The organism is Vibrio sp. RC2502 (genome assembly GCF_054850435.1).
This window is the reverse complement of the sequence record NZ_CM141453.1, coordinates 1,844,635-1,902,305: the sequence shown is the minus strand read 5'-3', so window position 1 is coordinate 1,902,305 and position 57,671 is coordinate 1,844,635. Positions and strand designations below refer to the sequence as shown.

At 45.8% G+C, this 57,671-nt stretch carries 52 protein-coding genes, 2 tRNA genes and 1 pseudogene (1 of these 55 running past the window's edge); 30 read left to right on the top strand and 25 right to left on the bottom strand.

The features are described 5' to 3' along the window. Window positions 1-464, top strand: partial view of an ABC transporter permease gene (locus ACYJZR_RS08970; protein ID WP_005455010.1) — the 3' portion only. The gene continues 385 nt to the left of window position 1, outside the view; 464 of the gene's 849 nt are visible here — the last part of the coding sequence; its start codon lies off the left edge, out of view; the stop codon is at window positions 462-464. Between the two features lie 109 nt (window positions 465-573). Here the strand turns inward: ACYJZR_RS08970 and ACYJZR_RS08965 are convergent, their stop codons facing one another. Continuing rightward, complete coding sequence (locus tag ACYJZR_RS08965; protein WP_005495452.1) at window positions 574-1,014, bottom strand: hypothetical protein; 441 nt, start codon at window positions 1,012-1,014, stop codon at window positions 574-576. A 307-nt stretch (window positions 1,015-1,321) separates the two neighbouring features. Here ACYJZR_RS08965 and ACYJZR_RS08960 point away from each other — a divergent pair, with 307 nt between their 5' ends. Next, entirely contained in the window at window positions 1,322-3,766 is a 2,445-nt protein-coding gene (locus ACYJZR_RS08960; RefSeq protein ID WP_406964989.1) for a collagenase, read from the top strand. 252 nt (window positions 3,767-4,018) lie between these two features. On the opposite strand, the gene ACYJZR_RS08955 is transcribed toward ACYJZR_RS08960, so the two are convergent. The 7 genes from ACYJZR_RS08955 to ACYJZR_RS08925 form a co-directional block, all read right to left on the bottom strand. Then, window positions 4,019-5,815 carry an aminopeptidase P family protein gene (locus ACYJZR_RS08955; protein ID WP_025558195.1) on the bottom strand — a complete coding sequence of 599 codons (1,797 nt, stop codon included), beginning with the start codon at window positions 5,813-5,815 and terminating at the stop codon, window positions 4,019-4,021. A 9-nt stretch (window positions 5,816-5,824) separates the two neighbouring features. Beyond that, on the bottom strand, window positions 5,825-6,805 hold the full coding sequence (locus ACYJZR_RS08950; RefSeq protein WP_005454798.1) for an ABC transporter ATP-binding protein: 981 nt from the start codon (window positions 6,803-6,805) through the stop codon (window positions 5,825-5,827). Between the two features lie 9 nt (window positions 6,806-6,814). Continuing rightward, a complete protein-coding gene (locus ACYJZR_RS08945; RefSeq protein WP_025633654.1) occupies window positions 6,815-7,798 on the bottom strand; it encodes an ABC transporter ATP-binding protein in 984 nt (327 codons plus the stop codon). Between the two features lie 10 nt (window positions 7,799-7,808). Continuing rightward, window positions 7,809-8,741, bottom strand: coding sequence for an ABC transporter permease subunit (locus ACYJZR_RS08940; RefSeq protein ID WP_017448602.1), 933 nt, complete (start codon window positions 8,739-8,741; stop codon window positions 7,809-7,811). A 9-nt stretch (window positions 8,742-8,750) separates the two neighbouring features. Next, the gene (gene oppB / locus ACYJZR_RS08935; RefSeq protein WP_017448601.1) at window positions 8,751-9,671 is read right to left on the bottom strand and encodes an oligopeptide ABC transporter permease OppB; all 921 of its coding nucleotides are present in this window, start codon (window positions 9,669-9,671) and stop codon (window positions 8,751-8,753) included. A 166-nt stretch (window positions 9,672-9,837) separates the two neighbouring features. Further along, window positions 9,838-11,448, bottom strand: a complete 1,611-nt coding sequence (locus tag ACYJZR_RS08930) for a peptide ABC transporter substrate-binding protein (RefSeq protein WP_029843435.1) — start codon at window positions 11,446-11,448, stop codon at window positions 9,838-9,840. A 267-nt stretch (window positions 11,449-11,715) separates the two neighbouring features. Continuing rightward, the gene (locus ACYJZR_RS08925; RefSeq protein WP_237460395.1) at window positions 11,716-12,822 is read right to left on the bottom strand and encodes a M20/M25/M40 family metallo-hydrolase; all 1,107 of its coding nucleotides are present in this window, start codon (window positions 12,820-12,822) and stop codon (window positions 11,716-11,718) included. An 815-nt stretch (window positions 12,823-13,637) separates the two neighbouring features. Between ACYJZR_RS08925 and hppD the strand changes: the two genes are divergently transcribed. From hppD to ACYJZR_RS08885, 8 genes are all read left to right on the top strand, one after another. Continuing rightward, a complete protein-coding gene (hppD, locus tag ACYJZR_RS08920; RefSeq protein WP_017448597.1) occupies window positions 13,638-14,711 on the top strand; it encodes a 4-hydroxyphenylpyruvate dioxygenase in 1,074 nt (357 codons plus the stop codon). Next, a complete protein-coding gene (locus tag ACYJZR_RS08915) occupies window positions 14,704-15,834 on the top strand; it encodes a homogentisate 1,2-dioxygenase (RefSeq protein WP_023584260.1) in 1,131 nt (376 codons plus the stop codon). Before hppD ends, ACYJZR_RS08915 begins: the two co-directional genes overlap by 8 nt. A 9-nt stretch (window positions 15,835-15,843) precedes the next feature. Further along, the gene (locus ACYJZR_RS08910) at window positions 15,844-16,881 is read left to right on the top strand and encodes a fumarylacetoacetate hydrolase family protein (protein WP_140114754.1); all 1,038 of its coding nucleotides are present in this window, start codon (window positions 15,844-15,846) and stop codon (window positions 16,879-16,881) included. A gap of 21 nt (window positions 16,882-16,902) precedes the next feature. Next, window positions 16,903-17,571 carry a maleylacetoacetate isomerase gene (gene maiA / locus ACYJZR_RS08905; RefSeq protein WP_021454019.1) on the top strand — a complete coding sequence of 223 codons (669 nt, stop codon included), beginning with the start codon at window positions 16,903-16,905 and terminating at the stop codon, window positions 17,569-17,571. A gap of 186 nt (window positions 17,572-17,757) precedes the next feature. Continuing rightward, window positions 17,758-18,417, top strand: coding sequence for a DUF2726 domain-containing protein (locus ACYJZR_RS08900; protein WP_015296638.1), 660 nt, complete (start codon window positions 17,758-17,760; stop codon window positions 18,415-18,417). A gap of 118 nt (window positions 18,418-18,535) precedes the next feature. Then, on the top strand, window positions 18,536-18,874 hold the full coding sequence (locus tag ACYJZR_RS08895; protein WP_021486447.1) for a hypothetical protein: 339 nt from the start codon (window positions 18,536-18,538) through the stop codon (window positions 18,872-18,874). A gap of 179 nt (window positions 18,875-19,053) precedes the next feature. After that, window positions 19,054-19,130, top strand: a tRNA-Val gene (locus ACYJZR_RS08890). A gap of 32 nt (window positions 19,131-19,162) precedes the next feature. Beyond that, window positions 19,163-19,239: transfer RNA gene (locus ACYJZR_RS08885), tRNA-Val, on the top strand. Between the two features lie 858 nt (window positions 19,240-20,097). Here the strand turns inward: ACYJZR_RS08885 and ACYJZR_RS08880 are convergent. The 8 genes and pseudogenes from ACYJZR_RS08880 to ACYJZR_RS08845 all read right to left on the bottom strand — a co-directional run bounded on the left by ACYJZR_RS08880 (window position 20,098) and on the right by ACYJZR_RS08845 (window position 23,373). Beyond that, on the bottom strand, window positions 20,098-20,394 hold the full coding sequence (locus ACYJZR_RS08880) for an antibiotic biosynthesis monooxygenase family protein (protein ID WP_025522945.1): 297 nt from the start codon (window positions 20,392-20,394) through the stop codon (window positions 20,098-20,100). A gap of 40 nt (window positions 20,395-20,434) precedes the next feature. Beyond that, on the bottom strand, window positions 20,435-20,905 hold the full coding sequence (locus tag ACYJZR_RS08875) for a GNAT family N-acetyltransferase (RefSeq protein ID WP_025580273.1): 471 nt from the start codon (window positions 20,903-20,905) through the stop codon (window positions 20,435-20,437). Window positions 20,906-20,930: 25 nt separating this feature from the next. Further along, window positions 20,931-21,099, bottom strand: a pseudogene (locus ACYJZR_RS08870) (maltose O-acetyltransferase); the annotation flags it as partial. Continuing rightward, window positions 21,095-21,721 carry a LysE family translocator gene (locus tag ACYJZR_RS08865; RefSeq protein ID WP_069501272.1) on the bottom strand — a complete coding sequence of 209 codons (627 nt, stop codon included), beginning with the start codon at window positions 21,719-21,721 and terminating at the stop codon, window positions 21,095-21,097. The gene ACYJZR_RS08865 and the pseudogene ACYJZR_RS08870, both read right to left, overlap by 5 nt. A gap of 27 nt (window positions 21,722-21,748) precedes the next feature. Continuing rightward, on the bottom strand, window positions 21,749-22,051 hold the full coding sequence (locus ACYJZR_RS08860; RefSeq protein WP_256097337.1) for a GNAT family N-acetyltransferase: 303 nt from the start codon (window positions 22,049-22,051) through the stop codon (window positions 21,749-21,751). Beyond that, the gene (locus tag ACYJZR_RS08855) at window positions 22,051-22,287 is read right to left on the bottom strand and encodes a GNAT family N-acetyltransferase (RefSeq protein ID WP_406965024.1); all 237 of its coding nucleotides are present in this window, start codon (window positions 22,285-22,287) and stop codon (window positions 22,051-22,053) included. Before ACYJZR_RS08855 ends, ACYJZR_RS08860 begins: the two co-directional genes overlap by 1 nt. A 162-nt stretch (window positions 22,288-22,449) precedes the next feature. Continuing rightward, window positions 22,450-22,812 carry a VOC family protein gene (locus ACYJZR_RS08850; RefSeq protein ID WP_025441962.1) on the bottom strand — a complete coding sequence of 121 codons (363 nt, stop codon included), beginning with the start codon at window positions 22,810-22,812 and terminating at the stop codon, window positions 22,450-22,452. Window positions 22,813-22,926: 114 nt separating this feature from the next. Beyond that, the gene (locus ACYJZR_RS08845) at window positions 22,927-23,373 is read right to left on the bottom strand and encodes a DUF3291 domain-containing protein (protein WP_021449154.1); all 447 of its coding nucleotides are present in this window, start codon (window positions 23,371-23,373) and stop codon (window positions 22,927-22,929) included. 341 nt (window positions 23,374-23,714) lie between these two features. Between ACYJZR_RS08845 and ACYJZR_RS08840 the strand changes: the two genes are divergently transcribed. Next, window positions 23,715-24,176: a hypothetical protein gene (locus tag ACYJZR_RS08840; RefSeq protein WP_005500350.1), complete on the top strand. Its 462-nt coding sequence runs from the start codon at window positions 23,715-23,717 to the stop codon at window positions 24,174-24,176. A 91-nt stretch (window positions 24,177-24,267) separates the two neighbouring features. On the opposite strand, the gene ACYJZR_RS08835 is transcribed toward ACYJZR_RS08840, so the two are convergent. After that, window positions 24,268-25,743 (bottom strand): Na+/H+ antiporter NhaC family protein, encoded by a 1,476-nt coding sequence (locus tag ACYJZR_RS08835; protein ID WP_021449153.1) that lies wholly within the window; start codon window positions 25,741-25,743, stop codon window positions 24,268-24,270. Between the two features lie 18 nt (window positions 25,744-25,761). Beyond that, entirely contained in the window at window positions 25,762-27,105 is a 1,344-nt protein-coding gene (locus ACYJZR_RS08830; RefSeq protein WP_005485605.1) for a glutamine synthetase family protein, read from the bottom strand. A 340-nt stretch (window positions 27,106-27,445) separates the two neighbouring features. On the opposite strand from ACYJZR_RS08830, the gene ACYJZR_RS08825 reads away from it, so the two are divergent. The 13 genes from ACYJZR_RS08825 (at window position 27,446) to ACYJZR_RS08765 (ending at window position 43,949) form a co-directional block, all read left to right on the top strand. Further along, complete coding sequence (locus tag ACYJZR_RS08825; protein ID WP_077673052.1) at window positions 27,446-28,192, top strand: gamma-glutamyl-gamma-aminobutyrate hydrolase family protein; 747 nt, start codon at window positions 27,446-27,448, stop codon at window positions 28,190-28,192. Window positions 28,193-28,210: 18 nt separating this feature from the next. Beyond that, complete coding sequence (puuR, locus tag ACYJZR_RS08820; protein ID WP_005464588.1) at window positions 28,211-28,768, top strand: HTH-type transcriptional regulator PuuR; 558 nt, start codon at window positions 28,211-28,213, stop codon at window positions 28,766-28,768. Between the two features lie 35 nt (window positions 28,769-28,803). Beyond that, entirely contained in the window at window positions 28,804-30,288 is a 1,485-nt protein-coding gene (locus ACYJZR_RS08815; protein ID WP_461715814.1) for an aldehyde dehydrogenase, read from the top strand. Window positions 30,289-30,325: 37 nt separating this feature from the next. Next, entirely contained in the window at window positions 30,326-31,603 is a 1,278-nt protein-coding gene (locus tag ACYJZR_RS08810) for an NAD(P)/FAD-dependent oxidoreductase (protein WP_169615764.1), read from the top strand. Window positions 31,604-31,620: 17 nt separating this feature from the next. Next, window positions 31,621-32,487 carry an N-carbamoylputrescine amidase gene (aguB, locus tag ACYJZR_RS08805; protein WP_281960779.1) on the top strand — a complete coding sequence of 289 codons (867 nt, stop codon included), beginning with the start codon at window positions 31,621-31,623 and terminating at the stop codon, window positions 32,485-32,487. 12 nt (window positions 32,488-32,499) lie between these two features. Then, entirely contained in the window at window positions 32,500-33,582 is a 1,083-nt protein-coding gene (gene aguA, locus ACYJZR_RS08800) for an agmatine deiminase (RefSeq protein ID WP_406965032.1), read from the top strand. A gap of 54 nt (window positions 33,583-33,636) precedes the next feature. Then, window positions 33,637-35,064, top strand: coding sequence for an NAD-dependent succinate-semialdehyde dehydrogenase (locus ACYJZR_RS08795; RefSeq protein ID WP_406965034.1), 1,428 nt, complete (start codon window positions 33,637-33,639; stop codon window positions 35,062-35,064). 14 nt (window positions 35,065-35,078) lie between these two features. Continuing rightward, window positions 35,079-36,350 carry a 4-aminobutyrate--2-oxoglutarate transaminase gene (gabT, locus tag ACYJZR_RS08790; protein WP_406965036.1) on the top strand — a complete coding sequence of 424 codons (1,272 nt, stop codon included), beginning with the start codon at window positions 35,079-35,081 and terminating at the stop codon, window positions 36,348-36,350. A 263-nt stretch (window positions 36,351-36,613) separates the two neighbouring features. Next, window positions 36,614-37,630 carry a manganese-dependent inorganic pyrophosphatase gene (locus ACYJZR_RS08785; protein ID WP_053320647.1) on the top strand — a complete coding sequence of 339 codons (1,017 nt, stop codon included), beginning with the start codon at window positions 36,614-36,616 and terminating at the stop codon, window positions 37,628-37,630. Between the two features lie 352 nt (window positions 37,631-37,982). Further along, window positions 37,983-39,491, top strand: a complete 1,509-nt coding sequence (locus ACYJZR_RS08780; protein WP_140332725.1) for an EAL domain-containing protein — start codon at window positions 37,983-37,985, stop codon at window positions 39,489-39,491. Between the two features lie 557 nt (window positions 39,492-40,048). After that, the gene (locus ACYJZR_RS08775) at window positions 40,049-42,214 is read left to right on the top strand and encodes an Ig-like domain-containing protein (protein WP_406965039.1); all 2,166 of its coding nucleotides are present in this window, start codon (window positions 40,049-40,051) and stop codon (window positions 42,212-42,214) included. A 131-nt stretch (window positions 42,215-42,345) separates the two neighbouring features. Continuing rightward, window positions 42,346-42,987: an alanine--tRNA ligase-related protein gene (locus tag ACYJZR_RS08770; RefSeq protein WP_406965041.1), complete on the top strand. Its 642-nt coding sequence runs from the start codon at window positions 42,346-42,348 to the stop codon at window positions 42,985-42,987. Between the two features lie 134 nt (window positions 42,988-43,121). Then, the gene (locus ACYJZR_RS08765; protein ID WP_140106138.1) at window positions 43,122-43,949 is read left to right on the top strand and encodes a helix-turn-helix transcriptional regulator; all 828 of its coding nucleotides are present in this window, start codon (window positions 43,122-43,124) and stop codon (window positions 43,947-43,949) included. Window positions 43,950-44,007: 58 nt separating this feature from the next. On the opposite strand, the gene ACYJZR_RS08760 is transcribed toward ACYJZR_RS08765, so the two are convergent. Next, window positions 44,008-44,895, bottom strand: a complete 888-nt coding sequence (locus tag ACYJZR_RS08760; protein ID WP_140169750.1) for a DMT family transporter — start codon at window positions 44,893-44,895, stop codon at window positions 44,008-44,010. 120 nt (window positions 44,896-45,015) lie between these two features. Between ACYJZR_RS08760 and ACYJZR_RS08755 the strand changes: the two genes are divergently transcribed. The 6 genes from ACYJZR_RS08755 (at window position 45,016) to ACYJZR_RS08730 (ending at window position 48,402) form a co-directional block, all read left to right on the top strand. After that, on the top strand, window positions 45,016-45,498 hold the full coding sequence (locus ACYJZR_RS08755; protein WP_406965044.1) for a MarR family winged helix-turn-helix transcriptional regulator: 483 nt from the start codon (window positions 45,016-45,018) through the stop codon (window positions 45,496-45,498). A gap of 33 nt (window positions 45,499-45,531) precedes the next feature. After that, window positions 45,532-45,885, top strand: a complete 354-nt coding sequence (locus ACYJZR_RS08750) for an MmcQ/YjbR family DNA-binding protein (protein WP_025525452.1) — start codon at window positions 45,532-45,534, stop codon at window positions 45,883-45,885. A gap of 124 nt (window positions 45,886-46,009) precedes the next feature. Further along, complete coding sequence (locus ACYJZR_RS08745; protein WP_005464615.1) at window positions 46,010-46,444, top strand: Mpo1 family 2-hydroxy fatty acid dioxygenase; 435 nt, start codon at window positions 46,010-46,012, stop codon at window positions 46,442-46,444. 87 nt (window positions 46,445-46,531) lie between these two features. Next, a complete protein-coding gene (cyaB, locus tag ACYJZR_RS08740) occupies window positions 46,532-47,077 on the top strand; it encodes a class IV adenylate cyclase (protein WP_070225800.1) in 546 nt (181 codons plus the stop codon). Window positions 47,078-47,260: 183 nt separating this feature from the next. Continuing rightward, on the top strand, window positions 47,261-47,593 hold the full coding sequence (locus tag ACYJZR_RS08735; RefSeq protein WP_005464576.1) for a hypothetical protein: 333 nt from the start codon (window positions 47,261-47,263) through the stop codon (window positions 47,591-47,593). A 182-nt stretch (window positions 47,594-47,775) separates the two neighbouring features. Next, a complete protein-coding gene (locus ACYJZR_RS08730) occupies window positions 47,776-48,402 on the top strand; it encodes a sugar O-acetyltransferase (protein ID WP_005464401.1) in 627 nt (208 codons plus the stop codon). A gap of 80 nt (window positions 48,403-48,482) precedes the next feature. Here the strand turns inward: ACYJZR_RS08730 and ACYJZR_RS08725 are convergent, their stop codons facing one another. From ACYJZR_RS08725 to pilW, 6 genes are all read right to left on the bottom strand, one after another. After that, complete coding sequence (locus tag ACYJZR_RS08725) at window positions 48,483-49,571, bottom strand: outer membrane beta-barrel domain protein (RefSeq protein WP_021453354.1); 1,089 nt, start codon at window positions 49,569-49,571, stop codon at window positions 48,483-48,485. A 1-nt stretch (window position 49,572) separates the two neighbouring features. Next, on the bottom strand, window positions 49,573-50,052 hold the full coding sequence (locus ACYJZR_RS08720; protein ID WP_005485695.1) for a hypothetical protein: 480 nt from the start codon (window positions 50,050-50,052) through the stop codon (window positions 49,573-49,575). Between the two features lie 11 nt (window positions 50,053-50,063). Next, window positions 50,064-53,219 carry a response regulator gene (locus ACYJZR_RS08715; RefSeq protein WP_406965049.1) on the bottom strand — a complete coding sequence of 1,052 codons (3,156 nt, stop codon included), beginning with the start codon at window positions 53,217-53,219 and terminating at the stop codon, window positions 50,064-50,066. 174 nt (window positions 53,220-53,393) lie between these two features. Then, a complete protein-coding gene (locus tag ACYJZR_RS08710; RefSeq protein ID WP_406965051.1) occupies window positions 53,394-55,553 on the bottom strand; it encodes an EAL domain-containing protein in 2,160 nt (719 codons plus the stop codon). Next, on the bottom strand, window positions 55,553-56,482 hold the full coding sequence (locus tag ACYJZR_RS08705) for a phosphate/phosphite/phosphonate ABC transporter substrate-binding protein (protein ID WP_005485621.1): 930 nt from the start codon (window positions 56,480-56,482) through the stop codon (window positions 55,553-55,555). The genes ACYJZR_RS08710 and ACYJZR_RS08705 overlap by 1 nt, the downstream gene beginning before the upstream one ends. A gap of 330 nt (window positions 56,483-56,812) precedes the next feature. Then, window positions 56,813-57,538: a type IV pilus biogenesis/stability protein PilW gene (pilW, locus tag ACYJZR_RS08700; protein WP_005477819.1), complete on the bottom strand. Its 726-nt coding sequence runs from the start codon at window positions 57,536-57,538 to the stop codon at window positions 56,813-56,815. Between the last annotated feature and the right edge of the window lie 133 nt (window positions 57,539-57,671).

Here is a 57,671-nt window from a genome sequence, read left to right as displayed (position 1 = left end):
TTTCTGCCGCTGCGATGTATTTTTTCTACACTCGGTTGGGTCTATCTCAGACTTATTTTGGCATTATCTTAGCGCATGCCGCGCTAGGTACGCCTTTTGTCGTGATCACAGTGAGCGCGACGCTGAGTGGTTTTGATCAAAGCCTCGTCAAAGCGGCGGCCAGTTTGGGCGCAAATCCGGTTTATACCTTTAGGCACGTGACTTTTCCGTTGATCCGTCCCGGCATGATTTCCGGTGGATTGTTTGCGTTTGGCACGTCGTTTGATGAAGTGGTCGTGGCGTTGTTTTTAACGGGCGCAGAACAAAAAACCGTCCCAAGGCAGATGTGGTCAGGGATCCGAGAACAAATCAGCCCGACAATTTTGGCTGTTGCGACCTTGCTGATTTTTATGTCCGTGTGTTTGCTCGTGACGTTGGAGATCTTACGCAGACGCAATGTCCGTATTCGTGGGATTCAAGAATAAATAAGCCTTTTTCGGTTGCTCAGAGCTTTCTCGTCCAGGAATTACTCACCCTTTGACCGAACGCGCCTCCTTGTGGGCGCTTTTTTACGTCTGCGGCTCGATAGGGGGGCTATTTGATTTGTTGAATTTCTATTCCCGCTTGCTCAAAACGGGCGAATACAGGCCTGTGATGCTGCTGATACCAGCTCGCTGGCATGTTAGGTTTAAGCTGTAGCTTCTCCTGTTTGCTGATCACCACATAGTGCAAAAACGCGTTAAGCGTAGCCGTCATTACATCAAACGTCATCTCTCCATCTTTACTGATGGCTTTGAGCAAACCAACCACGGTTTCTTCAGGAACTAAAGGCTCAATAACCGCCTGTTTACGAGTTTTAAGGCTGATAGAGGCTGGCAATGCATCACGGGCTGTTTCCCAACAAACCTTGTTGTTTTTATTTACTAAATTGTTTTTATAGCAGTAGTAACTGAATAAAAAACGGGACACGTTTTGCCAGCGTTGCGTTTGGATTTCTAACCACAGGTGCTGAAGTTCGATATCGGCATCGGTCATAGATTTCATTCTAAATATGTTGGGAGAGCGATAGTGTAGCTTGGTTTTTTCATAACGCAAAAATCCTTCGTTGTGGCGTCTTTAAGTGCTAGTTCATCAAAGTCTATTGAGCAAATCGATTTTAATAAAGTTCGTAGTGTGGCGAATTGGGTACTAAAAAGTGATACCGCTAAATTTGTTTGTTAATGAATTGTTTATTTTAAAGCTCAATCAGATTTATATGAGGATGCTCTTTGTTGTGAAAAGAGCACGAAGTGATGTCACGTGGTATCGGCATTTAAGGAACACATTATATAGAAGAACAAAGATGGAACTGAAAACCCTCAGCGTCGCGATTGCGGCAACCTTGAGCAGCACTGCTGCGTTCGCAATGAGCGAGCCAGTAGCGCAAGTCACAGAGAAAGTTGAACATCATCAGCACGAACACGGTGTAGAAACGGCGCAGCCTGAGTATGCACCGACAGAATTGTTACCACAGCTACCGAAACAGACGTTACGTACGCGGGCTATCCAATCGGTTGAAGCGTCAAGCGTGGTTTGTGACGTAGAATCGTTCACAACCACCAACAGCAACGACTTGATCAGCGCGATAAAAACTCAAGGTGCAAGTTGCATCAACGAGCTGTTCTCTGCTCAAAGCCGAGTGCAAGAAGCGGCGTTTGATTCGGACCACATGTACAACGTGGCAAAGCATACGGTGACTTTGGCGAAAGCCTATACTGGCGGCGGTAGTGATGAGCTTGAAGCCTTGTACTTGTATTTGCGTGCTGGCTATTACGCCGAGTTTTACAACAACAATATCTCGTTTGTTTCTTGGGTCACGCCCGCAGTGCAAGAGGCGGTAGACGCGTTTGTAAACAACGCTAATTTTTACGAAAACAGCGACCCGCACGGCAAGGTATTAAGTGAAGTGATCATCACGATGGACAGTGCCGGGCTGCAACACGCTTATTTACCGCAAGTGACGGAGTGGCTGACGCGCTGGAATGACCAATACGCTCAAAACTGGTACATGCGCAACGCGGTGAATGGGGTGTTTACCATCTTATTCGGCGGTCAGTGGAATGACCAATATTTGCAAATCATCGGTAACCAAACCGAACTTGCAAAAGCATTGGGCGACTTTGCGTTGAGAGAGTCCTCGATAGGAGCGAGTGACGAGTTTATGGTGGCAAATGCGGGTCGTGAATTGGGGCGTCTGACCAAATATTCGGGCAGCGCTGCCACAACGGTGAGTAGCAAGTTAAAAGATATTTTTGCTCGCTACGAGATGTATGGAAAAGGGGATGCCGTTTGGCTTGCTGCTGCGGATACGGTCTCGTACTACGCCGAATGCAGCGAGTACGGAATTTGTGATTTCGAAACCAAGCTCAAAGGTTTGGTGTTATCGCAAACCTACACTTGTAGCCCAACCATCCGTATTTTGTCGCAAAACATGACGCAAGAGCAGCATGTGGCCGCTTGTAGCAAAATGGGTTACGAAGAAGGGTATTTTCATCAATCTTTGGAAACTGGCGAGCAGCCAGTCGCTGATGATCATAATACACAGCTTCAAGTGAATATTTTTGATTCCAGCGACGACTACGGAAAATACGCGGGGCCAATCTTTGATATCAGTACCAACAACGGCGGCATGTACCTTGAGGGTGACCCGTCCAAGCCGGGAAATATTCCTAACTTTGTCGCTTATGAAGCGTCTTATGCTAACCCTGACCATTTTGTTTGGAACTTAGAACATGAATACGTGCATTACCTAGATGGCCGATTCGACCTTTATGGCGGTTTTGGTCATCCAACTGAAAAGGTAGTGTGGTGGAGTGAAGGCATTGCAGAATACATCGCAAACGAAAAAGACAATCAAGCGGCGTTAGATACGATTCGAGACGGCTCTACTTACACCTTGAGCGAGGTTTTTGAAACCACATACGATGGCTTTGATGTTGACCGAATTTATCGCTGGGGCTATCTGGTCGTTCGATTTATGTTTGAGCGACATAAAGATGATGTAAACCAAATGCTGGTGGAAACACGCCAAGGTAATTGGAGCAATTACAAGGCGACCATCAATCAATGGGCGAACCTATACCAGAGCGAGTTTGAACAGTGGCAACAGTCATTGGTTTCAGGTGGCGCTCCTAATGCAGTAATAACCGCAAACAATGAGGGAAAAGTCGGTGAAAGCATTACATTCAGCAGTGAGAACAGTACGGATACAGACGGGCAAATCGTCAGTGTGTTGTGGGACTTCGGTGATGGCACGACCAGCACACAAACCCAGCCGACGCACCAATATGGGAGTGAAGGTCAGTACACGGTCAGTTTAACAGTGACAGATAATGACGGTTTGACAGCTACCGCGACCCACAATGTGAAGGTTTCGGTGACTGGCGGCAGTAGTACGCTTCCGCAAGATTGCGCGGTACAAAGCAAAGTGAGTGGTGGTCGTTTAAATGTTGGCGAGCCTGTCTGTTTGTCAAATCAGCAAACCATTTGGCTGAGTGTGCCTGCAGTTAATGAACATGCGAACATTGCTATCTCAACTGGCAATGGCACGGGTGACCTCAAAATTGAATACAGCAACCTAGGCTGGCCAGATGGTTCAAACCTACATGGTTGGTCAGACAATGCTGGTAACAAAGAGTGCATAACCGTTTCAAACCAAGCCAATTATTGGGGCTATATCAAAGTCTCTGGCAGTTTTGAAAATGCCGCGATTGTTGTAGATTTTGACGCGGAAGCTTGCCGAGAGTAACGCGCATTTTTACACAAATAGACGCCCTGTCATATTGGCAGGGCGTTTTTGTATTTGGTCATCGGCGGAGCGTATTTAGTGCTTTCTGTGACGACTAATGAGCGTTAATCATTGGCATTTATTTGTGCAAAGCAAAGCTTTCAGCAACAAGAAGAGGTGCGCACATAGGCGGATAAAAAAAGCCAGCCCGAAGGCTGGCAATCAAACAGGGAGTTTGAAATGAAAATGAAATCGGGAGATAGGGCAGTTTGTCTAAAACTCTATAAACTGAGTTGCGCGCTGAAGCCAAGCTTTGTCGTGCTCATCAAGAAATGGGCTGAGTGCTTGGTAGACGCGAGAGTGGTATTGATTTAGCCAGTTAATTTCGTCATGGCTTAGCAAAGAGACATCAAGCATGTTCGTGGCGATTGGTGCCAGCGTAATGGTCTCGAAGCCATAAAAAATACCGAACTCATTTTGCTCGACTTCAACCACTTTCATGATGTTTTCGATCCGAACACCGTATTCACCTTCACGGTAAACACCGGGTTCATTGGTGATCACCATGCCAGGTTTTAGCTCAACTTCGCGGTGGCTTTGCGAGAAGTTTTGTGGCCCTTCATGGACATTCAAACAAATACCCACACCATGTCCTGTACCGCATTTGTAATCAATACCATGTTGCCACAGCACACCTCGCGCCATGATGTCGAGATTGGCACCCGTAGAGCCTTTCATAAATCGAGTCTGAGTCAGTCGGATGACCGCTTTCAGCACTAACGTGTAGTCTTTGCGCTGTTTAATGGTCGGTGACCCGAAGTGGAAAGTACGGGTGATGTCTGTTGTGCCGCCAAGGTATTGGCCGCCTGAATCTACAAGGAAGAAATTGCTTTCATTGACAACGGCATTGCTTTCTTCATCGGCGGCGTAGTGCATTTTCGCGCCATGTGCGGCGAAGCCTGCAATCGTGCGGAAACTGTCGCTCACATAATGGCGAGTTTGACGGCGATAGCTTTTCAATTGAGCCTCGGCTGACAGCTCAGTAACAAGCCCGCTTGGGACTTGGTCTTCTAACCAGCTCATGAACTTCACGACAGCCACACCATCGTCCGTCAATGACTGTTCGAGATTGGCTAACTCGGTCTTATTTTTGATGGCTTTCATGTCGGTGACCGGGCAAGCCATTGGCTTTAATGAAAGGTTATGCTCAATGGAGTTAACCAACAAGCTGTCGGTATAAACCGGGCTAAAAGCAAGCGACAAGCCTTCACATTGCTGATTCAAATACTGGCTGACGTACTCGTAGTGACGAACGCTCACACCTTGCGCAGTCAGCTTCTTCTCTATCTCGGCTGGTAACTTTTGTTTATCGATGAACGCCGTCGCGCGGTCTCGTTCGACGATAAGATAGGACTCTGAAACCGGGCAGTAAAGCGTGTCACCGCCACGAATATTCAGTGTCCACATCACATCGTCAAGGGTTGAAACCAATAAACAGTCCGCATGGTTTTCATTGAGCCATTTACGAATATCTGCGAGTTTTTGTTTGGTTTCTACACCAGAAAACGCAACCGGATGGTCAAAAATTTCTGCGCTCGGTCTGCTCGGGCGGTCAGTCCAGATTGGCGTTATCAGATCGAGGTCGAGAACAATCTCGATGTTCTTTGGCTCAAGCGCTTGTTTAAGTTCTTGGTAAAATGCGTAGCTGATCGAGCGTCCATCCACGGCAATCGCGCTGTTTTCGTCGAGGGTATTCGCAAGCCATTTAGGAATGGTGGGGGTTTCCGGCTGACGCGCTTTGAAAAGGTCTAACCCTGTTCCATGCAATTGTTCTTCTGCTTGAATGTAGTAGCGACCATCTGTCCACAATCCACCGCCTTGTTGAGTTATGACGACATTACCAGCCGAGCCAGTAAAGCCAGAAATCCACGTGCGTCCAGCCCAATGGTCAGCGGAATACTCACTATTGTGGGGATCATTGTTTGTGACGATGTAGGCCGAAACCTTGTAGTTTGCCATTGCGTCGCGTAGCGATGAAAGGCGTTGGTTAACCGAGTTTGTTGTATTCATGAAAACGTCCTAAATCATGTTTGAACAGTAAATATGATGTTGCTCAGTGCCTGTTTTGACTGGGCTTTGCTGCCCACATAGTTCCGTAGCTTCTGGGCATCGGGTTCTAAAAACACAACCGCTGGGTGGGTTGAGCGGAGAGGGGAGGTCTCCGGGCAACAATTGGATGTCGCGGTTGCGTGCAAGTTGCGGATTGGCAATCGGTACCGCAGAAAGCAATGCTTTTGTGTAGGGATGCTGAGCATCGTCGAACACTTGGTCGTAACGTCCCACTTCCATTGGTTTGCCAAGGTACATCACCATCACTCGATCGCTGATATGGCGCACAACGCTTAGGTCATGAGCGATCATCACCAGTGTCAGTCCCATTTCTTGTTTAAGGTCGTCGAGCAAATTAATGACCTGCGCTTGAATCGAAACATCCAATGCGCTGACGGGTTCATCACACACCACCAAGTCCGGATTGAGGATTAAGGCGCGCGCGATGCCAACACGTTGGCACTGACCGCCAGAAAACTCATGCGGATATCGGTTACGTTGGCTTGCCAACAGACCCACTTTGTCCATCATTGCAATGACGCGTTTTTCGACTTCGGCGCGTTTGAGTTGAGGTTGGTGTGTGAGTAACGGCTCTGCGATACATTCTGAAATCGTCAATCTCGGATTGAGGCTCGCCGATGGGTCTTGGAATATCATCTGAAATTCTTGGCGACGACGCGCTAACTTGTTTTTGCTGAAGCCACGCATGTCTTCACCTTTCCAAGTGAGCTTACCGTGCGTGGGTTCAACTAAGCGCAGCAGAGCTCGCGCTAAGGTGGATTTTCCGCAGCCTGATTCGCCAACAATGCCAAGAGTTTCGCCTCGATAAACATCCAAATCGATGCCGTTGACGGCTTGTACGATCTTTCTTCGGCTCGGAATGAGGTGTCGCGAAACAGGAAAATGCACTTGCAGATCGCGAGCGGACAATAACACTTCTTTCTGATTCATAACGTTTCCTTAAGCCGACTGGTGGATGAGTGAAATGCTGCTTTGTGCTTTGACATGGCAGGCGATGGATTGACGACCATTGAGCGGCATAAACTTCGGCGTTTCGGCTTGGCAGCGAGCGAGTCGGTAATCACAGCGATCTCTAAACGGGCAGCCTTGGTGGTTAATTAAGGCGCTCGGTGGATTGCCAGGGATAGTTGGCAAACGAGGCATGTCTTCGGTGATCGAAGGAATTGCTCTCAGTAAGCCTTGGGTATAAGGGTGTGCGGGCTGAGCAAAGAGGGTGTCCGTATCTGCTTGTTCCATTTTTTGTCCGCCGTACATTACCAACACGCGGTCACACATTTCGGCTACAACGCCCATGTCGTGCGTGATCAGCAATATCGCGGTATTAAACTCTTTTTGTAACTCACGTAACAGAGTCAAAATTTGGGCTTGTACGGTCACGTCCAATGCGGTGGTTGGCTCATCAGCGATGAGCAGCTCTGGTTTACACAGGAGCGCCATGGCAATCATCACACGTTGGCGCATACCGCCAGAAAGCTCGTGTGGATATTGGTTCATGCGTGTTTCCGGAGAAGGAATCCGCACCGCATCCAACATCTGAATGGATTCCGCAATGGCTTGCTTGCGACTCATGCCTTTGTGCACCATCAACACTTCGCTCAGCTGCTTGCCTATCTTCATAAATGGATTCAGAGAGGTCATGGGATCTTGGAAGATCATGCCGATTTTCTCTGCGCGAATACGGTTGAGCTGCTTCTTGGACATTGAGAGTAAGTTCTCGCCATGAAATAATGCTTCACCGGAGACATTACCGTTGTCGGCGGTGAGCCCCATCAGCGCAAATACCGATTGGCTTTTACCAGAGCCTGATTCACCCACAATGCCGAGCGTTTCTCCTGCTTTAATAGAGTAGGAAAGGTTGCTGACCGCTTGCACTTGTCCGTCTGGCGTATCGAAGCGCACGTTCATGTTTTCAATAGATAGCATGGAGTTGTCCTTATCGATCTTTTGGGTCAAGAGCGTCGCGTAAGCCATCGCCGATGAAGTTGAAACAGAATAGGGTTGTGACCAAGAATAGGGATGGGAAGAGTAGCATCCACAAGGCAACGTCAATGGTTTTTGCGCCTTCGGAAATCAGTATTCCCCAGCTGGTGTCTGGTGGTTGGACGCCTAAGCCTAAAAAGCTCAAGAAGGATTCAAACATGATGAAACCGGGCACCATGAGCGATGAATAGACCATCACTATTCCCAATACGTTCGGCAGCACGTGACGACGAACGATGGTGAACTTTGAAACGCCAATGGAATGTGCCGCTTCGATGAACTCGCGCTTTTTAATTCCGAAGGTCACGCCGCGTACCACGCGAGCGATTCCCAGCCATGACACCATGCCAATTACGATAAAAATCAGATAGATGTTGTTGCCAAAGAGGGTGACGAAAAGGATGACCATGAACATAAATGGTACTGAATCCAACACTTCGATGATGCGCATCATCACGCTATCTACAACGCCGCCTAGGTAGCCTGAAATGCTGCCCCAAATCGTTCCGATAACGACGGCGACTAACGCGCCGACAAAGCCAACTAAAATCGAAAGGCGACCGCCTTGCATGGTGCGGGCAAACAGGTCTTGGCCGAGATCGTCGGTACCAAAGTAATGGCCGCTGCTAAGTGATGGCTTCCCTAGTTCGTATGGATCGGCGAGTACGTCCCAATCAATCTCATCGTGTCCAAAGGCCGCAATCGAGGGGCCAAACGTGATGCACAAAGTGATGAACGTGAGCACATAAACCGATGTCATCGCGGCGCGGTTTTTTCGAAAACGAGCCCAGGCGTCTTGCCACAAACTGCGACCTTCCACCGCTTCGATATTGTCTACGACTTGGTCTTGTAAGGATTGAGTATCCAGTTTCTTAATCGATAACATGTTTGACTCCTAAACTCGGATACGTGGGTCGATCACCGTGTACAACAAATCGACCACAAGATTAAAGAAGATGGTGAGTGAGGCGACAATTAAGGTGATGCCCATTACTAAGCCGTAGTCGCGATTCAGTGCACCAGAGACAAAGTGCTGGCCCATACCACCAGTGCCGAAAAAGATGTCGATGATGACAGAGCCCGTCACGACAGAGACAAAAGCTGGCCCGAGCATGGCGACGACGGGGATCAATGACGGACGCAGTGCATGGTGGAACAATATGTAGGCGGTCGATAATCCCTTCGCTTTTGCGGTGCGAATGTAAGGCTGATTGAGGGTTTCAATCATCGCGCCGCGCATGACACGCGCGATGCTAGCGACTGATCCAATGGCCAGACTTAATACCGGCAAAACAAGAAAAGCTAATTGCCCACCTTCCCAGCCACCAGCGGGGAGCCAACCAAGCTGAATCGCAAAAATGGTGACAAGCACGGGAGCCAAAACAAAAGCAGGAACAACCACGCCCGTCATCGACAGTGTCATTAATCCGTAATCCAAACGGCTATTGCGCTTTAACGCGGCAATAGTGCCGAGCAGCATTCCAAGTGGGACTGAGATGCTAAAAGAGAGCACCCCAAGCATTGCCGATACGGGCCAAGATTGGGCGACCAGTTGAGTGACAGAGAAGTCTTGGTAAACAAAGCTTGGGCCTAAATCACCCTGCACAAAGTTTGTAATGTAAATCCAAAACTGAACCAGAAACGGTTCATCAAGGTGGAATTTTGCTTCGATGTTGGCGCGTACGATTTCCGGCATTGGGCGTTCCATATCAAACGGGCCACCGGGCGCGATGTGCATCAACCAGAAAGAAACCAGTGCAATAAACAGTAAGGTTGGAACGGCGATGGCTAGCCGTCTCAGAATGTACCAAATCATGATCCATCATCCTTGGGTAAAACGACGCCACATCCTGCCGCGTCGAATAAAAGGTGAAAAAAATTGGCCTGTGCTCATTACCGAGGAAAGAGAGGTTCGAGAAGGTATGCCATGTATTGGCAATGTCAGTGCTAGTTACCTTATCGACACAGGCCGAAACATGCCTTTAGTGGACTTTCACATAGACATTCTTGCGGTAGTACGAGGACTCGGGGTTAGTGCGCTCGTAGCCACCGACATAAGGCTTGATCAGGTATTGATCGTTGCCGGGACGGTAAACTGGAATGATCGCCATATCATCAATCAACATGCTTTCTGCTTGCAGATACAGCTCAGATGGGTCGCTCATGGTCTTAGATTGCGACATCAACTCATCGTATTTCGGGTTGTGGTAACGTGAATCGTTGTATTCGCCATTTGAGACGAAGATATCTAACCAAGTTGATGCCTCGTTGTAGTCGGCAGTCCAACCGCCGCGCGTAATTTCTGTGGGTTCTTTCAAGGCATAGAAGACTTTAGGTTCCAACTGCTTGATAGTGACTTGTGCGCCTAAACGGCTCTTCCACATGCCCGCCATGGCTGTCGCCATTTTTACATCCATCGAGAAAGTCGGGACGGTAAACGTCAACTTAAGTGGATTACTTTGGTTGTAGCCTGCCTCTGCTAACAAACGCTTTGCTTCGTCAATTCGTTGGATTTGGTCCCACTTTGAATATTCCGGTGTGTGTGATTGAAACCCATCGGTTTGCGGTGGTACTAGCGTGAACATCGGAATGCCACCATTTCTTAAAATCGAATCAGTCAGTAGATTGCGATCAATGGCGTAGGAGAGGGCTTGGCGAACTCGACGATCTTTGGTCGGTCCTTCTTGCGTATTTAGGTAGTAAAAAGTCGAACCTAGCGAAGCACTCGTATCAGCCACATCTTGAGGCAGTTTGCTTATTAGTTTCCTTTTTTGTGCGGCAGGAATCGACATGACCTGATCGATTTCGCCTGCTAGGTAGCGATTTAGCACGACATTAGCATCACCGATCGGCAGCCAAGTGATTTTATCTAAGACGACGTTGTTTGCATCCCAATAGTGCGGGTTTTTCTTCATTACCATCTTCTCGTTTACCTTCCACTCCGAAACGGTAAACGCGCCGTTGGTTACGATGTTCTCAGGTTGTGTCCAGTTACTGCCGTGTTCCTCTACCGTTGTTTGATGAACCGGAGCAAGAACGGGGTGGCTCAGGAGTTTTATGAAGAACGGAATTGGCTGCTCCAAAGTGACTTGGAAGGTTTTTTCATCCAACGCTTTCACGCCCAATGAATCAGGTTTTGCTTCGCCTTTCATAATGGCTTGCGAGTTTAGGATATTCGGTATGGCGGCAAACCAAGCGTAAGGTGATGCCGTGTTAGGGTCGAGCAATCGTTGCCAACTGTAGACAAAATCTTGAGCGGTCACTGCGTCGCCGTTTGACCATTTCGCATCGCGCAAGTGGAAGGTGTAAACGGTATTGTTGTCATTCACCGTCCAAGATTTTGCAATCCCAGGAATCGTTTTGCCTTGTTTGTCCTGAATGGTTAAGCCTTCAAACAAGTCTCGACCAAGGTTGAACGCAGGTTCCGCGGCTTGTTTTGCAGGATCGATAGAGGTGACTTCCGCACCGTTGTTAAGCGTAATTTCTTGCGTCTCTGCAAGCGTCACGCCAGCCGGATACGGCACTGCGTAGCTCGGTGTAGCCAGTATCGGACTCATTATCGATGCTAGCAAAAGTAGTTTAGGTAATTTCATCCTTGTCTCACTCTATTCATCCTCAAAGGTGCTCAAAATGTATATTGTATAAATTGTCTGCACAATCGAGTTTTAACATGGTTGTAACAAGGTGCTAAAAGCCGGGCTGTTCGGTCTCAAAAAGTGAGCTAGTAGAATTTTTATCGCGGTTGATTGCCAAGTTGGCATTAAGGGAAGAATATTTATGGAGGGCAAAAATAAAAATCCCCTTCGCGCAGGGCGAGAAGGGGATGAAAGTCGGAAGTTAATCTAAATATTTGAGTGAGGCTACTTCACCAAAAAATGCTTAACGAACTCAGAGATTTTTACCATATCGTCAACGGCGATGAACTCTTCCGTGGTGTGCACTTTAGCCATACCCGTAGATAGATTCACGGTTGTCAGACCTTTCTTGTTGAAGTTGTTCGCATCGCTGCCGCCGCCAGTGCCTTTCGTGAACGCTTCGATACCCATATCTGCAAACGCCGCTTTGATTGCGGTTACGTGCGTGTTGTCTTCTTCGATAACAAAGGCGTCGTACGCGCGGCTAGATTCGATTTCGACTTCTGCGCCATGTTTTTCGCATACCGACTCAAATGTTGAAATCATGTGGTTGACTTGGGCTTCTAGTTTCTCTCCATTTAGAGAGCGAGCTTCTGCAACGATTTTAAGCTCTGGCATCACAATGTTGGTTGCCTGACCACCGTTGACCATGCCGATGTTCGCTGTGGTTTCTTCGTCGATGCGAAGCAGTTTCATTTGGTTGATTGCGTCTGCCGCAACCATGATCGCGCTGATGCCTTCTTCCGGCGCAAGACCTGCATGTGCAGGGCGGCCTTTGATGGTTGCGACGATCTTTTGTTGGCCCGGAGCAGCCGTTACGATAGTTCCAATTGGGCCACCTGTGTCCAGTACGATCGCTTCTGTTGAGGTTACGTGAGACATATCGAAGTATTCAGAACCGAACAGGCCACCTTCTTCATGTACAGTGAACGCCAATTCGAGCGTTTTGTGTTCTAGGTTTTCAGCTTGGATGCAGTGCACTGCTTCCATGATGGCAGCGATGCCAGATTTGTCGTCACCGCCAAGAATGGTGTTGCCTTTCGAGCGGATGATACCGTCTTCGATGATCGGTTCGATACCAATGCCCGGCGTTACCGTATCCATGTGACAGCTCATTAGGATTGAGCCTTCTTTTTTCCCTTCTAAACGTGCGTACACATTGAAGCCATTAGAAATGTGTTCTGGTACAGGAAGTTTGTGAACAGTAAAACCTAACTCGCCCAGTTGCTCAGCCAGCGTTTCTGCAATTTGTTTTTCATTCATAGATTCGCTGTCGATACGAACCAGTTGGCAGAAATGTTCAACTAGACGTTCTTGATTAATTTGTGTCATTTGGGTGTCTCTTTCTTTTGGGGTCGAGGGCGATGCCGAGAAACGATGTGAATTCGAAATCAATGGCACGGACTCGAAAGGGAACAGAATCTCTCTTATTGCACAGCTTTATGTAGGTGAAGCTGCGTTGAATCAAAGAAAATCACTGCCTGACACGATTCTGACCGAGGATAATGCCAGAAGTGACGACGCAATCACGAAAGTGGTTTAGCACGTGACAATTTGGTAATTGAGAGCGGAGACAGTAATGCACTATGGCTCGAAGCAAATATGTAACTAATGAAAGCAGTCAATAATTGCTGCAAGGTGCACTGTAAATAAGTGGGGTGTATTTGAAGCAAAATCACATTTGTGGATTAATGACGTCTCTGTTTACTCATATCCTCGCACTGCCAACTGGATAGGCCAAGTTCAATAAGAGCTTGGCCGCTTTTTACGTGCGCTTTGTTGTCTTGAAACTCTCGCTTGTTTCACTCTCTCCAACCTCTCTTTAAATGAAACCAAAGACTTATCTAAAGTCGCTAGGTGCCAATAAAAATCACCATGGTAACAAGTTGTTTACATTTGGTGGTGTGGCGTAAATCGAAAAATATCAACCTAATTGATTGAAATTTAATTGGATTTGGGATTGTTTTTAACCGAATGTATTGATGATTTTGTGGTGTAACATTAATTTTACATTTCTCCGTAAGACCCATAGAAATAGAGATTTCGGCTGATGTATTCCAATTTCTCTCTACCTGCGCCAAGTTAGAAAAATCAGTTCAAACAGCTCAGTGAGGCTGTAAACAAATTAGTGACGCAAGGAGAAAGTCATGGTGGACACATACAACCCATTAGGTACAGACGGATTTGAGTTTGTTGAATACACAGCTGCTGACAGCAAAGGCATTGAACAACTAAAAGCGTTATTTACATCGCTAGGCTTTGCTGAAATAGCCAAACATCGTTCGAAAGAAGCATGGTTGTATCGACAAGGTGACATCAGCTTTATCGTGAACGCCCAGCCTCATAGCCAGGCGGAGGAGTTTGCTAAAGTTCACGGCCCATCTGTATGTGGTATGGCGTTTCGTGTGAAAGACGCGACGGTTGCGCTTGAACATGCTATTCAAAACGGCGGCACAGAATACAAAACTGAAATTGGTCCGATGGAACTGAGTATCCCTGCCATTTACGGTATTGGTGAAAGCTTGCTTTATTTCGTTGATCGTTATGGCAAGCAGAGCATCTACGACGTCGATTTCCGTTTTTATGACGATGCAGACGATCGCTTAGCTAAATCAGACGTTGGCTTGTATGAGATAGACCATCTCACGCACAACGTTAAGCAAGGTAATATGGATGTATGGTCTGGTTTTTATGAGCGCATCGGGAACTTCCGAGAAATTCGATACTTCGATATCGAAGGTAAACTGACAGGCCTTGTTAGCCGCGCAATGACAGCGCCGTGTGGCAAAATCCGCATTCCAATCAATGAATCCTCGGATGACAAATCGCAGATTGAAGAGTTTATCCGCGAATACAACGGCGAAGGCATTCAGCATATCGCACTGACAACGGATGACATCTATCAAACGGTGCAAACGTTGCGTGACCGCGGTATGGACTTTATGCCAACGCCAGACACCTACTACGAGAAAGTCGATGAGCGCGTTGAAGGCCATACTGAGGATGTCAGCAAACTTCGTGATTTGCAGATCTTGATTGATGGCGCGCCAATGAAAGACGGTATATTGCTGCAAATTTTTACTCAGACTGTTATTGGCCCTGTGTTCTTTGAAATCATTCAGCGCAAAGGCAATGAAGGCTTTGGTGAAGGGAACTTCAAGGCGCTATTTGAATCGATTGAAGAAGATCAAATTCGCCGAGGAGTACTAAGCGATGCATAAATGGATCACATTTCCGCATCGGGAGGGAGTGTGCTCTAAACAAGCACATGCGGATTTCCCGGATGAGGCAATTTATGAACGTGAAGCTGGCCGAAGTGGGTTCTTCGGCCCTGCGGCACATTTTCATCATCAACATGCACCAACTGGTTGGTGTGAGTGGGAAGGTGACTTACGCCCACGCGCTTTTGACTTCACCTTAGTGGATAAAGCCAGTCAGCTCTCTCCTTGGTCAGTACCGCACTTACTGCACAACGCTAACTGTAAAATACGTGTATGGCGCATGGATGAAAAGATGGATTTCTTGGTAAGAAATGCCGATGGCGACGAGCTGCTGTTCATCCATCAAGGTACGGCAGATCTTTACTGTGACTATGGTCATCTGAAAGTGAGCGAAGGGGATTACGTCATGATCCCGCGCTCAACGAGTTGGCGTTTAGATCCGAGTGAACCTATGTTCATTCTCATGATTGAAAACACCGATGCAGCGTACTCCTTACCTGAAAAGGGCATGGTAGGGAATCACGCGGTATTTGACCCAGCGGTGTTGGAAGTTCCATCTATCAATGATGAGTTTCGTGCGCAATATTCTGAAAACCGCACCGAGGTTCAGGTAAAACGCCACGATAAAGTTAGCGTGATTACCTATCCGTTCAATCCTTTAGACGCGATTGGTTGGCATGGCGACTTAGCAGTAGTGAAAGTGAATTGGCGTGATATACGTCCCCTTATGTCACATCGCTACCACTTACCACCGTCGGCGCATACTACATTTGTAGGAGCGGGATTTGTAGTGTGTACGTTTGTTCCTCGTCCAATTGAGAGTGACCCTGGTGCACTTAAAGTACCGTTCTACCACAACAATGATGACTATGACGAAGTGTTGTTCTACCACGCAGGTGACTTCTTTAGTCGCGATAACATTGAAGCGGGTATGGTGACGTTTCATCCGGCAGGCTTTACTCATGGTCCGCATCCAAAAGCGTTTAAAGCGGGTCGAGAATATAAGAAGAAGTTTACGGATGAGGTCGCAGTCATGATCGATACCCGTCATGCACTCCAGTTCTCGGATGAACTGGATAAAGTAGAAAACAAAGAATACGTCTATAGCTGGCAAGAGAAGTAAGGGGCAAGGATGAAATTAGCAACCAAGAAAAATGGCACTCGTGACGGTCTGTTGATGGTCGTGAGCAAAGACTTAACGCGCTGCGTGCCCGCAACAGAAGTTTTCCACCCGAGAAATCTAGCACCGACTATGCAAGTCGCGCTCGATAATTGGGAAGCTGTTGCACCACAGTTGGAAGAAATTTACACCGCGCTGAACAATGGCACGGTCACTGGGTTTGAAGAGTTTGAGGCGCATTATTGTGAGTCTCCGTTACCTCGCGCTTATCAGTGGGCGGATGGCAGTGCTTATGTCAACCATGTCGAGTTGGTTCGTAAAGCGCGCGGCGCAGAAATGCCAGAGAGTTTTTGGACTGATCCTTTGATGTATCAAGGTGGTTCAGATGCGTTTATTGGCCCTTGCGACAATATTGAGTTTGCCAGCGACGAATGGGGTATCGATTTTGAAGGCGAAGTTGCCGTTGTAACTGGCGATGTGCCGATGGGCGCAAGTATTGCTGAGGCGCAAGAGTCTATTCGTCTCATTATGTTGGTGAACGACGTCTCGCTACGTGGTTTGATTCCTGCGGAGCTCGCAAAAGGGTTTGGTTTCTTCCAATCTAAACCGTCTTCGGCGTTTTCTCCTGTAGCGGTTACCCCTGATGAACTGGGCGATGCATGGTATGAAAACAAAGTTCATTTACCATTGGTTTCCACTTACAACCACAAGCCGTTTGGTCGCCCTAATGCTGGCGTTGATATGACTTTTGACTTTGCAGACTTAATCGTTCATGCCACAAAAACGCGCCCACTATCGGTTGGCGCAATCATCGGTTCTGGTACGGTGTCCAACAAGCAAGGCACTGACCATGGCACTTCGATTGAGGAAGGTGGCGTTGGTTATTCATGTATCGCGGAAGTCCGTATGATCGAAACCATTCGTGATGGCAAGCCAACGACAAACTTTATGTCGTTTGGTGATTCGATCAAACTTGAGATGTTTGATGTTGAAGGTAATACTATTTTTGGTGCTATTGATCAGCAAGTTAGTCAATACTTGAAACATTAAACAGCAAAATAGGGACAAGCCATGGGCGATGACATCATTCTTTATGGATATTGGCGATCTTCGGCGGCATATCGAGTGCGTATATGTTTGAATTTAAAGCAACTGGCGTATGATTCAGTGTCTGTTCACTTAGTTCGCAATGGCGGTGAACAGCACAATGAGCAATACCACGATCTTAACGCTTCAGAGCTGGTACCTGTGCTGGTGGATGGTGACTTACGCTTAAACCAGTCACTCGCGATCATTCAATATCTTGAAGAAAATTACCCAGATGTGTCGGTCATTCCTGAACAAACGCCATTACGTTATCAAGCGTTGGCGATGGCGCAGGACATCGCCATGGAAATTCATCCTTTAAACAATCTGCGTGTCTTGCAGTATCTGGAAGAAACACTAGGTTGTGAACAAGCGCAGAAAGAGGAGTGGATTCATCACTGGATCAAACAAGGCTTTGCTGCGTTAGAAGAGAAACTGGCCAAATATCGAGAAGAGCATGGAAACTGTAAATACAGTGTGACTGACTCGCCATGCATCGTTGATATTTGCCTTGTGCCTCAAGTCTACAACGCGCAACGTTTTGGAGTTGATATGTCGCCTTATCCGGTTATCAACGCAATTGTAGATGCTTGCAACCAACTGCCAACTTTCATTGATGCCATGCCAGACAATCAACCAGACGCTAACGCTTAATGATTGTTAATCAGGCACAACGTACAAGAGCCAATCCCTAGAAAGATTGGCTTGTTTCTGCTTATCCTCCACGAACTTTTCTTCATTGCTTATGTCATCGCACCTCAAAATTGATAGGTTTTGTTGCTCTGTATAGCATTTCCATTTACGCTTTGAGCAACTAGTTGTTTTGGGCGCACTTTATCTATGACCAACATCTTTATCATTGTTGTTCTTCTGGTTGTATTCTTCTTTATTATTCAAAAGTACGTGATTAAGCACGACGACACGCGTGACTATCCATATCGTGCGAAAGGCCCGTTACTAAGAGGGCAAGAAGGTGCTTTTTTCAATGCGCTAAGAGCCGCAGTTGGAGAGCATGCTGTCGTGTTTGCCAAGGTGAACATGTCTACTTTGGTTGCTCCGAAAGACATCAAGAATAAAAAGCAGTTTTTCGTGGCCAATAATCGCATCGCGCGCAGTTATTTTGACTACGTAATTTGTGACCCAAGAACGTTAGAACCGCGCGTAATTATCGAGTTTGATAACGGGCAGCAATTGAATAAAGGTAAGGTGGAGCGTCAGAAGTTGCTGATGCACGTATGTAAATCTGCCAACTTGCCTCTGATCGGGACTTCTGTAAAACACAGTTATCAAGTGGGGCGTTTACGCCGCTTGTTGGCAGCGCATATTGATTTGATCGAGCCTGAGAAAGAAGTGCGTTTTTGTAAGAAATGCGGCAGTCCGATGATCATCAAAACTGCCAGCCAAGGTGAATTTAAAGGACGACGATTTTTCACCTGCAGTCGTCAACCTAATTGTACTTATACTGAAAACTACAATGTGGTGTTTGAGTCTGACGACTAATACAACCAATAAAACGATAAACCTAAAGGCTTTGATTTGTGTAGATCAAAGCCTTTTTTGTATCGCCCAATACGCCAAGACCTATACTTTGAGAAAGAAAGCGGAATAGGGAAGTCGTATGCGATATGGATGGATATTTGTACTGTTGCTGCTAGCTCCACACGTGCAAGGAATGCAGAGCTTAAAGCCGCTGGAGTGCAAACTGACGGAGACGCCACAAGACCACTTTTTGTTTTATCGTGAACAGATGGTTTATCACAGCGAGCAGTTTGTGATTTTCCAAAACTTTAAAGGCAGAGTAAGTACTCAAGTCGATGTCAAAACGGGTAAACTGATCCGCACTACCTACATTGGTGAGCCATTTGAGCCTAAATATCAAATTCTTTTTGGTTTTTGCCCTGATATTTCCCAGACATTACAAATTTGGATGTTAAGTGAAGTGCCTTACGACAATTGAACAAATTCGTAAAAGTTATATAGATCACACTTTTATCCCCAATAGACGAAGGGCTTGCCGATAAAATCATCTGAAAACGGGTGTTGAGTTTACATTTTCACCAAACGATTCAAAGTTGATGAATTTATGCTTGCACCCCTGATCGGATATAGCTAATATCCTTCTCGTTCCAGAGATATGCGTCCGTAGCTCAGCTGGTTAGAGTATCGCCTTGACATGGCGGGGGTCGGTGGTTCGAGTCCACTCGGACGCACCATTCTGAATTGAATGGTCAGGAATGAAAAATTTGGGTCCGTAGCTCAGTTGGTTAGAGTACTACCTTGACATGGTAGGGGTCGGCGATTCGAGTTCGCCCGGACCCACCAAATTTTAGAAAAAGCCCACCTTTCTGGTGGGCTTTTTTGTGTCTGTAATTCATTGATATTCAAGTAGAATTCCTTCTTTGTCCTTTTTTCTCCCCTTGTTATTACTCTGCGTTAGTACTGAGTAAAGTTCGAGGGGGTGGTAAAAGGGTGGCAAAATACAGTAGTTTGTACAGCGCTTGAGATGGGCTATATTGCGACGCTTATGGCTGGTACTTCATGCCATTCTACGTCGTGACTATCAGTGTAAATCTGAGTGGTTTTATCACTGGCATGTGCCATGCGTTGGCGAGGATTTACACCCATTTCATCAATGAGATTTGTTGACTGATGTGAATGAGCTAACGTCAGTAACCGATGTCTAGAATCAAAAATAATGTAAGCAAAAAAGGAGACCAGTACCACATACTCGCATGCCATTGACGGACGATGAACACTTGATAGAGCAAAGCTGCAAACAAAACCAATTCAAAAAATAATTGAAAAGGAAATATCAGCAGCGCATAAACTATTCCATATCCAGGAGCTTGACCTGCTGTGCTCGCATTATTCATTACACCTTCGATAAAATTCTCAAAATACAAGTAAATAAAATGGTTCAGCGTCAATGCGACTAAAACAACCCTCACGATACTTATGCTCCAAATGTTCCGTTTGAAGTAGTATTTGGATTAGGTTTGCTACTGTCGAGCATCAAATATTAATAAAATCGACGCTAATCTCAGTTTGGTTTATTTAACGCCGTATTAGGTTGTGAGTAACGCTACCGACAAATTATGCCATAAATACGAAGCTCACTTTGGAACTAAAATGCAAAGTGTTAGGAATCCATCTTGAATGTTGTGTTATGCGCCGCAATCGTTATTTAGTTCTGTCTTCTATTTCGTCGAATGCTTCAACCGAAACATGTTTTGCAATTTTACGCATCTGTTGCATCTTTTCTGGGTTACGATTTCCCCAAAATAACTCCCAGTCTTCACGTGTGTTCCACTTAGCAATGGTCAGAACTTTTTCAGGTGTATCATAGGAGCGCAACATAAAGCTACCGAGCGCACCTTCAACTGAATGATGAATTGATTCTGTCGCCGAGCGCCAGACATTTTGAAACTCATCCATTTTCTCAACCGGCACATGCCATTCATAGACAACTCTAAACATAAAACTCCCTTTATTTTTGGTCTGAAAATGTATCTAATTTTCAGGTTAGTGCTTTTTGACCAATTTGAATTTTTGGCTCTATACCGGCTTTACGGTACAAACCCAAAGCGGATTTATTAAAGGAATATACCTCTAACCACAACTCTTCTCCGCCGTCATAAATGGCATTTGCCTCGAACGCCTTTATTAGCGCTAATCCAACCCCTTGATTTCTATAGCATGAGTCCACTACAATCTGTTCAACGCTTGCGATTTTTCGCTGTTTTAACGTCCAAGACTTACGCACCCAAAGCTCACCAAAAACAAAACCAATTACCTTCCCTTCGCTTTCAGCAACGAGAAAAATTGAGCTATCACTTTCGATAATTTTGTGTAAATCGATTTTATGTTCAATTTCTTCCAGTGTTAGGAAGTCATCTGGAAGATTAGCTTGATGGTATTCATTAAGTTGAAACTGCAGCCTCTTCAGAGTCGTTATATCTTCTATACAAGCTTGACGAATATTTAGCATATAAATCCTTTTAACTTACCGTTGCTGCATGGCTGCCTATCCAACAGTTATCAGCAATGGTTATTGGCTTCGCAAATTCTAAACCGCAATTCCTTTCCTGCAGGTTTAGCATATGTGCTGCGGTATAAATTCCAACTTGAGCAGTTATGACCAAATTTGATTTTCGCATCCAAAATCACACAGCCGAAGTTAGCGATCACTGATAGCGACTTTACCTGCTAGCCCAATAAGCAAAACGCCCGATACACCTTCCAGCGCACGCGAATAGCGTTGAGAATTTGAACGACTAAATACCCAACTTCCGATTGAAGCGTACAAGACGTTACACATTGTCGCTAATCCACTGAATAGCAAGCCAAGGACTAATAGTTGTGTTGATGCGGAGCCTGTCGAAGTGTCGATAAATTGAGGTAGGAAAGAAAGGAAGAATAGCGCTACTTTCGGATTCAAAACACTAACAATGACACCTTGTGCAAATACGTTTTTGTTGCTTCCAATGCTTTCGTTGACCACGAGTTTGCTCTCACCACGCCACATGGAGAGTAGCGCTTGGACACCTAAATAGACCAAGTAGGCTGCTCCTAGCCATTTTACTGCTGTAAAAGCTACCGCAGAGCTGAGAATTATTGCGGATAAACCCAAACACGCTGCTAATGTATGAATAAAGTAACCAATGCCAAGCCCAATCGCTGCCTTCATTCCACTGGCCAGTTTACCTTTCATTGTGTTTGAAACAATGTAGATTACATCTGGTCCGGGTATCATATTGATGGCTAGGCAAGCGATGACAAACAACACTAGTGAATTTAAATCCATTTGTTTTCCTCCATATTGAATACACTATTATGAGATTTTCAAAGGCTTAGCTAGTAAGCCATAGATTGCGGAATCCGACACAACGCCATTAACTTCCCATCGTTGTCTCAGATAACCTTCTTTTACAAACCCTAATCTCTCCAAAGTCTTACCTGAAGCGATGTTGTCTGGATCGATTTCAGCTTCGATGCGGCGCAATTTTAGAGTATGAAATGCGTGCTCAATTAGTGCTGAACCAGCCTCAAGAACAATACCTTTTCCCCAGAAATCGCAGCTGACGCCAAAACCGATTTCCGCACGTCTAGACTCTTTGGCAAAGCTAAATAGCATTATCTTAGTTGCCCTGTGCTTTTTAAGTAGATACCTAGAATCACTTCTGTATTGCTATCCATAGATCGAGCACTATCAGTTATTAATGTTTTTGCCTCATCAACAGACACCCAAGGTTCAGTATTCCAATATTTCATGACTTCATTGTCTGAGAATATACTAAACAAGTCTCCTGCATCTTCTGCGACTAAAGCTCGTAGTATTAATCGTTCTGTTTCAATTTTTGTTGTTAACATCGAAAGGTCTACTTCTTCATTTACTATTGACGAATAACGCCTTGCTGAGGGGAGAGGGGGTAAGCAATACTATTGCTACTACATGCCTCTTCAATCACCAGAGCCATTTGTTAAAAATCCCAAGCCTGGGAAGTTACTCTTAAACGCTTTGTTGTATGCGTACTAAAGGTACACCACGGATTCCACATTATTACCCTCGGGATCAATCAAAAACGCTGCGTAGTAATTTGGAGCGTAGTGACTTCGTAAACCAGGTTTCCCGTTACATTTGCCTCCAGCAGACAAACCCGCTTCGTGAAATGCTGTAACTTGTCGTTTGTCTAATGCAGAAAAAGCGATGTGGCATGTTGAATTACTGACACCTTTTTCAATGAGAAATCTTACATTTGGCTCGCTCGAAAGCCCGAAACCAGCAGCATTTTCATCTGACCATTTGAGTTCAATGCCTAATGGCTCCAGCGCATTCATGTAAAATGCACGACATTCTTCGAATGCCGCTACCTTAATTTCAAAATGATCTATCACTCTTTATCCTTTAGAGTCAGTTACAATTTCCCTTGAAGTGCACAACTCCAATGATGGAGTGAGGCATGTCATATCGGTGCTTTATACAACTTAGCGATTTAACCAGCGCATAGCTCACGTAAGATCTGCTTCTGTAAAGTTAGTTTTAAATGTGAAAGCAAAGGGCGTATCTCCGTTATCGCGCAAATGTTGAAGGCGGAATAAAGCTTCTTGTGGTGTTGGTATATGGCCATCTTCAACCCACCATAGAACATAGCTATCTTCTGTTAATCGATGAAACCATTCGCTTTTTCGGCGCATGAAATCTCTATGGTCAGTACGGAACATAAAGTTTTTGAGTGCGTCAGTACTTTCCCAGACAGACATGTTTACAATCATGTTTGGGTCTTCAAACAATTTAATGCTGGTGGCATCACCGGAGTCGTCTTTTAAACGCCAAACAAAGCCTTCACTCTCTTCAGCAATACCATTAACTAAGTCTAAATTGTCTACAAATTCTCTAATTTCAGGTGCATCCAGAGGATATTTGGCAAGCGCAATATTTAACTGTGCTAATTTCATTTCAGACCCTCCTTGGTCGGTAAGTTAGTGCAATAGCGGTAAGCGGCTTCTTATAATGCAATGTATTGCTTATGCCTTCAAAGATAAATTAGAAAGTGAGTGATTTTGACTGCCAATTACGTTGTAAAAATCGGTTTGGTACATTGGTCTTGTTGAGTTCAAGACGGTACCGATAACGAGAGATTTCTTAGAGACAAACCATCCCATTTGTGCGAGAGTATTTTTAGTCGATTTGACTATCTATTTGATTTTTAATTTATATTTCGAGTTACTATGAATTAATTGCGCAAGTATCACTCGGCGTGTTCAGTTCAAGACGAGCAATACTTAAAGGAGTCGCTATGTATTTTTGGGATGTACAAAGTCTGAAGAACGATATTCGAGCCAACAAACTGTCGGAAAAAGATAAGTTCTTGTATATGTTTTTAAGCATAGCGTTTGTGACTATTGGTATTGAGCTTATTTCCATCTCGCCACTCGAACCACAAAATGTATGGGATGCTGTTGAATCTGTGTCTTATATTCTGATTGTCTTGTTTGGTACGTACTGGGCGTATAAGGCCAATGGTTCAGAACATGGTACGGATTTCCTTGGGCGTTACTTTAGTATCAGCTTTGTTGTGTCAGTGCGGTTTTGTACGTTATTAATTCCGATATCTGTATTTTTGCTTGCCTACTACATGACGGTGATGCCTGAGGATGGCATTGTGGTGAGCTCGTCCGTCGATGTTCTGCCATTCATCGTTTGGTATGCCTTACTTTACGCCAGTATCATCAAGCATATTAAAGCGGTGCAGGTTTAGTTGAGGTTCTGTCTATTTCCGCTTTGGATGTTTCGCCAAACTAAAAAGCCCTGCTCATTGGTGAGCAGGGCTTTTTCTTTTAGGGTTAATCTTAACCGATGATGAAGAAGAAAATCGCGGTTGCAACAATACCAATCAGCGCATAAGGGAACTGTGTCGTCGCGTGTTGCATGGATGTACAACCAGAGCCTTGTGCAGACAACACGGTAGAGTCACTAAAGAAACAAGAGTGGCTACCGGCCGCTGATGCCGAAAGTAGAGCCGCAACGGTTAAGTGTAGTGGCACGCCAAGCTGTTCACCCAAAGGCAGAACGATTGGCATCGCTACCGCGAATGTTCCCCAAGAAGATGCAGTAGCAAAGACCAACGCACCAGTAATCATAAAGATAATCGCAGGGAAGTAAGACGCCGATAAGTAAGGGCTTACGGTCTCAATCACGTATTGCGTGACACCTAGCGAGTCATTGACGGATTTCAGCATGAAGCCGCCAATTACGGTTGCAAGCGGCAGTAGCATGACTTTAATGCCATCATAAACAGCTTCGAACATATCGTTCATTGAAATCAGTTTTTGTGCGCCGTAGAAGCTAATGGTGAAGATCAGCGCGACGAAAACCCCCGCCAGTAGGTCGATACCAAAGTACCAGCTGGCAGCAACTAGGACGATCATCGGTAAAAGGAAGTTGATCAGACCCATTGTCGGATTGGTGTGCGCAGAAACTTCAGAACCAAAGTCCACATCGGTTGCGCCGTCTGGACGAACTTGACCATTCTTCGCACGCTCTTCTGCTTTTTTCATTGCGCCGAGGTCAGGGATTTTTTCCATCGCAACCAGCAGAACAATCACCAAAGTTACCCAGCCGTAAGCCATGTAAGGAATTGCTTGCATATATGTCTGAATACCTTGGCCTGCTTCAGCGACGCCGTTTGCTTCTAGCAGCGAGCTAAAGAAGATGGCCCAAGTGGAAATCGGCACCAGAATACAGATAGGCGCTGCGGTTGAATCCACTAGATAAGAGAGCTTTTCACGAGAGATCTTGTAGCCGTCAGTGACTTTTTTCATCGATGATGAAATTGCAATTGCGTTTAAGTAGTCATCAATAAAGATCAGGATACCCAGAGCAAATGTCATCAACATCGATTGCTTGCGGCTTTTGACCTTGGTGACAAGCATATCGGAGAAGCTCAAAATACTGCCGCCTTTCTCCAACACGGCAATCAAACCGCCCATCAAACCACATACGAGGATGATCCATGCGATGGTTTCATCCATCATCACACTCATCGAAATATCGACAATTTGCTCGACTGCTTCAGTTGGATTGAGCAAAAGTACCCCAGCAATTGCGCCACTAAAAAGGGCTTCCACAGTTCGGTGTGTCGTGAGGGCAAAGACCAAAACCAACGCGGTTGGCAGAAGACTCATCCATCCGTAGGCTTCGCCTTCCTCATGATTTAATCCGATAGTGGTAAAAAAGATAAACGTCGCAACTGAGATTAAAGAAACAATAATATGTTGAGTATTGATTTTAAGCGGCGCATCCAGCGCCTTGGTTTGCGTTGTCATAAAGTGCATTTCCTTTGTTTATGCCGAGTGCAACATCCAGTCGATTTCCAATGGAGTAATCGCTCGCTCAAATTCTGCGAGTTCACTCCGCTTGCAAGCTAGATACAAGTCAATAAAGTCTTGTGAGATGTATTGAGCCAACTCGCTGTGCTCCAGTCGCTCTAGCGCTTCTGACATACGCAGCGGCAGTTCAACAGCATCGTCACTTAAGGTTGGCGGACATTGGTCTTTGGTGTAGTTATCACTCGCTAATACTGCGGAAAGTACTACTGCAGCGAGAATGTAAGGGTTAACGTCAGCGCCAGCGATACGATGCTCAATACGACGGTTTTTACTGTCGCTAATCGGCACACGCAGCGCCACGCCTCGGTGGTTTTCTCCCCAGTCAGCTTTTGTTGGCACATACGCACCCGGTAAAAAGCGGCGGAAGGAGTTAACGTTCGGACAAATCAAACCCATGGCATCGGAGGTTTGTGACAACATGGCTGCCATGGTTTGATAGAAGAAGGGGCTAGCTTGACCATCGGTTTGACTAAAGTGGTTGTTACCATCTTTATCAACCAAGCTGAGGTGAATGTGCATGCCATTACCCGCTTGTTCACCAAAAGGTTTCGCCATAAATGTCGCATCAAACCCGTGCTGGTGAGCCACTTGGCGAATCAAACGTTTTGCAATGATGATCTCATCACACGCTCGCAGTACATCTTTGGAATGGTTGAAGTTGATTTCGAACTGTCCCGGTGCAGACTCAGAAAGAGCGCCGGACGTATTCAACCCTTGCTCTAATGCGATTCGATTAAGATCGGTCAAGAAATCTGCGTAGTCATCTAATCCATCAAGGTCGTAAACCTCGGTGTCTTTTTCTCGTGTTTTCTTCGTTGGATTAATTGCCGTTAATGGTTCGCCATTTTCCCCACGAGTTTTGTCGATTAAATAGAATTCTAGCTCTAGCGCGACACATGGGTACTGATCTTTGGCATGCAGCGTTTGCAACATAGACGCGAGAATGTTGCGGATGAACAGTGGGTTAGGGTGTTCCCCGGTTTCATCCATCATACTAAGCAGTAGTTGGCCAACTTGTTCCTTTGCCGTTGGCATCAAGGTACCGCTGATTGGGTAACACAGGTGATCTGGCTCTCCGAGATCTTCGCCCAAGCCCGCAGTTTCAACGACGTTACCTTTAGTATCGAGGGTGATGGTCGAGAGGGGGAGTGCTACCCCTTTATCAAGTTTCTCTAGTGCGTCTATCGGGATGCGCTTTCCTCTTGGAGTGGCATTGATATCGGTAAAGATAAGGTCGATAAATTCTATATCGGGCCATTTTTGTTTAAAATTTTGTACTTCCTGTAGATACGATTCCATTTTCTTCTCCAAATAGCCTGACGAGTAGAAATTAGAAATAACCAAATTAACAAATAAATTACAGTGCTTTAATTAAATCGTTTGTTTTTCAGGTTATTTTTAATTTAAACATGCACTTATACTGTGCTTTTGGTGTTTAACGGCTGGTTTTTATGTCTTTCTGTTAACTATTTTGTAACAGTTGGTTTTGTTTTGTTCAATATAATGAGCATAAATATTCAATTTAGTGGCCTAAATAGTGCGTTAGATCACGTTGTGACGATAATAACGAATATCCGTGTTGATAATTTTGTACATGGTTTGTAGGGTAAATGTTAAATAAATCGAACACGGAAATATCATGTCAGGAACACGCAAACCCATCATTGGTGTGGTTAGCTGCACTAAAGAGTTAGGTGGCTATCAGATACAAGCGGTCAACGACTTTTACTTACGCGCCGTTAAGGATTTTGGAGGGCTACCGATTATGTTAGCTCCAGAAATGTCGGGAGACGACGTAGCCACCATATTAGACATGTGTGATGGCTTCCTATTTCCTGGTAGTCATTCGAATGTTGCTCCGCATCGATACAATGCAACACATGAAGAAAGCCATAAAGATGAAGCGCGTGATGAACTATCACTGACGTTAATTCGTCACGCGGTAGACCAAAACATTCCGTGTCTTGGTATCTGTCGCGGTTTCCAAGAGATGAATGTTGCACTAGGCGGCTCATTAAACCCAGCCGTTCACGACTCAGGCTTTAATGATCATCGCGAAGCGACTGTTGAAGATTTCGAACAAAAATACGCGCCCGCTCATGCGGTATTAGTGCAAAAGCAGAGTTTGTTTGAACAATGGTTGGCACAAAATCACTGGGAAAATACCACCTTTTTTGAAGTGAACACGCTGCACAATCAAGGCGTCGATCAGCTTGCCCCTCAGCTGCAAGTTGAAGCTAAAGCCCCGGATGGCCTAGTAGAAGCATTTAGTCTTCCGCAACAAAAATTTTTCGTTGGCGTGCAGTGGCACCCAGAATGGAAAGCAAAAAACAATCATTTCTCTCAAATTTTATTCAATGAATTTATGATGGCAGCCTCTCGTTAAACGTTTGGAGCTGCATGAATGGACAATCATGAGATTGGTAAAAATATTGTTCAGTTACGTAAAAAACATGGATTGTCACAAAGGGAATTAGCCGAACGCGCTGGTATTACCCACAGTGCAATCTCGTCCATTGAAAATGGCAAAGTGAGCCCGTCGGTCAGCTCACTACAAAAAATCGTCAACGTATTTTCTTTATCACTGTCGGAGTTTTTCATTTTTGAACAATCTTCGAATGATGAAGTGAAAGTGGTCTTCAAACCGTCAGATCTCGTGGAAATTGGGAGCGAGACGGTATCCATGAAACTAGTGACGAATGGCGACAAAGATCAAGTTATTGGATTCTTGATCGAAGAATACGCACCACATGGAACAACAGGTGCGGCGGAAATCAGACACGAAGGCGAAGAGGTCGGCACGATTTTAGAGGGAGAAATCACTCTAGAGTACAAAGGCCACTCCTACGTCCTCACAGCCGGCGAGTCGTACATAATTGATACGACGAAGCCACATCGATTTACGAATCACACAGACAAGGCTTGTCGATTGATAAGTGCGCATACGCCAACCACATTTTAGTGGGGGCTTGCCTTGTGTGATCACAAGGAGAGCGTATGAAAACCCAAGAGCAATGGATTGAGCTAAAAAACAATCTAAACATCGAAAACAGGGCGTACATTAACGGTGAATACAGTGCCGCTTTAACAGGGCAAACCATCCCGGTAGTTAACCCAGCAACAGACGAGATATTCACCGACATCGCCCGTTGCCAAAGTGAAGATGTCGACCTCGCGGTATCATACGCTCGCCAAGCATTTCAATCTGGTATTTGGAGTGAAAGCAGCCCAGCTCATCGTAAAGCAGTGCTTAAACAGTTTGCTGACCTGATTGATCAACACCAAGAAGAGTTAGCACTATTAGAAACTCTCGATACTGGTAAACCTATTTCTCACAGCTTCTCTACCGATATTCCTGGCGCAGCACACTCTTTGCGCTGGTATGCAGAAGCTATCGACAAAGTGTACGGTGAAGTTGCCCCAACGGAAAAAGACGTACATGCCTTTATTTCCCATCAGCCAATTGGCGTGGTTGCCGCGGTTGTGCCGTGGAACTTCCCACTTTGGCTCGCGTGTTGGAAGCTTGGCCCTGCTTTAGCGGCTGGTAACAGCGTGATCTTAAAACCCTCAGAAAAATCTTCTCTCACCGCGATATTCCTAGGTCAACTTGCTTCTCAAGCGGGCTTGCCAACAGGCGTTTTCCAAGTCGTGACGGGTTTTGGTCATGAAGCTGGCGACGCGCTGGCGAAACACCAAGACGTAGACTGCATCGCCTTCACAGGCTCGACGCGCATTGCAGGTCAACTGATGGTCAGCTCGGGTGAGAGCAACCTAAAGCGTGTGTTTGCAGAAGCGGGCGGCAAGAACGCGAACATCGTGTTTGAAGATTGTGATGATTTAGACCGCGCAGCAGCAGAAACCGCCGCTGGGTGTTTCTACAACCAAGGTGAGGTGTGCGTCGCGGCAACCCGTCTGCTTGTTCACGAAAGCATCAAAGATCAGTTCATAGAAAAAGTTATTCAAGCGTCGAAAGCGTTCACGCCAAAAGACCCAATGGACCCAAGTTCATCCATGGGTGCGCTTATCGACCAAGATCATAAATCAAAAGTGTTGGAATACATCTCGTTAGGTGAATCAGAAGGTGCAAACGTACGTTGTGGCGGCGATGTCGATGGGCAGGGCGCATTTGTTTTCCCAACCATTTTAGACAACGTCGACAACAAGATGCGCGTCGCCCAAGAGGAAATTTTTGGTCCAGTGCTGTGTGTCATTCCATTCAAAGATGAAGCGCAAGCAATTGAGATCGCTAACGATTCGAAGTACGGCTTAGGTGCTGCACTTTGGAGCAGCAATATCAACCGTGTTCATCGCGTAGCAAAACGACTGCAAGCCGGCTCGGTTTGGGTCAACAACTACAACGAAGGTGATATGACGGTCCCATTTGGCGGATTCAAAATGAGCGGAAACGGTCGAGACAAGTCTCTCCACGCGATCGAAAAATTCACCGAAACCAAAACCACTTGGATTCGCCTCCATTCTTAAGCCTGCTGACGATTACGATAAATAAAGGAATAGTTCTATGAACAAGCATACGGATTCGTTCTACGCGCACTCTGTGCCAAACATGCCGGAATACCCACAACTGCAAGACAACATCGAGTGCGATGTGTGTGTAGTCGGTGCGGGATTCTCTGGTCTTTCTTCTGCGCTGCACCTTGCAGAAAAAGGTTTTAAAGTCGTTGTGTTAGAAAGCGCAAAAGTGGGCTTTGGAGCAACTGGTCGTAACGGTGGCCAAATCGTTAACAGCTACAGCCGAGATGTTGACGTGATTGAAAGCCGTTACGACCAAAACCAAGCTAAAGCTCTGTGCGATATGATTTTTGAAGGCGGCGATATCATCCGTGGCCTGATTGACAAATACGACATCAACTGTGATTACAAGCAAGGTGGCTTGTTCACGGCACTGAACAGTAAACAACTCAAAGGGCTAGAAGAACATAAGAAGAACTGGGAGCGTTACGGAAACGACCAACTGACTCTGCTTGACGCAGGAGAGGTAGAACAAGCGGTAGGTACGAAAGTGTACGCTGGCGGTTTGCTAGATATGCGCGGTGGTCATATTCACCCACTGAAACTGGCATTAGGTGAAGCCGCTGCGTTTACGTCTCTAGGTGGTCAAATCTTTGAGCAGTCGGCGGTCGTGTCGATTGACAAAGGGATTAACCCAGTAGTGAAAACGGCACAAGGCAGCGTGAAGAGCAAGTACGTGGTACTGGCAGGTAACGCCTACCTTGGTGGTTTGGCACCAAACATCAGCAACAAAGCGATTCCGTGTGGCACGCAAGTGGTAGCGACTCAGCCTTTGAGTGATGAGCAGTTAAAACAAGTGCTAACCAGTGACTACTGCGTTGAAGACTGTAACTACTTGCTTGACTACTTCCGCTTAACCGCCGACAAGCGTTTGTTATTCGGAGGTGGCGTGGTTTACGGCGCACGTGACCCAGAAAACATCGAAGCACTGATCCGTCCGAAGATGGAGAAAGTCTTCCCACAATTGAAAGGCATCAAGATTGATTACACCTGGACGGGTAACTTCTTACTGACTTACTCACGCATGCCGCAATTTGGCTCGTTTGCAGACAACATTTACTACCTACAAGGCTACAGCGGTCACGGTGTAACGTGTACTCACCTAGCAGGTAAGTTGCTGGCTGAAACCTTGACCGGACACGCAGAACGCTTTGACGCGTTTGCGGCTTTGAAACATTACTCCTTCCCGGGGGGCCGCCATTTCCAAATTCCGTTTACGGCAATGGGCGCGGCTTACTACAACCTACGTGACAAACTGGCGATTTAAGAGATAAGGAATATCCAATGAGCAAAGTAGTGAAATTTGCAGCCCTTCAACTGACGAAAAACTGGGACCTGGAAGAAAATCTAGCTAAAGCCAAAAAGGCGATTCGCGAAGCAGCACAAAACGGTGCGAACGTGATTCTTCCTCAAGAGCTGTTCGCTGCACCTTACTTCTGCAAAAAACAAGAAGCGAAGTATTTCGAGCTCGCAGAAGAGACGGCAAATAGCCACCTTATTCAGGAAATGAGCGCACTGGCGAAAGAACTCGGCGTTGTTATTCCTGTTAGCTACTTTGAAAAAGCGGGCAACACGTTTTTTAACTCGCTAGTGATGATAGATGCCGATGGCACGGTACTAGATAACTACCGCAAGTCACACATTCCTGACGGCCCGGGCTACAGCGAGAAATACTACTTTAGCCCTGGCGATACCGGTTTCAAAGTGTGGCAAACCAAGTTCGGTAAGTTCGGTGCTGGCATTTGCTGGGACCAATGGTTTCCAGAGCTTGCGCGCAGCTTGGCTCTGCACGGCGCGGAAGCGATTTTCTATCCAACTGCAATCGGTTCTGAGCCTCAAGACCCAACGTTGGACTCGCGTGACCACTGGCAACGTACAATGCAAGGTCACTCGGCAGCAAACCTCGTTCCAGTGGTTGCGTCAAACCGAGTGGGCACTGAGGTCGATGATGGTATCGAGACCACGTTCTACGGCTCTTCTTTTATCACTGACCACACTGGTGCAAAAATTGCCGAAGCACCACGTGAAGGTGAAACCATTATTTACGCAGAAATCGATCTCGCTGCGACAGCGAAAGCGCGTCACGCATGGGGCTTGTTCCGCGACCGTCGTCCAGACCTTTACACCAGCGTTGGTAAACTAGCTGTTTAAAGAGGCGTTAAAATGAAGTTATCGACAACACCAGCGCAAGATGGCTTCTATTTTCCGGCTGAGTTTCAGCCGGTTAGTGAAGTTTGGCTAGCGTGGCCAGAAAGGAAAGACAACTGGCGTGATGACGCGTTACCCGCGCAAGAAACCTTTGCCAGAATCGCGAACTTAATCGCGGAAGTGACCAAGGTGTGCGTGGCGGTATGCTCGCACAACTTTGACCGAGCGCGTCAAATGCTCCATTCAGACGTACGTTTGGTGGAAATCCCATTTAACGATGCGTGGATGCGCGATATTGGACCGACCGTGCTCGTGAATCAGGCGGGCGAGCGCCGTGGGATTAGTTGGCAATTTAACGCGTGGGGCGGCGAATACAACGGGCTTTACGATAACTGGCAGCAGGACGATCTTGTCGCTGGCTCGGTGTGCGACATCATAGGTATAGATTATTACCGCGCACCGTTTGTACTTGAAGGTGGGGCGATTCACACCGATGGTGAAGGCACCCTTTACACCACAGAAGAGTGCTTACTCAGTCCGGGGCGAAATCCGCAATTGAGCAAAGCGCAAATCGAAGAGCAGTTAAAGGCGTATCTCGGCATCGAAAAAATCATTTGGTTGCCAAATGGTTTATTCAATGACGAAACAGACGGCCATGTTGACAACCTGATGCACGTCATCGCACCGGGTAAGGTGGTACTGAGTTGGACCGATGACTCAAGCGATCCGCAATACGCGTTGTCTCGTCAAGCAGAGCAAGTGCTGAAATCGCAGCACGATGCGAAAGGGCGCGAGATTGAAATTGTCCGTTTGCCACTACCGGGTCCGTTGCATTATAGCGAGCGCGAAGCCAATGGCATTGACGCCAGTTCAGGAATGAGTCGACAAGCTGGCGAACGTCTAAGTGCCTCTTATGCGAACTTTCTTATCGTCAACGGACATGTGTTCTTACCGATGTTGGATGAGGACACCGACGCCATTACGATCGATATTTTGCAAAACGCGATGCCGGAATACCAAATCATCGCGATACCGTCGAGAGAGGTTCTACTCGGCGGAGGGAACATTCACTGCATTACGCAGCAGATCCCCGCTTAAACACAAGCTCGCCGCTGACTCAGCGGTAATGATGAGTTGTCAAAAGGAATGACCATGCAACAGATACAAAACCAAAGCCTTGTTTCGTTTATGGTAGCGAACCCACAACAGGGCATTGCAGTGACTAATCCGGCGACCGGAGAGCTTCTCGGGTACGCACCTGTCTCAACTGAGAACGATATTTTAAATAGCATTGAACGTGCCCATGTCGCGCAGAAAGAATGGGCGGCACTGCCAGCAAAAACGCGTGCTGGCATGCTCAATCGTTGGTTCCAACTCCTGTTAGAAAACAAAGGCGACCTTGGCCGTTTGATGACGTTAGAACAAGGTAAGCCGCTGGCTGAAGCTCAAGGTGAAGTGCTTTACGGCGCGAGCTTTATCGAATGGTTTGCTGAAGAAGCGAAACGTACCTACGGTGAGACGATTCCTGCGCCGAGTGCAGACAAGCGTTTGGTGACCATCAAACAGCCAATTGGTGTTGCCTGTGCGATTACACCTTGGAACTTCCCAATTGCGATGATCACACGCAAAGCAGGTCCAGCTTTAGCGGCAGGTTGTAGCTTTGTCGTAAAACCATCTGAATCTACTCCGCTGTCTGCGTTTGCGGTCGCAGAGCTTGCCTATCAAGCGGGTATTCCACGCGATGTGCTGCAAGTGGTTCTAGGTGAAAATTCCCGTCAGGTAGGTGCTATCTTCACTTCGCATCCGTTGATTCGTAAGTTGTCTTTCACTGGCTCTACTCAAGTTGGTCGCGTGCTGATGCAGCAAAGCGCGGCTGACATAAAACGTACCTCAATGGAGCTAGGTGGCAACGCGCCATTTATCGTATTCGATGATGCGGATATTGATGCAGCTGTGGCGGGCGCGATGGCGTCGAAATTCCGTAACGCAGGTCAAACGTGTGTGTGTGCGAACCGTTTCTACGTACACAGCAAAGTGTATGATGAGTTCGTTGCTAAGTTCGACGCTGCGGTTCAGCAGCTCAACGTCGGTAACGGCTTAGAAGAGGGCGTGAATATTGGTCCAGTGATCAGCGAATCGGCAAAGCAAGGCATTCAAGCGCTTATCGACGGTGCTATTGAACAAGGCGCTAAGCCAGTTACAGAACTTAAAAAGCTCGATGGTCTATTTATGCAGCCAGTGGTGCTCAAAGACGTTACTCACGACATGAAGATTGTCTCTGAGGAAATCTTTGGCCCTGTCGCACCAGTGATTCGTTTTGACAGTGACGCACAGCTGATCGAAATGGCGAACGACACCATTTACGGTCTTGCGTCGTACTTCTACAGCCAAAACATCCACCGTGTTTGGAAAATCGCAGAAGCGCTTGAATACGGCATGGTCGGCATTAACGAAGGCATGATTTCTACTGAAGTCGCTCCTTTCGGTGGTGTTAAGCAGTCCGGCATCGGACGCGAAGGAGCAAAACAAGGTATCGATGAATACATGGACGTGAAATATCTCTGCTTTGGCGGCAACTAATTAAGGACAAGACAATGACAAACCAACAACTACACGCAAGAAGAAGCCAAGTTATCGCTCAAGGCATGGGCGCACTGTACCCGCTTTACGTCGAGAAAGCTGAAAACGCTTACGTATGGGATATCGAAGGCAACAAATACATCGACTTTGCTGCAGGCATCGCAGTAACCAATACCGGGCATTCTCACAAACGTATCAGTGAAGCGGTAAAAGCTCAGTTGGATAACTTCTCGCACACGTGTGCGATGGTTACGCCGTATGCGTCGTTCGTTGAGCTGGCAGAAAAGCTGACAGAACTTGCACCAGGTGAGACTAAGAAGAAAGCGATCTTCCTGACCACTGGCGCTGAGGCAGTCGAAAACGCAGTGAAAGTAGCGCGCGCTCATACTGGTCGTAGCGGCGTGATAGCGTTTAAAGGGGGCTTTCACGGTCGTACAAACATGACGATGGGGTTAACCGGTAAAGTTGCGCCATATAAAGCAGGCTTTGGTCCTTTCCCGAACGAAATCTACCACGCGCCGTACCCAAATGCGTTCCACGGCATCAGTGTGGAGCAAAGCTTACAAGCGATCGATGATCTATTTGCTTGCGATATTGAACCTTTGCGCGTTGCGGCGATCATCTTCGAGCCAGTGCAAGGCGAGGGCGGCTTCTACAAAGCACCAGAAGCGTTTGCACAAGGCTTGCGTCAGCTGTGTGATAAGCACGGTATCATGCTGATTGCCGATGAAATCCAAACGGGTTTTGCTCGTACCGGTAAAATGTTTGCCACAGAATACCTAGGCATTGAACCAGACCTAATGACAATGGCGAAAGGCATTGCTGGTGGTTTCCCAATCTCAGCGGTAGTTGGGAAAGCTGATGTGATGGATTCTGCACTACCTGGTGGTTTAGGTGGCACTTATGCGGGCTCGCCACTTGGCTGTGTTGCTGGTCTTGAAGTACTGAAAATCATCGAAGAAGAAGACTTGTGTGCTAAAGCAATGGGCATCGGTGAAGTGGTCAATGCTCGTATGACTAAACTGCAACAGTCAGTGCCTGCTATCGGTGAAATCCGTACTACAGGTGCGATGATGGCGATTGAATTTACTGACCCAGAATCAGGCAAACCACTGCAAGAGATGACCAAAGCGGTGATTTCTAAAGCGCAAGAAAACGGCCTTATCCTGCTTTCTTGTGGAGTAAAAGCGAACGTGATTCGCTTGTTGCCGCCGCTAACCATTGAGCCTGAAGTGCTTAGTGAAGGCTTAGATAAGTTGGAAAAAGTGATTCTTGAAGTGGCGTAATTCACGCGCTTTTAAATAGCAATCACAAGTAAAGGAAACGGTTGGCACCAATCGTTTCCTTTTTGTTTTTGGAAAATCGTCCTTCGCTTAACTAAATATCCTGTTTAAGTTGTAAGCGGAATCGATAAAAAAGTGTGTATCGACTCGAAAAACGTTTGCGATTCCAAGAATATCGGGTGAATTGGCAACTCGAAAAAATTACATTTGAATCAATGGTCTATGCAGTACCAATAGTAACTTACCACTCACCACTAAGGACTCAAATGAAACGTTCACTACTTGGATTAACCATGATTGCCTCTTTCAGCTGTTTGGCTGAGGGCGCTTTGGATCTCACCACGCTTTCAAACAATAATACCGACAACCTCGTATGGGTTGGACATTTGAGCCCAGACACCGATAGTGCCGTTTCCGTTATCCTTGCGTCACACATCTACGGCGGTGAAGCAGCGTTAACTGGCGAAGCGAACCCAGAAAGTAAGTTTGTGTTTGAATTTTGTGGTATGGACGCGCCAAAAGTGAAGGCGGATTTCTCTTCTCACCACATTGGTTTGGTGGATTTCAACCAATCGACTCAACTTGCAAAATCGGTTGATCCAACTTCCATCGTGGCAATCATCGACCACCACGCGATGGGCAGTTCGCCAATCAGCATGCCGCAAATCGTCACGATGGACATTCGTGCTTGGGGTTCTGCAGCAACAATTCTTACGGCAAATGCCGAGAAGTTAAACGTTAAACTGCCAAAGAATATTGCGTGTGCAGGTTTAGGGGCTATTTTGTCGGACACGGTTGTGTTCCAATCTTCGACTACCACTGAATATGATAAACAGTACGCGCAAAAGCTGGCGGACATTGCAGGAATCAAAGACATCAAAGGTTTTGGTGAACAAATGTTGTTGGCGAAATCGGATCTGAGCCATTTCTCAGCAGAAACGATTCTGACGATGGATTACAAGAACTTTGAGTTTGCAGGTAAGAAGGTTGGCATCGGTGTGGCAGAAACACTGCGAGCGCAGCAACTGATTAACCGCAAGCAAGACTTCTTCGAAGCTATTCAAGCGTATAAGAAAGCACAGAATCTTGACTATCTGTTCTTCTCGATCACTGATACTAAACACAAGCGCGCAAACATGCTTTGGGCGGATGATGCAGATAAGAAAGTGCTATCAAAAGCCTTTGATGTGAAAATCGACAATGACATGTTGGTATTGGATGGCGTGACGTCTCGCAAGCGTCAAATTGGTCCTGCAATTCAACAAGCGATTGAATCACTCTAGTGACTAAGCCACACTGAAAATAATGAAAAAACCACCGTTAAAGGTGGTTTTTTCGTTTTTGGCAAGACAGAGTCGGAAATTTAGATTCAACGCAAAAGAGCAGAAGAAAACAGTCTCCCGCTTGCGATAAGCCATTGCGTATATAATAAAGGTCAATTGCTATCATTATTAGCTCATAATCTCATGCGAGAGAGTTGTAAAAGCCAATGTGCAGCAGTAGTCTCAGCAAATAATTGCCGCTCAATCACTTATTCTTTGCGATTGAGAGTCCATCCCCACTTTTCCACTTATTAAAGTGAGATAGTGAACCTGCTTACTGAAAATTGTTCGTGGCAGAACATTAGGAGGAGTTTTGGCTAATAAGACAATAAGAAATGCCATCTTAATAGGGCTAGTCCCCATCATTATTTTTGCTGTCGCTTTTAGTGCTTTGTCAAATTTATATGTTGGGCATATCAAAGAGGCGAAAATCGAAACGTTGGTTGAATACTTAAATCAAAGATCCACGTTTTTAGAGAGTGCCATTACCAAACAGATCGCCCAGCTCGACTTCAACTGTCAATCTGATGATATGAAAGTGCTGCGTGACCCTCGTTACTACAACCGCTACATTCGGTTTATTGGCATGACCACGGAAGATGGCGACTCGTGTTCAAGCATAGGGATGCCTGTCTCCGAAATTACGTCATCCGAACGGGTTCCAGTAGATACCAACTTCTATGTTTCCTTGATTTTGCCGGAATACAAAGACCAAGCAGAATGGATGGTAATTTATGACAATCAGCACGTTGAGGTGTTTTGGGTTCTCGATAACAGTTGGGTAAAACAGCTTATTGCTGAGCCGTGTGAAGAGTGCTTATTCGTAAAATTTGAATATCACGAACCTATGTTTGGTGACCTTTCAATTAGTCGCGGCATGCCAAACATTATTGATGAAGACAATGCGCTATCGAGCGAGTTTTTCTTCTCTGATGAATCTCAGGCCAACATGCTCATCAAGATTTACAGTGGTGAAGCCTTGGCCGCATACGCGAATCAGCGTCTTTTCGTGTGGGGTGTGCCTGCTACTTTGATTCTTGGGATTGTGTTTGCGCTGTTTTATATCTCAAGTAAAAGCCTAAGAAAGTCTATCAAAGGGCTGATTCAAAACGGTATCAATAACGGCGAATTTATCCCTTACTATCAAGCTATTGTGGATAGTAGAGATGGCCAAACTGTAGGTTATGAAGCGTTGGTGCGTTGGTCAAGACGCGATGGTTTGGTGCCACCGAATATGTTTATTGGCGCCGCAGAAGAGAGCGGATTGATTGTTCCGATGACGAACCAGATGATTCGCAAAATCATCCAAGATCTTGAGTCACTGCCTGAGTCGATTTGGGTGAGTGTCAATATTGTCTCTTCTCATTTAGAAACCGGTTCGTTAACCAAACTGTTGGCAGATTTGAATTGGCCGTGTGCAAACCGAATTCATTTTGAGCTAACAGAAAGAATTCCGGTTAAAGACGTAGAAGCCGCGAAAAAAGAGATTCTCTACCTCACCAACAAAGGTTACAAGTTCAAAATTGATGACTTTGGAACAGGTTATGGTGGCTTTTCTTACTTGCAGGACTTGGGTATTCGCTGCTTGAAAGTGGACAAAATGTTCGTTGATCCAATTGGCTCAGACGACCAAAAACTCAAAGTGTTGGATTCTATTGTGTCTGCGGCGATGAAAGCGGAATGTGAAATGATTGCCGAAGGCGTAGAAAACAGAAAGCAGATTGAGTATTTGGCTACGCACAATATCTACTTGATCCAAGGTTATGTGTACGCAAAGCCAGAGCCAATCGAGAATATTGCTGAACCAAATCCGGAGGCGTAACTTCTGTTCGTTGATTTTAAAGGTGTCCAATGTGGCACCTTTTCTCTTGCCTATTGTTTACCAGAAAATAGGGAAGTCATTAAAAGTGACTCCCAACTTTAAATTGAAAACTTGAGCTGATTTTTATATCACGATGAGACGATTTTGATATTTGGTATATTGTCGAATTGAGCACTTCCCATTACATTTTTTTGCCATCTCATAGATGGTCGTCGAAGTAAATAAACAGAATGTAATTTCTAAATTTATGTATTGTGAGAATCACGATGAGTGAACATGAGTTCGTGTGCTCGTTTGACGAGCAATTAGCGATGGCCAAAAGTGAATTAATTTCAGCAATTACCCGTTATCGAGAAAACATCTTGATGAGAGATACTAAAAACAGAGTTGAGTTGGAGGTTGAATTAGAGAAAAAGTTTCATACATACGAAGCGCTAAGCAGTCAGCGGTATTGCTGAGTTGTTTGTATTCATAATTTGAATTTTTAATGTTGTCTAATAATAAAAGTTTGAATGTTTGACTCTATGATAAGCAAAAATACTTTTAATAAGATCGCAATGCTATTACTCGTCACGAGTTTGTTTGGTTGTAATAGCGACAGTGGAAGCAGCACTAGCCAACCACCAATGAGCTTGCCAGAAGAAGTATTACCTGACGAGCCAGAAATAGAAGCGCCAATACCGGAACTGCCAGTGCCTGAGTTTCCTGATATCTCAAAACCGGAAGCTCCTGAAACGCCAGAGGTGACGCCGCCGGAGCCTTCTGATCCCGTTATTCCAGAGCCGCCAGTACCAGACAAAGTGGTGTCTCGTATTGCACTAAACCAAAGCCGTGTGTCGCTTGCAGAGGGTGAGCTGGCGCAGGTGAAAGTCATCGGCTTTTATAACGATGGCACTCAAGACGACCTTACATCACAAGTTGTTTGGAACGTTGAAAATGCTGACATTGTTAACATCGACGAACGCGGTGTGATTACAGCGCTTAAAACAGGTGTTTCGGTCATTCGCGCAGACCTAGATGAGTTCAGTAGCGAAATGACCGTACAGGTTGTGGACGCGAAGTTGACCAACATTTACTTCGATCTGCCACATAAGGCGATTGCCAAAGGGCTAAGCTTTCAAGCGAAAGCTTACGGTGAATATACTGACAAACAAACCCGTGATATTAGCCATCTCGTAGAGTGGGATTCCACAGATTGTAGCGTTGTCATGCCAGGCACAAATGGCATTTTCACCGCACAAGATGAGGGTGACGCGGATATCTATGCCGAGCTTGATGGCTTAACCAGTACGCATGGTTCTATTACTGTCACGCCTGCGGTATTAGTGAGTATGGGCATTTCGTCAACCGCACTGGAAATGCCGTTGGGCACACATAAGCCTTTGGTGGTCATGGGAACGTTGAGCGATGGTGAACAAGTCGACCTCACCCGAGGTATCACTTGGCACGTCGATAACGATGTGGTTGAGATTGTTGACAACGTTGTGAAAGCCAAACATAAAGGAACAGCGTTGGTGACGGCTGCGTCAGATGGTGTGCAAAGCGAGCCAATACAAGTGCAGGTAACCGATGCAATCCTAACAAATATTGAAGTGACAACGAATGCGTCGAGCGTGGCAAAAGGCAACTCGACCCTGCTGTCTGCACAAGGAGTCTATAGCGATGAAAGCCGCGTTGAGTTGACCGAACAGGTTGCTTGGTGGGTTGATAATCAAGATGTCCTACAACTAGAAGGCGATCGCGTTAAAGGTCTTGCGGTAGGGCAGGCAATGGTTTACGCCACCAAAGATGCGATCACCAGTGCACCATTGCAAATTCAAGTAACGAATGCGGTGTTAGAAAAAATCCATGTTCATCCTAGTGAAATCACTCTAGAGAAAAAGAACGTCCAGCGATTTTATGCCTACGGTGAATATAGCGATGAAACCACTCAGGATGTAACGCATCGAGTGACATGGCGAAGCAGTAATAAAGCGGTTTTAGATTTGATTGCTGGTGGACTCTCAAATAGTGCTCAGCTTGGTTCGGTCACCATTTCAGCTTCCTTTGGGGAGTTAAAAGGCATCTCTGAGGTCAAGGTTGTAGAGGCGGAAGAAAAAGAGTCTGCCATCTCTATTTGCCCACAACCTCGTTCAGGAGAAGGAAGCGCGGAAGCGTGTTTGATGGTAGCGAGTGATGAAGATGGTCGCCTATTTACCGCACCACCATCAGTGAAGCTCATGAACAAACTAGGCTATGAGCTTGTTAAACCTTTGAGCTACGACGCGACAAAACCAAAAACTTACGTTGGCATCAAAACGGAAGACGGTACACGCGGCCCTGAGGGTGACTTTGCGATGTTCAACCAATACGGACGTGATCGCGCAGGCTTAACCAGCCAATACGCAAACTGGTGTCATGATTTGTCTGTAAGAAACTTTGCTGGCCGTGACAACTGGCGTCGTGCCACTCGCAACGAGTTGTTTAGCTTGTATCGTGCATCACGAGGCAGTGTTTGGGACGGGACTGAAAGCATCTATGAAGAAGACAAAGATGGCGGAGGTTTTGGTTGGCCAGCGAACTCGGAATATTGGTCTACCTCGCTAATGGATTTACCGCATCATGAGGGCGTCGTGTATGACATCATTAACCTGCATCGAGGTCGAGCGCAGTTGGTGATGGATGCTCGAGACCCGGCTTATGCTTCCTGCGTGTCTGACGCGCCTGGCGTTCCTCTTAAGTAATTGAAAGTTAGTGAAAGTAAGTGAATAGGCTCCTTCGGGAGCTTATTTTTTATCTCATCAGCAACGCTTGACTTCACTTATTAGCCGCGTAGCATCGATGTACGTCAATATTATGTGCAAAGGAAGGCCATATGACCGTCAAGGTATTTTGGAAAAACCCTTACCAAACAGAACTCACCTCCACGGTAACTCGAATTTCGGACAACGAAGTCGAGTTATCCCACACTATTTTTTATGCTGAATCCGGCGGACAAGAGAGCGATGCAGGTACGATCGACGGGATTCCTGTCGTCGTTGCAGTTAAGTCTGGTTCACGCATTGTTTACACTCTAAAACGTCAACCCACGTTTCGAGTTGGCGACCAAGTGATCACTCAAATTGACTGGCAAAGGCGTTATGCGTTGATGAAGCTCCACTTTGCGGCGGAAGTCATACTTGAACTGTTCACGCAAAAATTTGCAAACATTCAGAAGGTTGGCGCACATATCTCCGCAGATAAAAGCCGAATTGATTTTGAATGGCCTGAAAGCATCACGCCACTGCTGGCGGAGTTTCAACAACAAGCTCAGGCAGTCATTGATTCGGACGCTGAGATTGAGAGCGCATTCTCTGACGAAGGCCAAGAAAGGCGCTATTGGAAAGTGGAAGGCTTCGCTCAAGTGCCTTGCGGTGGTACACACCTTAAGCGCACCTCTGAAGTCGGCCGCATTGCCTTAAAACGTAAAAACGTTGGTAAAGGAAAAGAAAGAGTCGAAATTACTCTGGTTAGCTAACCGATTTCAGCGTTCAGTATTTCTGAACGCTGATTAAAAAAATTCAAATTGACTCTCTGACCGCGAGAACTAACATTCACGCACTTTGTTCATATCGTTTCAAGATAGCGTTGACACTCATTTTGGAAATGTAAATGAAGGCTTTGATTGAGGTTCTTGATGGGCAGGTGCAACACTGTCCGATAAATCAAAAGTTTGATATTAGCTCGACGGATTTTTACATTGTCTTAAACCATAACTGTGCTTTGGAGTTATGTGATTCTAAAGGCATTAAACAGTTTATTGAACCACCTTGTTTGGTCGCTATTGGCGCGGATTTCAAAGGGCAAATCGCCATCAATTCGTTCGTAGAAAATGCCAATATTTCGGGTTTCAGACTGGCTGCGTGTTTCATTGAAAAACTCAATCAACAGTTGAACTTCCGCGAGCTTTGCGATGGCGTGTTCTCGGGGAATGTGGCGGTGAGTTTCACTTTACGTCCGGGAATCGTGGATATTTACTCGGCATTAAAAGCAATGGTCAAAAAGGGTTGTGGTAACCGTTCAAACGATGAATTGCTCGATATCAACAGCATGCTTTTGTATTTGTTGATGCACTTTGACCAGAGCGCCAATCAGGCAGAAACTCGTTCATATTCTTCGTTGTCTTCACGTATTCGCGCGCTGATTTCTAAAGATCTAACGAAGCCGTGGACGCTCAAAGAAATTGCGAAACTGGTTTACATGAGTGAGTCGACGGTAAAACGAAAGTTGAACAAGGAAGGGACGACGTTTACTGACGTGCTGCAGGCTGCACGACTAGATACAGCACAAAAAATGGTGTGCCATAGCGACGCGAGTGTCAGTGCAATAGCTGAGCTATGTGGTTTTAAGCATGCCTCTTATTTTGGTGCCTGTTTCAGAAAAGAATATGGTGTCACACCGCTTGCTTATCGAAAACAAGCCCAGCTCAGAGCGAATTGAATAACAAAACGCCCGATACAAAATCGGGCGTTCTCTTGAATATGATGGGGATGATTACTTAAACCGTTATTGCTTCTTTTCTTGCGCGCAACGACGTTAAAATTTGAGGCAGTAAAGACATCACAATCATGCCCACCATCAAGCTGTATTGGAGTGGGGTAAAGTTTTCACCCAACAGCAATAACCCAGAGACGATCCCTGCAATCGGGTTGGCAATGCCACCAAACGTAAAGTCGACCACAGACATGCGTTGCAACAACCACACATACATGCCGTAGCCTAGCGCGGTGTTGAGCACAATGACCCACAGCAGCCCTAGTGTGTTGGTCATATCTATATTCTGTACGGCCTGCACATAAGGCAGCGGATTGATGGTAGCTAACACAGCCGCGGCGATAGACAGCAATACACCACCCAAAATCAACTGCCACGTGAGTACCGTCCACCAATGCATTTTTGTGCCGAGTGATTTGGTTGCGCTACTGCCAATCACGATGCACATGATGGCCGCCAGCATCGCCCCTAAACCGATAGGGTTCAGCGAGATTGAGCTTGGATCGAACAAGAACCACGCTAACGCAATCAACACTGCGCCGCTAATACCTTGTATTGCGCTAGGCTGACGTTTGTAAACCGCCCAACCAAACAGCATGGCAAAGACGGGGACTGAAATCATGCCGACACCGGAAATTGCAGAAGGTAGGGTCAACGCCATCACAAAAATGAGGCCAAAGAAGAAAGCGATGTTAATTGTGCCCAATACCAATAACACTTTCCATTCGTGCTTTTTAGGCAGCGAAGGTTTGATTGCCAGTAGCAGTAGTCCGGCTGGCAGTGCCCGCAGTGCTCCCAGCAACACAGGCGGCCAGTCTGGAAGAGTGAACTGCGTAACGGCATAAGTTGTGCCCCAGAAAAATGCGGGGATCATTGCGAGTAATATGTTCATGTAAAATATCTTTACGTTGAGATAATTAATTGTAAAGATACGCGCTAGATTGCTTTTTGTAAAGTATCTTTATGTTAAAATAAATCGTCAGACCGAATTCGTATTGGAGAAAGAAAACTCGTGGACGCAATTGATAGAGTAGTAACGCAGTGGGCGAAGGAAAAACCAGATCTTGATACCGAACCAATGGCTATCATGGGTAGGCTAATGCGCATTGCTAAGCATATGGAGTGTCGAGTCGCTGATCTGCACAAACAATATGACCTGAAAATGGGCGAATTTGATGTGTTAGCCACGCTGCGCCGTGCCGGAGCGCCTTACCGTCTCACCCCATCAGAGTTGATTGCGTCGATGATGCTCACGTCCGGAGCGATGACCAACCGCTTAGACAAGCTAGAAAAGAAAGGCTTTATTGCCAGAGAGCACAGTAAAGAAGACCGACGCAGTGTTACTGTTGAGCTAACAACTGAAGGCTTGGCATTGATTGAGTCGTTGATCCAAGAGCATGTGGATGTACAACATCGTTTGATTAGTGGATTGTCGGCGGACGAAAAGTCACAAGTGAATCAGGCGTTAAAGTTACTACTGCCTCAATTTGAATAGCGAATCTCGTTGCAAAGAAAACAAGGAATGAGCATGAATATCAAAGAATTGGAATCCTTTTTAGAGACATTTATGTGCGCCGAAAGTGACTTCCCCTTTGGCCCTGACGCGCTTGTGTTCAAAGTAAAAGGCAAGATGTTCGCGATAATCGCGGAGCGTGGTGGCCGAGAATACGTCAGTGTTAAAGTGAAACCGGAAGATGGAGAAGTGCTAACGTCCCAGTTTACCGACATCACTCCGGGCTACCACCTTAACAAACGCCATTGGGTCACAGTGTATTTCAATGGTGATGTCGAAGATGGTCTCATTCAAGACTTGTGCGAGCGCTCCTACGATTTGGTTGTAGCGAAACTGCCCAAAGCGCAACGTACATTGCTTGAACACTGAAGCCGAATAGCATTTCAGGAAAGCATTTAGGCAATAACGAAAACCATCAATTGCTCGCTGAAAAACTCGCACCTTTTTTGAGCTCGGGCTATATAAAAAGAAGTTGCGTAAAAAGGGAAGTGATATGCGAGCACTATCTGACTGGTTAGAAGCCTACGGTGAAAGCCATCAAAACCCAATCAATCAAAAAATTCACAAAGTTGCCGTACCGGGTATTTATCTTTCTGTGGTAGGGCTTATTTGGTCCATTCCTCAACTTTCAATCTTAGGTTTTCAGCTCAACTGGGTTTGGTTCGCTGTCATTCCGGTTTGGGTCTTTTATTTCCGTTTATCTCTCAGTGTGTTCATGATGATGCTCGGTTACACGTTAGCGTGCATTGGTTTGATTTGGTCGTTGGAGATTCTAGAGCTACCCGTCTTACACATTTCTATGCTGCTGTTTGGCGCTTTGTGGATTCTTCAGTTCATTGGGCACAAAATCGAGGGCAAAAAGCCATCCTTTTTTGAGGACCTACAGTTCTTATTAATCGGCCCAATCTGGGTGTTTCGAAAGCACTAAATGCGCAAGCTGAGTGTATTGCCACAACACGATTAAGATTTTGAGTGTAGTATTCGGCTCCTTTCGACGTTTATGTAGTAGAGGCGAGTGGTGAGTGACGCGCATTTCCAAGGGCAGTTTGAAGTCGAGTTAAAGTATCGAGTAAAAAATCATGATGCATTTTTAAACACGCTCAGACAGATTGAGCATGAAGTCATGTTCGAAAACAACCAAGAGTCAGATTGGTTTTACGATACCCGACAACGCACGATGACTCAGCAGGGCAAGAGTTTAGTGCTCAGAGAAATTCAGCCTGCCGGCATCAAACTGTGGATTGTAAAAGGGCCAGAAGCTGACCGTTGTGAAGCAACAAATATCACTAAGTTAGATTCTGCTCAAAGTATGCTCGAAAACATGGGCTACGAAGTGATTCAACGCAGCAAGAAAATCAGAAGTATCTTCTTTGTCGGCGAGTTCCATATCACCTTAGATTTTCTTGATGGTTTTGGTCACTTTGCGGAGTTCGCTATTATGACCGACGACGAAACTGCTTTGGCTCGCTATCGCGAGCGGTTAGTCGCACTTGCGCAGCAGTTTCATCTGAGCGAAGCGGATAGAGAGCATCGCTCATACAAAGAGATTTTATCAGCTTAGTCGCTATTTCTTTCCTTTCTAAAACGCGAAGCGAATTCTTCCCAAAACACAATGTCATTTTTGTGTTCTTCTCATTGGTTTGACAGGCAACTCCTAGTAAACAGCACTATGATTACCATAGTGCTGAGGCACTGAACCCACACTATCATTTAATGAGTGACGCTGTCACCTTGTGGAGGAGTAATGTATAACCGAGAACATAAGTATGTTTATTGGCGAGAGGAGAGAAAGAAAGGAAAATGGCACTACATCATGAAATCGTTTTTTATGATTTGTTGTGCATTGTTGGTGGGTAAAATTATCGGTTTGTTCATCTTTGGAGAGCTTCACACTTTTCAGGACGTGACGGAGCAGTTTCCGGCAGATTTTTTCATCATGATGTTAGTTGGTTTCCCGATTAGTGTTGTGGGCTGGTATCACGAAGAGTCCAAGTTCTTCCGTGCTCTAAAACGTAAAGATAAGCAGCTAAAGATGAAGCGAGAAAAAGCAAAGCAAAACAATTCATCAGTGAGTTAATTTCATTTTGTGCGATGGCGCAACTTCCTATTTTTTCGTGCAGTAATCCGCAAGGTTTCCATGATTTTTTGCAAATTTTGTTCATGCAAGGTCTGCTAGTTTCTAAAAGACATACTCCGGTCTGCCTCTGTGATTGGTTATTGTAAGACCGAAGGTAATAGAACGTTAAATGAGATGGATACATGGACCGACAATCAATGCTGCATAGTCAGAAGATTTATTTTTGTACTGACGAAGAACTCGCAAAACAGCAAACGCAATGCCTAGAGATTCTCTATGACTATAACCAAACGCGACCTTCAGAGGGCGAAAAACGTGGTGAAATTCTTCAGCGTTTACTTGGGGCTGTGGGCGATAACTGTTATTTAGAGCCACCGCTTCGAGCAAACTGGGGGCGTCACACTTATCTGGGTGATAATGTGTACGCCAACTTCAATCTTACACTTGTCGATGACACCTATATTTATATCGGCAATTCCGTGATGATTGGCCCGAATGTGACGATTGCGACAGCAGGACATCCTATAGAGCCAGATTTACGTCGGGAAGTGGCTCAGTTCAATATTCCTGTTCATATCGAAGACAATGTTTGGATTGGCGCAAACTCAGTGGTGTTACCGGGAGTGACGATTGGTGAAAACTCGGTTATTGGTGCAGGGAGCGTTGTGACCAAAGATATTCCAAGTAATGTAGTTGCGGTGGGGAACCCTTGTCGTGTGCTACGTGAAATCGGCGAGCATGACCGAGAGTTTTACTTCAAGGATCGTAAAGTCGAGGGCAATGTCTATAGCGACCAAGAAGAGGCTTAACGCTGGGCACATGAAGCGATAGATAGAAACAAGAAAAGGCAGATTGGACTATCTAATCTGCCTTTGTTTGTATTGAGTAACTAAAAGACGAAATTCAACATCACCGTGTAGAGGTTGGCATTGGTATCGGCTGGTGGGAGAGAAAACGCGCCGGAGTCGTTGTTGAAAGCTTTAAAGTGTTGCCATTCGGCATTCACTGACACGTTGTAATCCACGTCAAACCTTAACCCTGTAAGGACGCTGTCACCGGTCTTCTTTTCGTTGTCGTCAAACTGCTGGCCATAAACCACGTAAGGGGTGAACTTGTTTAGGTTGTAGCTGGTTGCGGCGTACCACGAGGTCGAGATATCGCTTGTTTGTCCTTCGGCTGTGACGGTTATACGGTCAAACTCATATTTTGCACCCAGTGAAAACAGCTGGATGTGTTGGCCTTCATCTTTCAGCCGTATTGTTCCCGCCGTGCTGCCTTGGCCAGGTATGGGCTGCATGGCGTTAGAAAGTATGGTGGTTTGATCGTACTCGGCATTCAAATACGCAAAGTTCCAACGGTAGTTATCACCGCTTAACGTCAAGTTAAGCCCTGCTGAATAGTTGGTGTCTATACTAATGTCCGTATCTTCACTGATGGTAACGTCGCTGCTGTAACCATAGCCCACAAACGGCATTGCAGTGATCATCACATTCTCATTAAGGTCGTAATTCCATCTAACGGATAGGCCATCATACGCCGTGATCCCGAGAATGCTGTCATACACTTCGTTCGGAGGTCTGGCGGTGGTAAACGCTTGTCCCACATAGTTGTATTCAGAAATAAGGAATACAGGCAAACGCAATCGACCACCACGAATTTCGACGTTGTTATAGGTGTAAGCGAGGTAAGCCCATTCTACTTTGGGTTCACTCCAATGATCTTGCGGTCGCTTGACGACTTGAACAGAAGCACGAAAAGCTTGATAGAAGTAATCAAGTTGGAGGCCGAATGTGGTGTCGCAATCGAAACAGCTGTCATCATCAATAAATCGATTCACGAGCAATGAAGTTTCGTTGTCGGACTGCGCCCAAGCAATGGAGCCAAACCCGCTAAGCGATAAGTTATCGGTCAGTTCTACTGTTGCTAAGCTCGGAAAAGCGACACTGCTAATAAGTACTGCGAGGAGCGATCTCTTCATTTCATTTCTCCGAACTGACGACATAAAGAACATGAGCATCCGACGGCAACGAGTCGACGGGGGCATAGCCAATGCGATTAGGTTGTTCCCGCATCCAAGCTAACAAGATTTCAATACTGGGTTGATCAATTACTTTGGGTGGACGCGCCTTGCCTGAAAACGAAAGGCTGGCCCAATGCGCATTCATTTGAGCCAAGTTTTTATTAAGCAGGTAGCGATAGAACTCCGTTCGTTCAACGGACGTCTCTGGCCAATCAGAGAGTTCAATTCGTTGGCCTTGTAATAGTCTGGTTTTGCCTCGGTAGAGCTTCCTCGCTTTATTAATGGTCAACGCATCAAACTGAGCGTTAAGTGAGAAAATGGCGTAACTTTCTGCGGCAAATGCCTGATGGCTCCAAGGCAACAAAAATATAAGCAGCAAACAAGCGGAGACCAGTAGTCGCAGCGCTCGTTGATTATGAGGGGGGAGAATCATGCTCATGTGTGGCTCGCCTACATTACGTTTTCGATTTGATGCAACAGTTTCTCCTTTCTCACTGGTTTAGGCACATAAGCGTCCATTCCAGAGTCAAAACAGCGTTGAATATCGTCGTCGACCACACTGGCTGTTAGCGCGATGATCGGCGTTTTTTCGAGTCCTAAGCTTGCTTCATAAGCGCGGATCTGTTTCGTTGCTTCGAAACCATCCATCACCGGCATCATGCAATCCATTAAAATGATGTCGAAGCCACCATCGCGCTGGAACATCTCCACTGCGATCTGGCCATTTTCCGCGACTTCAAACTGATAGCCAGCCTTGCTTAACAGTAAAGAAGCAACTTTTTGATTCACTCGGTTATCTTCCACCAATAAAATCCGCTCACGTCGCATTGGCGCAGCACTTAACGCCTCACCAACGCGTTGTTTAAATTCGGGTTCTTCAAAAGCGGACAAGCTTGATTGGTTGAGCTTTGTCGACGCAGTTACGGGAAGTCGCAACCCAACGGCTTTATCAAGTTTCTCTTTAAGCAAATCTGCCTTAAACGGTTTTGGTACGTAGTCGTCCATGCCGACGTCAAAACACTTTTGAATATCGTCATCAACAACGCTTGCTGTTAACGCGATGATAGGAATGCGGAACGTTCGATTTTCTTTCTGCTCTATTTGTCGGATTTGTTTAGTTGCCTCAAACCCATCCATCACCGGCATCATGCAGTCCATCAAAATCAGACAGTATTGGGATGTCCTGAACATGTCGACCGCTTCCTCACCATTAGCAGCGACATCAAAACTAAAACCTGCTTTGGTGACATGCAACCCTGCAATTTTTTGGTTCACAGTATTGTCGTCTACAACGAGCACTTTGGGTAATGTTTCAAGTCGGGTTGCAGGCTGAACGACGGAAATAGATTGAGTAAATCGTTCAGCACAGCTTTCAAGCGCTTTGAGTAGACGTTGTCCTAGCAAAGGTTGAGTAATGATCGCTGCAACACGGTGACCGAAATCAAGCTGTTGGCTGTGTAGATGTTTGATTAGGCAAACTTGCACATGTTGATGTTCCAAATTTCGCATCAAATCTTTGTTTTTCACTGCGGCATCTGGCGTCGTTTCAACATAAAGAATGATGATGCGTTCTTTGTCGTTAATCCATGTTGGAAGAGCACTAAGATCATGAACAGATTGATGCACTTGAATTTGATAGAAGCTCAACTCATTACGTAGTTTTGTTTCTAGGTCACTGTCGTCACAGACGAGCCAGATTTGATTATTCACGGTATGTCGAGCACGAAAATTAGCTTGAGAAATCGGCGCTGTGAGTTGGAAGTAGAAACGGCTTCCGCGGCCTTTTTCAGATTCAAGTTGTATGCTTCCGCCCATGAGTTCGACAAGTTGCGTACTGATGGCAAGACCTAAACCTGTTCCTCCAAATTGGCGGGTGGTGGAATCGTCCTCCTGAGCGAAAGGTGCGAAGATTTGTTTCTGTTGCTGCTCATCGATGCCGATGCCTGAGTCTTGCACGGAAAACTCGATGATGGCTTCCGATTCATTACTTTCAAGCGTGGTAATCGAAAGCTCTACACTGCCTCGTTCAGTAAATTTAACGGCATTGGACATGAAGTTCATGATCACCTGACGCAAGCGGTGATCGTCAATGACGATGTGATAAGGCGTGTTTGGGCTAATGCTGACGGTTAATTCGATGCCTTTCTCTTTTGCTTTTGGGGACACGATTGAGGCGATGTCATAAATTGATTCTCGCACGCAGGTTGAATGAGGACTTATCAGCAACATGCCGGACTCAATTTTGGAAAAATCCAGCACGTCGTTAATCAGGCTGAGCAGCAATTGGGAAGACGTCTCTATTGTGTCGACGTAATCTCGCTGTGTAGCGGTCAACGGGGTGTCTGCCAGCACTTCAGAAATACCTATTACACCGTTGAGCGGAGTACGAATCTCGTGCGACATGTTCGCTAGGAAGCTACTTTTCGCTTTGCTGGCTTCAATCGCGTCGTCTTTGGCGCGCTCGGCATCTTCTTTGGCTTTGGTGAGTTTCTGCTTTGCTTGCTCTCTCTCATGACTGAGTTTTTCCACTTCTTGAGCAAACTTGCTTAACTCATCTTTGCCTTTGATGAGCTCAGAAAGTGGTGAGTCTTCGCTGTAATTTTCGCGGCTTAAAAACTCAAGAACAAGATGCAGGTTGTTGGTCACTTTACGCACCAAGCGAATGGTTAAACTGATAACAAGAATCGTCACCAACGACATGATAACAATGAATACCAACCGCTGTTGCGTGGTTGCTTTAATGGTTTGTGCGAGCTTCGTTTGCAGCTCATGTTCCATCGTGTCGTTGATGTCATGAAGTAGCGCCAGTCGCGTGTTCAGCGCAGCAAGTCCAGCTCCCGTTTTAAGAGGAGATAACGCTTGTAGTTCCTCTTGGTTAAGTAACTGATCACGAAATTCTTGGCTAGTTTGAAATACCTTGTTGCTAAAGGTTTCTATCAGCAATTGGACTTGGTTATGGTTGGCATTGAGCGCGACGAAGCGCTCTACAAGCAGTTGTTGGTTTTGAATCAGAGACTGAATCTCATCACGAACAGCGTCGTCGTAATGAAGACGCTTATTGGCTGAATAAATGAGATATTCACTCAATCGACGCTCTTCCGTCGACCAAAACATTAACCATTCCAATTGCATTAAGGAGGAAAGATGGCGATCGGTTTCGTAACTGACGTTACTAAAATAGACCTTGTCGAGATTAAGTAGGATTTGCTCAAAAGTATCTGCTCGCCATTCTGCAATATCCAGTTTTTCTTCGATATCGATTGCTGTAAACATCGAGAGGCTGGCTTCTTCAAAACTCGCAAGTAGAGGTAAAACCTCAGAATTGTCGCCAAAAACGCGGGGGGTCGTTTCTTTTAGTTCTTGAATGAGCTGCGCTGTTTTGTCAGCTTTATTCGGGATGGATGGGTTATTGGGTAAATTAAACAGGTAAGAGACTTTGTCGATGTAAACAGAGAATAATTGAGCTTTTTGTAAATCTTGAGCTTGAGTCGAAAGATTATGAACGTGTTGTCCCGCCAGAAAAAACAACAAAATGATTGGCAGTAAGACAAGGCCAAACAGTTTGTGTTTTACTGACAGGTTATTCCACGAAAAAATTCCGACCACAGCGCATTTCCATATCCAAAGGGTTGATATGAAAAGTGTAGTTTATCTATTTGGGTTGTTAGCGTTGTGAGTGCAATCGGGTTTAAAAGGGGATAAAAATGTGACGTGTTTTGCAGAAAGCTTCTCATAACGCCAAGCAAGAAGCAGAGCGTTATGAGCTTTTCATGCCAGTTTTTAACCTACGATGGAAGAGGCATTGTGCTTCATTGTTTGGCAAGTATTTTCAAGTTCTAGGAGCTGCGCCGCTGGAACAGGCTTGCCTAAGAAAAAGCCTTGTGCCACATCGCAATTTAGACGCTCGATCAGCGCCAGTTGTTTTTGGGTTTCTATACCTTCTGCCACAACTTTCATTCCGAGGTTGTGAGCCATTGAAATGATGGCGCGAACCAGAGAGTCATCTTTGTTGTCTTGCTGGGTTTGTGCGATAAACGAGCGATCGATTTTAAGCCCATCAAAGTTAACTTGTTGAAGATAGGACAGGGCAGAATAGCCAGTACCAAAATCATCTAACCAGACTTCAATACCAGTGGCTTGCAGTTTGCGCAAAACGAAGTGGGCTTTTTCGATGTCGTCCATCAAAAGTGACTCCGTCACTTCTACGTGAATGTCTTTGGCGGAAACATCGTATTGCAATAAAAAGTGCTCAAATATGAGGCTAAGGTCCTGGCGGTAGATTTGTCGTGGGGACAAGTTCAACGCGATATGAAAATCATGGTCGAATGCTTCTGCCCATTCCGCTCTTTGCTTGATCGCGGTTTCGATCAAATGCTCACCAAGCTCGAGAATCAAGTCGTTTTGTTCTGCAATCGGAATAAACTGTTCAGGGCCAATGTAGCCTTTCACGGGATGATTCCATCGCACTAATGCTTCAACCCCAACCAACTGGTAGGTCTTAAGGTCAAATTTAGGTTGATACCAAAGCTCAAACTGAGATAAGTCGTGGATGGAGCGACTCAGTTCTCTTTCGATATAGAGTCGTTGTTTCACCGTCGCATCGAATGCGGGATCGTAAACGGACATAATGTCTTTGCCGCGACGTTTTGATTCTTGTGCGGCAAGGGATGAAAGTTGCAGCAACGAATCTGCGTTACAGCCAAACTCGGGATATACCGCAACACCAAGGCTGGTGGTTAAGCGGATATTGTGACTGTCGAGCCTCAATGGTGATAGCACTTGTCTATGAATTTGGTTGGCTATCTCGCGCGCTTCTAAGCTGTTATTGCATGGGAATACGACGACAAACTCATCCGCACCAACGCGGCTTGCGAGTATCCATGGTCGATAATCTGGTTCGATATAAATTGGCAGTTCATTCCTTAATAACGCGGAAAGGTGCACCAGTAATTTGTCCCCAACATTGTGGCCGTAGTTGTCGTTGATGTGCTTAAAATCATCCAAATCGACAAATAGGACGGCAAGCGCTGGCGCTCGCTTGGCGCTGATTTGTTCTTGAAGATCAATCAGCAGCTTTTCACGATTAGAAAGCGAAGTCAGAATGTCGTGATAGGCCATGAACTCAACACGGGTTGTGTAGGTGTTTACCTTGTTAGACATCTTGTTATAGGCAGTAATCAACTCACCAATTTCATCTTTGCGTTGAATATCGGTAACTGGAAGTGCTTGGGTATCAAATTCCGAAAACTGTTCACTCAACTGTTTGATTGGTTTCACCAACGAGCGACCTACAGCGAACGCGAATAAGCTACCCATGAAGATAGAAATAATGCTGATTGCCAGCAGCAAAATAAACATGTTGTGTTTATCTTTAGACGTTATCGCTGCAACTTGTGCAATGTTTTGCTCTTTTTCTTCTAATAAATGGGCAAGGTTGAGCTCCAAATATACGGCTCCAAGCGTCACATCTGATTGGTGAATAGGCGCGGCAATTTCCAGTTGTTCTCTAGATAGAGCGACTTGGACACGTTCTTGTTCAATGGCCTTAAGAATAAAGTCTGAGCGGTAGTGGGGCTGAGCAAACATGGCAAGCTGAGGTGTACCGTCGTGGAATACAAGTCCATCGTTATCTACAACATGGATTTTTGATACGTCCGGTTGGCTTAAGGTTGCCGTAATCTGTCCATAGACTTGGCTGATGTTATCGTTGTAAAGCGGATCAAACAGCTGCTTAGACAACAACTCCGCGTACACTAATCCTTTTTGTTTGACGTAGGATTCCGTCTTATCTTGAGAATTTTGCGTGATCTGCTGCGCGAGATTGTTTGAGTATGTGTCGTAGCCATGCATGTAAAGTACAAGGTTGACCACAACCACCAAAACAACGACGGAGATAGTCGCGAAAATGTATTTGGTTTCTAGCGAAAGTTTGTTCAGCATCAGTTTGCCTTTGGTAGCAAGTTAACAGACTTTCGAACCGTGTCGAGAGACGTTGCCATATCTGGCGTAAGTGCTGATATGCGCTTGGTATTTTGGAATACATCCAAGGCATGCAAACCTTCTGGTGAGGCATCCATTTTCAATAAAATCGATGTAATTTCATTTTTGGTCGATTGGCTCAAAGTAGGCGACGCTAAAACCAAATCACGCGGGATCTCCACCGAGTTATGGAAAATGGTCAGTTTTTCCTTCATGTTTTCTGGCAAATCTTTTGGGTTGTTCCAGTTGAAATTACTGAACGCCCCAGCGGCAACGCGCTGTTTATACACCCAAACGGATAGGTTGATTTCGTTGGATTGTTCTAAATGTTCATCCAAAAACAAATAGCCGATACGGTCTTTCGTTGGGTGAGCATCAATAGAGCGAAGGTATTCTAATTTTTCGCCTTGGTTGAGCAATGTAATGGCAGGTAAGTAAAAGCTGCTGGTGGAGTTACGACTCTCGAAAATGAGCGTTTTGCCGCGCAGATCGGCCAAGGAATGAATGCCACTGTCTTGATGGGTGAAAAATACAGAGTGGTATTTTTCGAGTCCCTTTTTCCACCTTACGGCGAGCACTTGGCTGTTAGATTCTCGTTCTAGGGTTACGGCGTTAAACGGTGTAGCTGTTGCAATTTGAACGCTGCCATTTTTGAGAGCAACTGCAAGTTGTCCATAGTTGTTGAAGACTTGTACCGACCCAGAGGTATAACCGAGGTGATTCAGCCTTCCGGACACATATTGAGCAAAGGGTGTCGCCTTTTTGATTTTACTTTTTGCTTTGTCGGATACGATACCTACGGTGAATACGAGGTCATTGACGGGTTGAGCGCTAGCAAGAAAGGGGGAGCTTAAAGAAGCAAGCAGTAAGAGTGTGCAGGCAGGTTTCATCCGGCGTCAACATCCTTGGGTATGTGTTCTTGAACGACAAGATTCATAATTAAAGCAAATTGCACTTCAACGAAGCGCACAATCATTCAGTAATTATTGAGTTAGAACTCAAAAAGTGACTCGGTCACGTATCTTTCAAATAGTACCGATTTTGAATGTTAAGTACAGGAGTAATGTCGCTCTTTCAGTGACTGAAACACAAGTGAAACAGGGGATTTGTCGGCGTTCTGAGAAACAAGGCTCACTTAACTTGAACGGTGTAAGTGAGCCTGAAAATAAAATGAGAGGTTAAGCAAAGACTTATGCTGTTTGGGTTGTCAGTGTGGCTAGTTATGACATGCGTTCTAACTGTTTTACGTATTTTTGCTCTAGCGCTTCATTACCTGCCGCACGTTCTAACTCGATCATAAGTTGCAGTGACGGTTTTTTCACACCGTACATTTGATTAAATCGCATCAGTCGAATTCTTGCATCGGTAAAGTTGCCACTTTCTATTTCGAGTTTAGCCAGTTGGAGAATCGATTTTGGGCGGTGTGGGTCGTGATCGATAGCTCGCGTAAAGTAGTATTTTGCTTTGTCTTTATCTTGTGATTTCAATGCGCAGAAAGCGGCGTTTTCGTAGCTTGCAGGGATGAGGTAGTAATAAGGTTGTTCAATTGCGCGGTTAAACATTTGGTCGGCTTGTTGGAAATCACCTCGTTTACACAGAAATGTTCCGTAGTTATTGAGCACGTTGCCGTTTTTGGTGTGTTGGCGTAAAGAGCGTTTGTACATGTCTTCTGCTTTCGCATCTTCACCAACGGTTTCGTAGTAGTGTGCCATAGAAAGCTGTGCGCGATAGTATTGTGGGGCGTGGCTCAAGGCTTGTTGCAAATTGTCGTGCGCTCGGATCATATTGCCACCTTCGAGATAACCAAGCCCAAGTGCGATGCGAGATTCTGCCATAGCAACAGGATCGGCCTTCACGATAGGAGCGCCGTTTTCTTTTACGGTAACACAGCCTACGAGTGCAAACTGAGTCATCAACATTAGTGCACTGAGCGTTACGGTTTTCATTCTTCTTCCCCACATCCCTGAATCTGACAGCATGATATGAATTACGTAGCAAAAGCCCATTGAGGAAAAAGCACTATGCGATCAGGTTTGCAAACTGATATAAAAAAGCCGCCAGATGGCGGCTCGGTTCACA

What these genes read in the sequence shown, in the direction of transcription:
- ACYJZR_RS08965 (WP_005495452.1), bottom strand. Translation starts at nt 1,014, where the DNA reads ATGACCGATGCCGATATCGAACTTCAGCACCTGTGGTTAGAAATCCAA.
- ACYJZR_RS08960 (WP_406964989.1), top strand. Translation starts at nt 1,322, where the DNA reads ATGGAACTGAAAACCCTCAGCGTCGCGATTGCGGCAACCTTGAGCAGC.
- ACYJZR_RS08955 (WP_025558195.1), bottom strand. Translation starts at nt 5,815, where the DNA reads ATGAATACAACAAACTCGGTTAACCAACGCCTTTCATCGCTACGCGAC.
- ACYJZR_RS08950 (WP_005454798.1), bottom strand. Translation starts at nt 6,805, where the DNA reads ATGAATCAGAAAGAAGTGTTATTGTCCGCTCGCGATCTGCAAGTGCAT.
- ACYJZR_RS08945 (WP_025633654.1), bottom strand. Translation starts at nt 7,798, where the DNA reads ATGCTATCTATTGAAAACATGAACGTGCGCTTCGATACGCCAGACGGA.
- ACYJZR_RS08940 (WP_017448602.1), bottom strand. Translation starts at nt 8,741, where the DNA reads ATGTTATCGATTAAGAAACTGGATACTCAATCCTTACAAGACCAAGTC.
- oppB (WP_017448601.1), bottom strand. Translation starts at nt 9,671, where the DNA reads ATGATTTGGTACATTCTGAGACGGCTAGCCATCGCCGTTCCAACCTTA.
- ACYJZR_RS08930 (WP_029843435.1), bottom strand. Translation starts at nt 11,448, where the DNA reads ATGAAATTACCTAAACTACTTTTGCTAGCATCGATAATGAGTCCGATA.
- ACYJZR_RS08925 (WP_237460395.1), bottom strand. Translation starts at nt 12,822, where the DNA reads ATGACACAAATTAATCAAGAACGTCTAGTTGAACATTTCTGCCAACTG.
- hppD (WP_017448597.1), top strand. Translation starts at nt 13,638, where the DNA reads ATGGTGGACACATACAACCCATTAGGTACAGACGGATTTGAGTTTGTT.
- ACYJZR_RS08915 (WP_023584260.1), top strand. Translation starts at nt 14,704, where the DNA reads ATGCATAAATGGATCACATTTCCGCATCGGGAGGGAGTGTGCTCTAAA.
- ACYJZR_RS08910 (WP_140114754.1), top strand. Translation starts at nt 15,844, where the DNA reads ATGAAATTAGCAACCAAGAAAAATGGCACTCGTGACGGTCTGTTGATG.
- maiA (WP_021454019.1), top strand. Translation starts at nt 16,903, where the DNA reads ATGGGCGATGACATCATTCTTTATGGATATTGGCGATCTTCGGCGGCA.
- ACYJZR_RS08900 (WP_015296638.1), top strand. Translation starts at nt 17,758, where the DNA reads ATGACCAACATCTTTATCATTGTTGTTCTTCTGGTTGTATTCTTCTTT.
- ACYJZR_RS08895 (WP_021486447.1), top strand. Translation starts at nt 18,536, where the DNA reads ATGCGATATGGATGGATATTTGTACTGTTGCTGCTAGCTCCACACGTG.
- ACYJZR_RS08880 (WP_025522945.1), bottom strand. Translation starts at nt 20,394, where the DNA reads ATGTTTAGAGTTGTCTATGAATGGCATGTGCCGGTTGAGAAAATGGAT.
- ACYJZR_RS08875 (WP_025580273.1), bottom strand. Translation starts at nt 20,905, where the DNA reads ATGCTAAATATTCGTCAAGCTTGTATAGAAGATATAACGACTCTGAAG.
- ACYJZR_RS08865 (WP_069501272.1), bottom strand. Translation starts at nt 21,721, where the DNA reads ATGGATTTAAATTCACTAGTGTTGTTTGTCATCGCTTGCCTAGCCATC.
- ACYJZR_RS08860 (WP_256097337.1), bottom strand. Translation starts at nt 22,051, where the DNA reads ATGCTATTTAGCTTTGCCAAAGAGTCTAGACGTGCGGAAATCGGTTTT.
- ACYJZR_RS08855 (WP_406965024.1), bottom strand. Translation starts at nt 22,287, where the DNA reads ATGTTAACAACAAAAATTGAAACAGAACGATTAATACTACGAGCTTTA.
- ACYJZR_RS08845 (WP_021449154.1), bottom strand. Translation starts at nt 23,373, where the DNA reads ATGAAATTAGCACAGTTAAATATTGCGCTTGCCAAATATCCTCTGGAT.
- ACYJZR_RS08840 (WP_005500350.1), top strand. Translation starts at nt 23,715, where the DNA reads ATGTATTTTTGGGATGTACAAAGTCTGAAGAACGATATTCGAGCCAAC.
- ACYJZR_RS08835 (WP_021449153.1), bottom strand. Translation starts at nt 25,743, where the DNA reads ATGACAACGCAAACCAAGGCGCTGGATGCGCCGCTTAAAATCAATACT.
- ACYJZR_RS08830 (WP_005485605.1), bottom strand. Translation starts at nt 27,105, where the DNA reads ATGGAATCGTATCTACAGGAAGTACAAAATTTTAAACAAAAATGGCCC.
- ACYJZR_RS08825 (WP_077673052.1), top strand. Translation starts at nt 27,446, where the DNA reads ATGTCAGGAACACGCAAACCCATCATTGGTGTGGTTAGCTGCACTAAA.
- puuR (WP_005464588.1), top strand. Translation starts at nt 28,211, where the DNA reads ATGGACAATCATGAGATTGGTAAAAATATTGTTCAGTTACGTAAAAAA.
- ACYJZR_RS08815 (WP_461715814.1), top strand. Translation starts at nt 28,804, where the DNA reads ATGAAAACCCAAGAGCAATGGATTGAGCTAAAAAACAATCTAAACATC.
- ACYJZR_RS08810 (WP_169615764.1), top strand. Translation starts at nt 30,326, where the DNA reads ATGAACAAGCATACGGATTCGTTCTACGCGCACTCTGTGCCAAACATG.
- aguB (WP_281960779.1), top strand. Translation starts at nt 31,621, where the DNA reads ATGAGCAAAGTAGTGAAATTTGCAGCCCTTCAACTGACGAAAAACTGG.
- aguA (WP_406965032.1), top strand. Translation starts at nt 32,500, where the DNA reads ATGAAGTTATCGACAACACCAGCGCAAGATGGCTTCTATTTTCCGGCT.
- ACYJZR_RS08795 (WP_406965034.1), top strand. Translation starts at nt 33,637, where the DNA reads ATGCAACAGATACAAAACCAAAGCCTTGTTTCGTTTATGGTAGCGAAC.
- gabT (WP_406965036.1), top strand. Translation starts at nt 35,079, where the DNA reads ATGACAAACCAACAACTACACGCAAGAAGAAGCCAAGTTATCGCTCAA.
- ACYJZR_RS08785 (WP_053320647.1), top strand. Translation starts at nt 36,614, where the DNA reads ATGAAACGTTCACTACTTGGATTAACCATGATTGCCTCTTTCAGCTGT.
- ACYJZR_RS08775 (WP_406965039.1), top strand. Translation starts at nt 40,049, where the DNA reads ATGCTATTACTCGTCACGAGTTTGTTTGGTTGTAATAGCGACAGTGGA.
- ACYJZR_RS08770 (WP_406965041.1), top strand. Translation starts at nt 42,346, where the DNA reads ATGACCGTCAAGGTATTTTGGAAAAACCCTTACCAAACAGAACTCACC.
- ACYJZR_RS08765 (WP_140106138.1), top strand. Translation starts at nt 43,122, where the DNA reads ATGAAGGCTTTGATTGAGGTTCTTGATGGGCAGGTGCAACACTGTCCG.
- ACYJZR_RS08760 (WP_140169750.1), bottom strand. Translation starts at nt 44,895, where the DNA reads ATGAACATATTACTCGCAATGATCCCCGCATTTTTCTGGGGCACAACT.
- ACYJZR_RS08750 (WP_025525452.1), top strand. Translation starts at nt 45,532, where the DNA reads ATGAATATCAAAGAATTGGAATCCTTTTTAGAGACATTTATGTGCGCC.
- ACYJZR_RS08745 (WP_005464615.1), top strand. Translation starts at nt 46,010, where the DNA reads ATGCGAGCACTATCTGACTGGTTAGAAGCCTACGGTGAAAGCCATCAA.
- ACYJZR_RS08735 (WP_005464576.1), top strand. Translation starts at nt 47,261, where the DNA reads ATGTATAACCGAGAACATAAGTATGTTTATTGGCGAGAGGAGAGAAAG.
- ACYJZR_RS08730 (WP_005464401.1), top strand. Translation starts at nt 47,776, where the DNA reads ATGGACCGACAATCAATGCTGCATAGTCAGAAGATTTATTTTTGTACT.
- ACYJZR_RS08725 (WP_021453354.1), bottom strand. Translation starts at nt 49,571, where the DNA reads ATGAAGAGATCGCTCCTCGCAGTACTTATTAGCAGTGTCGCTTTTCCG.
- ACYJZR_RS08720 (WP_005485695.1), bottom strand. Translation starts at nt 50,052, where the DNA reads ATGAGCATGATTCTCCCCCCTCATAATCAACGAGCGCTGCGACTACTG.
- ACYJZR_RS08710 (WP_406965051.1), bottom strand. Translation starts at nt 55,553, where the DNA reads ATGCTGAACAAACTTTCGCTAGAAACCAAATACATTTTCGCGACTATC.
- ACYJZR_RS08705 (WP_005485621.1), bottom strand. Translation starts at nt 56,482, where the DNA reads ATGAAACCTGCCTGCACACTCTTACTGCTTGCTTCTTTAAGCTCCCCC.
- pilW (WP_005477819.1), bottom strand. Translation starts at nt 57,538, where the DNA reads ATGAAAACCGTAACGCTCAGTGCACTAATGTTGATGACTCAGTTTGCA.